At 66.5% G+C, this 57,671-nt stretch carries 52 protein-coding genes (2 of these 52 running past the window's edge); 21 read left to right on the top strand and 31 right to left on the bottom strand.

All coding sequences use genetic code 11. The annotated features are described in order from the left end of the window. A protein-coding gene (locus DC366_RS01850; RefSeq protein ID WP_108690814.1) for a bifunctional 2-C-methyl-D-erythritol 4-phosphate cytidylyltransferase/2-C-methyl-D-erythritol 2,4-cyclodiphosphate synthase crosses the window boundary here: on the bottom strand, positions 1-416 show its beginning. Its footprint begins 715 nt before the window's first position; only the first 416 of its 1,131 coding nucleotides appear in the window; the start codon lies at positions 414-416; the stop codon falls past the left edge of the window. 96 nt (positions 417-512) lie between these two features. Between DC366_RS01850 and dusB the strand changes: the two genes are divergently transcribed. The 9 genes from dusB to hflX all read left to right on the top strand — a co-directional run bounded on the left by dusB (position 513) and on the right by hflX (position 12,468). After that, positions 513-1,502 (top strand): tRNA dihydrouridine synthase DusB, encoded by a 990-nt coding sequence (gene dusB, locus DC366_RS01845; protein ID WP_108690468.1) that lies wholly within the window; start codon positions 513-515, stop codon positions 1,500-1,502. After that, positions 1,499-2,569 carry a two-component system sensor histidine kinase NtrB gene (locus DC366_RS01840; protein WP_108690467.1) on the top strand — a complete coding sequence of 357 codons (1,071 nt, stop codon included), beginning with the start codon at positions 1,499-1,501 and terminating at the stop codon, positions 2,567-2,569. Before dusB ends, DC366_RS01840 begins: the two co-directional genes overlap by 4 nt. Next, positions 2,569-3,927 (top strand): response regulator, encoded by a 1,359-nt coding sequence (locus DC366_RS01835; RefSeq protein WP_108690466.1) that lies wholly within the window; start codon positions 2,569-2,571, stop codon positions 3,925-3,927. Before DC366_RS01840 ends, DC366_RS01835 begins: the two co-directional genes overlap by 1 nt. 135 nt (positions 3,928-4,062) lie before the next feature. After that, on the top strand, positions 4,063-6,300 hold the full coding sequence (locus DC366_RS01830) for a sensor histidine kinase NtrY-like (RefSeq protein WP_108690465.1): 2,238 nt from the start codon (positions 4,063-4,065) through the stop codon (positions 6,298-6,300). Next, on the top strand, positions 6,297-7,679 hold the full coding sequence (ntrX, locus tag DC366_RS01825; protein WP_108690464.1) for a nitrogen assimilation response regulator NtrX: 1,383 nt from the start codon (positions 6,297-6,299) through the stop codon (positions 7,677-7,679). Before DC366_RS01830 ends, ntrX begins: the two co-directional genes overlap by 4 nt. 101 nt (positions 7,680-7,780) lie before the next feature. Next, a complete protein-coding gene (gene trkA / locus DC366_RS01820; RefSeq protein WP_108690463.1) occupies positions 7,781-9,157 on the top strand; it encodes a Trk system potassium transporter TrkA in 1,377 nt (458 codons plus the stop codon). Between the two features lie 2 nt (positions 9,158-9,159). After that, the gene (locus tag DC366_RS01815; RefSeq protein WP_207768643.1) at positions 9,160-10,704 is read left to right on the top strand and encodes a TrkH family potassium uptake protein; all 1,545 of its coding nucleotides are present in this window, start codon (positions 9,160-9,162) and stop codon (positions 10,702-10,704) included. Between the two features lie 162 nt (positions 10,705-10,866). Beyond that, positions 10,867-11,106 (top strand): RNA chaperone Hfq, encoded by a 240-nt coding sequence (gene hfq, locus DC366_RS01810; RefSeq protein ID WP_076533031.1) that lies wholly within the window; start codon positions 10,867-10,869, stop codon positions 11,104-11,106. 27 nt (positions 11,107-11,133) lie between these two features. Next, a complete protein-coding gene (gene hflX / locus DC366_RS01805) occupies positions 11,134-12,468 on the top strand; it encodes a GTPase HflX (RefSeq protein ID WP_108690462.1) in 1,335 nt (444 codons plus the stop codon). Between the two features lie 10 nt (positions 12,469-12,478). On the opposite strand, the gene DC366_RS01800 is transcribed toward hflX, so the two are convergent. Continuing rightward, positions 12,479-14,959: a penicillin acylase family protein gene (locus DC366_RS01800; RefSeq protein WP_108690461.1), complete on the bottom strand. Its 2,481-nt coding sequence runs from the start codon at positions 14,957-14,959 to the stop codon at positions 12,479-12,481. A gap of 93 nt (positions 14,960-15,052) precedes the next feature. Between DC366_RS01800 and DC366_RS01795 the strand changes: the two genes are divergently transcribed. Next, positions 15,053-15,925, top strand: coding sequence for an NAD(P)-dependent oxidoreductase (locus DC366_RS01795; RefSeq protein ID WP_108690460.1), 873 nt, complete (start codon positions 15,053-15,055; stop codon positions 15,923-15,925). Between the two features lie 89 nt (positions 15,926-16,014). Here the strand turns inward: DC366_RS01795 and DC366_RS01790 are convergent, their stop codons facing one another. From DC366_RS01790 to DC366_RS01710, 17 genes are all read right to left on the bottom strand, one after another. After that, entirely contained in the window at positions 16,015-17,223 is a 1,209-nt protein-coding gene (locus DC366_RS01790; protein WP_243405003.1) for a peptidoglycan DD-metalloendopeptidase family protein, read from the bottom strand. Between the two features lie 64 nt (positions 17,224-17,287). Continuing rightward, a complete protein-coding gene (locus DC366_RS01785; RefSeq protein WP_108690459.1) occupies positions 17,288-17,947 on the bottom strand; it encodes a protein-L-isoaspartate(D-aspartate) O-methyltransferase in 660 nt (219 codons plus the stop codon). Beyond that, positions 17,944-18,726 carry a 5'/3'-nucleotidase SurE gene (gene surE / locus DC366_RS01780; RefSeq protein ID WP_108690458.1) on the bottom strand — a complete coding sequence of 261 codons (783 nt, stop codon included), beginning with the start codon at positions 18,724-18,726 and terminating at the stop codon, positions 17,944-17,946. Before surE ends, DC366_RS01785 begins: the two co-directional genes overlap by 4 nt. Positions 18,727-18,786: 60 nt before the next feature. Further along, positions 18,787-19,425: an SDR family NAD(P)-dependent oxidoreductase gene (locus DC366_RS01775; RefSeq protein ID WP_108690457.1), complete on the bottom strand. Its 639-nt coding sequence runs from the start codon at positions 19,423-19,425 to the stop codon at positions 18,787-18,789. 205 nt (positions 19,426-19,630) lie between these two features. Beyond that, the gene (locus tag DC366_RS19605) at positions 19,631-20,347 is read right to left on the bottom strand and encodes a hypothetical protein (RefSeq protein ID WP_133176157.1); all 717 of its coding nucleotides are present in this window, start codon (positions 20,345-20,347) and stop codon (positions 19,631-19,633) included. A gap of 109 nt (positions 20,348-20,456) precedes the next feature. After that, positions 20,457-21,935 carry an amidophosphoribosyltransferase gene (purF, locus tag DC366_RS01765; protein ID WP_108690811.1) on the bottom strand — a complete coding sequence of 493 codons (1,479 nt, stop codon included), beginning with the start codon at positions 21,933-21,935 and terminating at the stop codon, positions 20,457-20,459. Between the two features lie 105 nt (positions 21,936-22,040). Beyond that, positions 22,041-22,487, bottom strand: a complete 447-nt coding sequence (locus tag DC366_RS01760) for a DMT family transporter (RefSeq protein ID WP_108690455.1) — start codon at positions 22,485-22,487, stop codon at positions 22,041-22,043. A 5-nt stretch (positions 22,488-22,492) separates the two neighbouring features. After that, positions 22,493-23,104, bottom strand: a complete 612-nt coding sequence (locus tag DC366_RS01755; RefSeq protein ID WP_108690454.1) for a CvpA family protein — start codon at positions 23,102-23,104, stop codon at positions 22,493-22,495. Positions 23,105-23,125: 21 nt separating this feature from the next. Beyond that, positions 23,126-24,493 (bottom strand): DNA repair protein RadA, encoded by a 1,368-nt coding sequence (gene radA / locus DC366_RS01750; protein WP_108690453.1) that lies wholly within the window; start codon positions 24,491-24,493, stop codon positions 23,126-23,128. Positions 24,494-24,532: 39 nt separating this feature from the next. Next, on the bottom strand, positions 24,533-24,997 hold the full coding sequence (locus DC366_RS01745; RefSeq protein ID WP_108690452.1) for an MOSC domain-containing protein: 465 nt from the start codon (positions 24,995-24,997) through the stop codon (positions 24,533-24,535). Between the two features lie 11 nt (positions 24,998-25,008). Beyond that, positions 25,009-25,755, bottom strand: a complete 747-nt coding sequence (locus tag DC366_RS01740; protein ID WP_108690451.1) for an ABC transporter ATP-binding protein — start codon at positions 25,753-25,755, stop codon at positions 25,009-25,011. Then, entirely contained in the window at positions 25,752-26,537 is a 786-nt protein-coding gene (locus DC366_RS01735; RefSeq protein ID WP_108690450.1) for an MlaE family ABC transporter permease, read from the bottom strand. The genes DC366_RS01740 and DC366_RS01735 overlap by 4 nt, the downstream gene beginning before the upstream one ends. Further along, positions 26,534-27,571, bottom strand: coding sequence for an alanine racemase (gene alr, locus DC366_RS01730; RefSeq protein WP_108690449.1), 1,038 nt, complete (start codon positions 27,569-27,571; stop codon positions 26,534-26,536). The genes DC366_RS01735 and alr overlap by 4 nt, the downstream gene beginning before the upstream one ends. Positions 27,572-27,704: 133 nt before the next feature. Beyond that, a complete protein-coding gene (locus DC366_RS01725) occupies positions 27,705-29,219 on the bottom strand; it encodes a replicative DNA helicase (RefSeq protein WP_108690448.1) in 1,515 nt (504 codons plus the stop codon). A gap of 213 nt (positions 29,220-29,432) precedes the next feature. Further along, positions 29,433-30,107: an orotate phosphoribosyltransferase gene (locus DC366_RS01720; RefSeq protein ID WP_108690447.1), complete on the bottom strand. Its 675-nt coding sequence runs from the start codon at positions 30,105-30,107 to the stop codon at positions 29,433-29,435. Between the two features lie 50 nt (positions 30,108-30,157). Next, the gene (gene pyrC / locus DC366_RS01715) at positions 30,158-31,204 is read right to left on the bottom strand and encodes a dihydroorotase (RefSeq protein ID WP_108690446.1); all 1,047 of its coding nucleotides are present in this window, start codon (positions 31,202-31,204) and stop codon (positions 30,158-30,160) included. 69 nt (positions 31,205-31,273) lie between these two features. After that, complete coding sequence (locus DC366_RS01710; protein ID WP_108690445.1) at positions 31,274-32,254, bottom strand: phosphoadenosine phosphosulfate reductase; 981 nt, start codon at positions 32,252-32,254, stop codon at positions 31,274-31,276. A 163-nt stretch (positions 32,255-32,417) separates the two neighbouring features. Between DC366_RS01710 and DC366_RS01705 the strand changes: the two genes are divergently transcribed. From DC366_RS01705 to DC366_RS01670, 8 genes are all read left to right on the top strand, one after another. Next, complete coding sequence (locus DC366_RS01705; protein WP_108690810.1) at positions 32,418-33,326, top strand: AAA family ATPase; 909 nt, start codon at positions 32,418-32,420, stop codon at positions 33,324-33,326. 59 nt (positions 33,327-33,385) lie between these two features. Further along, positions 33,386-34,651 carry a vWA domain-containing protein gene (locus tag DC366_RS01700; RefSeq protein WP_108690444.1) on the top strand — a complete coding sequence of 422 codons (1,266 nt, stop codon included), beginning with the start codon at positions 33,386-33,388 and terminating at the stop codon, positions 34,649-34,651. 128 nt (positions 34,652-34,779) lie between these two features. Beyond that, entirely contained in the window at positions 34,780-36,819 is a 2,040-nt protein-coding gene (locus DC366_RS01695) for an OmpA family protein (protein ID WP_133176156.1), read from the top strand. A 98-nt stretch (positions 36,820-36,917) separates the two neighbouring features. Beyond that, on the top strand, positions 36,918-37,883 hold the full coding sequence (locus DC366_RS01690) for an XdhC family protein (RefSeq protein ID WP_108690809.1): 966 nt from the start codon (positions 36,918-36,920) through the stop codon (positions 37,881-37,883). Next, complete coding sequence (locus DC366_RS01685; RefSeq protein ID WP_108690442.1) at positions 37,880-38,866, top strand: molybdopterin-binding protein; 987 nt, start codon at positions 37,880-37,882, stop codon at positions 38,864-38,866. The genes DC366_RS01690 and DC366_RS01685 overlap by 4 nt, the downstream gene beginning before the upstream one ends. A 193-nt stretch (positions 38,867-39,059) precedes the next feature. Continuing rightward, positions 39,060-39,557: a (2Fe-2S)-binding protein gene (locus tag DC366_RS01680; protein ID WP_108690441.1), complete on the top strand. Its 498-nt coding sequence runs from the start codon at positions 39,060-39,062 to the stop codon at positions 39,555-39,557. A gap of 36 nt (positions 39,558-39,593) precedes the next feature. Further along, positions 39,594-41,975 (top strand): xanthine dehydrogenase family protein molybdopterin-binding subunit, encoded by a 2,382-nt coding sequence (locus DC366_RS01675; protein WP_108690440.1) that lies wholly within the window; start codon positions 39,594-39,596, stop codon positions 41,973-41,975. Between the two features lie 84 nt (positions 41,976-42,059). After that, positions 42,060-42,848, top strand: a complete 789-nt coding sequence (locus DC366_RS01670; protein ID WP_108690439.1) for an FAD binding domain-containing protein — start codon at positions 42,060-42,062, stop codon at positions 42,846-42,848. Between the two features lie 24 nt (positions 42,849-42,872). Here the strand turns inward: DC366_RS01670 and DC366_RS01665 are convergent, their stop codons facing one another. Next, complete coding sequence (locus DC366_RS01665; RefSeq protein WP_108690438.1) at positions 42,873-43,466, bottom strand: SAM-dependent methyltransferase; 594 nt, start codon at positions 43,464-43,466, stop codon at positions 42,873-42,875. A gap of 191 nt (positions 43,467-43,657) precedes the next feature. Beyond that, positions 43,658-44,152: a translation initiation factor IF-3 gene (gene infC / locus DC366_RS01660; RefSeq protein WP_243405002.1), complete on the bottom strand. Its 495-nt coding sequence runs from the start codon at positions 44,150-44,152 to the stop codon at positions 43,658-43,660. A gap of 270 nt (positions 44,153-44,422) precedes the next feature. On the opposite strand from infC, the gene DC366_RS01655 reads away from it, so the two are divergent. After that, positions 44,423-45,190, top strand: a complete 768-nt coding sequence (locus tag DC366_RS01655) for a translation initiation factor 3 (RefSeq protein WP_108690436.1) — start codon at positions 44,423-44,425, stop codon at positions 45,188-45,190. Positions 45,191-45,402: 212 nt separating this feature from the next. Then, positions 45,403-45,924: a DUF2478 domain-containing protein gene (locus tag DC366_RS01650; RefSeq protein WP_108690435.1), complete on the top strand. Its 522-nt coding sequence runs from the start codon at positions 45,403-45,405 to the stop codon at positions 45,922-45,924. Between the two features lie 17 nt (positions 45,925-45,941). Here DC366_RS01650 and DC366_RS01645 read toward each other — a convergent pair whose 3' ends face one another. From DC366_RS01645 to DC366_RS19600, 8 genes are read right to left on the bottom strand one after another with little or no spacing between them, the layout of a single operon-like run. After that, positions 45,942-46,850: an FAD:protein FMN transferase gene (locus tag DC366_RS01645; protein ID WP_108690434.1), complete on the bottom strand. Its 909-nt coding sequence runs from the start codon at positions 46,848-46,850 to the stop codon at positions 45,942-45,944. Between the two features lie 4 nt (positions 46,851-46,854). Continuing rightward, on the bottom strand, positions 46,855-47,421 hold the full coding sequence (locus DC366_RS01640) for a nitrous oxide reductase accessory protein NosL (protein ID WP_108690433.1): 567 nt from the start codon (positions 47,419-47,421) through the stop codon (positions 46,855-46,857). Further along, positions 47,418-48,242: an ABC transporter permease gene (locus tag DC366_RS01635; RefSeq protein WP_108690432.1), complete on the bottom strand. Its 825-nt coding sequence runs from the start codon at positions 48,240-48,242 to the stop codon at positions 47,418-47,420. Before DC366_RS01635 ends, DC366_RS01640 begins: the two co-directional genes overlap by 4 nt. Then, on the bottom strand, positions 48,239-49,135 hold the full coding sequence (locus tag DC366_RS01630; protein WP_108690431.1) for an ABC transporter ATP-binding protein: 897 nt from the start codon (positions 49,133-49,135) through the stop codon (positions 48,239-48,241). Before DC366_RS01630 ends, DC366_RS01635 begins: the two co-directional genes overlap by 4 nt. After that, positions 49,101-50,432: a nitrous oxide reductase family maturation protein NosD gene (locus DC366_RS01625; protein ID WP_108690430.1), complete on the bottom strand. Its 1,332-nt coding sequence runs from the start codon at positions 50,430-50,432 to the stop codon at positions 49,101-49,103. The genes DC366_RS01630 and DC366_RS01625 overlap by 35 nt, the downstream gene beginning before the upstream one ends. Positions 50,433-50,435: 3 nt before the next feature. Continuing rightward, positions 50,436-52,376, bottom strand: coding sequence for a TAT-dependent nitrous-oxide reductase (nosZ, locus tag DC366_RS01620; RefSeq protein ID WP_108690808.1), 1,941 nt, complete (start codon positions 52,374-52,376; stop codon positions 50,436-50,438). A gap of 11 nt (positions 52,377-52,387) precedes the next feature. Then, positions 52,388-54,610 (bottom strand): NosR/NirI family protein, encoded by a 2,223-nt coding sequence (locus DC366_RS01615; protein ID WP_108690429.1) that lies wholly within the window; start codon positions 54,608-54,610, stop codon positions 52,388-52,390. After that, positions 54,607-55,326, bottom strand: a complete 720-nt coding sequence (locus tag DC366_RS19600) for a DUF2946 family protein (protein ID WP_133176155.1) — start codon at positions 55,324-55,326, stop codon at positions 54,607-54,609. Before DC366_RS19600 ends, DC366_RS01615 begins: the two co-directional genes overlap by 4 nt. Before the next feature lie 276 nt (positions 55,327-55,602). Here DC366_RS19600 and DC366_RS01605 point away from each other — a divergent pair, with 276 nt between their 5' ends. Continuing rightward, positions 55,603-56,022 carry a hypothetical protein gene (locus DC366_RS01605; protein WP_108690427.1) on the top strand — a complete coding sequence of 140 codons (420 nt, stop codon included), beginning with the start codon at positions 55,603-55,605 and terminating at the stop codon, positions 56,020-56,022. Positions 56,023-56,048: 26 nt separating this feature from the next. Here the strand turns inward: DC366_RS01605 and DC366_RS01600 are convergent, their stop codons facing one another. Together DC366_RS01600 and DC366_RS01595 are read right to left on the bottom strand one after the other, a co-directional pair. After that, positions 56,049-56,294 (bottom strand): MoaD/ThiS family protein, encoded by a 246-nt coding sequence (locus DC366_RS01600; protein WP_108690426.1) that lies wholly within the window; start codon positions 56,292-56,294, stop codon positions 56,049-56,051. Positions 56,295-56,297: 3 nt separating this feature from the next. Next, positions 56,298-57,671, bottom strand: the 3' portion of a protein-coding gene (locus DC366_RS01595) for a xanthine dehydrogenase family protein molybdopterin-binding subunit (RefSeq protein ID WP_108690425.1). It continues 870 nt past the right edge of the window; only the last 1,374 of its 2,244 coding nucleotides appear in the window; its start codon lies beyond the right edge, outside the window; the stop codon is at positions 56,298-56,300.

Here is a 57,671-nt window from a genome sequence, read left to right as displayed (position 1 = left end):
CCCCCTTCGCCGCACCAGAGCGCGTCGGTGACCGCCAGCGCCGGTGCGGCGGCGGGCCCGCCCTCCAGCGCCGCCAGAACGCGGCGGATCAGCGCGGGGCGGGTGCAGGGGCGCGCGACGTCATGGATCAGCACGCGCGTCGCGCCCGTGCCCTCCAGCGCCTCCAGCCCTGCGCGGACCGAGGCCGCTCGCGTGGCGCCGCCGGCGGTGACGCTGACGCCTTCGGGTGTGTTAAATTTAGCCATATCATCAGGATGCAGGACGATCTTGATGTGGCTTATTTCAGGAACCCCGGCAAATGCCCGCAAGGTCCAGTCGATCACGCGCGCGCCCGCGAGGGGCTGCCACTGCTTTGGCCGGTCCCCCCCGGCGCGGGTGCCGCGCCCGGCGGCGACGATCAAGGCGGCGCATGTCATGGCGCGCAGCCTATAGCGGCGCGCGGCGGGCTGCAATTCATTGCGCGCATGGCCCGCCGCGGGTAGAGATGGCGGCGTGATTTCAGGAACCGGCCCATGCCCTTGTCTTTGACCGACACGCCGCTTGCCTCTCCCGTTCTGCTGGCGCCGCTTGCAGGCATCACCGACCTGCCGTTTCGCAGCCTCGTTTCGCGCTTCGGCGCGGGGCTGGTGGTCAGCGAGATGATCGCAAGCCAGGAGATGGTCGAGGCAAAGCCTGCGATGCGCGACAAGGCCGAGCTGGGCCTCGGCGCGGCCGCGACGGCGGTGCAGCTGGCCGGTTGCGAGGCGCATTGGATGGCCGAGGCCGCGCGCATCGCCGAGGCCGGCGGCGCGCGTATCATCGACATCAACATGGGCTGCCCGGCCAAGAAGGTGACGCGTGCGCGCGGCAGTGGCGCCGCCGGCTCGGCGCTGATGCGCGATCCCGATCATGCGCTGCACCTGATCGAGGCGGTCGTGCGCGCCGCCAGCGTTCCGGTCACGCTGAAGATGCGGCTGGGCTGGGATGATGCGTGCCTCAACGCGCCCGACATCGCGCGCCGTGCCGAGGCGGCGGGCATCCGCATGATTACCGTGCATGGCCGCACGCGCTGCCAGTTCTACAAGGGCCGCGCCGACTGGGCCGCGATCGCGGCGGTGAAGGCGGCGGTGCGTATCCCGGTCATCGCCAACGGCGACATCACGGACGCGGCCAGCGCGCGCCGGGCGCTGGCGCTGTCGGGCGCCGATGGCATCATGATCGGGCGCGGCGCGCAGGGGCGGCCATGGGCACTGGCCGAGGTGGCGCACCGGCTTTATGGGACGCCCGCGCCAGTGGTGCCGCAGGGCGCCGCGCTGGTCGACATGATCGGCGCGCATTACGAGGCGATGCTGGATTTCTATGGCCCCGCCCTCGGCGTCCGCGTGGCGCGCAAGCATCTGGGCTGGTATCTGGACGGCGCGGACGCCCTACTGCGCAGGCAGATCCTGACGGCAGACAGCCCCGCCACCGTTCTGCACCTGCTGCCGGGCGCGTTGGCGCAGCGCACCGGGCTGGCCGCATGAGCGGGCCCGTGTCAGACGCCGCATTATGGGGCGCGCTGCCCTTGCCGGCGCTGATGCTGGACGGCGCGGGCGCGGTTCTGCGCATCAATCCGGCGGCCGAAGGGTTCCTGAACGTCTCGCAGCGCAGCGCGGCGGGCGCCGCGCTTTGGGATCTGCTGCAGGTCCAGACGCCGCCGGTTGCCGCGCTCGAACGCGCGCAGGCCAGCGGCGCGCCGCTTTTCGTCGATGAGCTTGCCATCGGCGCCGCGCGCGCAAGATGCAGCCTGTCGATCGCGCCGATGGAGGCGCCGCCCTGCGCGACGCTGCTCGTCATCACGCCGCGCGATCCGGCGGGGCAGGGCCTGCACGAAGGGCCGGCGCCGCGCGCCGCGCGCTCGGCCATCGGCATGGCGGACATGCTCGCCCATGAGATCAAGAACCCGCTGGCGGGCATCACCGGCGCGGCGCAGCTTCTGTCGATGACGCTGGACACGGCGGACCGCGAACTGACCGATCTGATAGTCAGCGAAAGCCGCCGCATCGTGGCATTGCTGGACCAGGTCGAGCGGTTCGGCGATCCCGCCCGCCCCGATCTGCGGGCGATCAACATCCATGACGTGCTGTCGCGCGCGCGCCGCAGCGCGCAGCTGGGCTTTGCCGCCGACATGCGCATCATCGAGGAATACGATCCGTCCCTGCCCGAGGCATGGGCCGATCCCGACATGCTGCAACAGGTGCTGCTGAACCTGATGAAGAACGCCGCCGAGGCCGCCGCGCCCGGCGGCGGCGTCATCCGGCTGCGCAGCTGGTTCGAGCATGGCGCGCATCTGCGCGGCGAGGGCGGCGCGGGCGCGCGGCTGCCGCTTCAGATCGAGGTCGTGGATGACGGCCCCGGCGTGCCGCCCGCGCTGATGGACGCGCTGTTCGAGCCGTTCGTGTCCGGGCGCGAGAGCGGCACCGGCCTTGGCCTTGCGCTGGCGGCGCGGACGATGGCCGATCACGGCGGCCGCATTGCCGTGACCTCGCAGCCGGGGCGCACGGTGTTCCGCCTGTCGCTGCCGCTGGCCGGACCCGGGGAGGCGCGCTGATGGATGGCACGGTTCTGGTCGCCGATGACGATCGCAGCATCCGCACGGTCCTGACGCAGGCGTTGACGCGCGCGGGCTGCAAGGTGCACGCAACCTCCAGCCTGACGACGCTGATGCGCTGGATCGGCGAGGGGCTGGGCGATGCGGTCATCACCGACGTGATGATGCCCGATGGCAATGGACTGGAGATGCTGCCCAAGATCGCCGCGGATCGGCCCGGCCTTCCGGTGATCGTGATTTCGGCCCGCAGCACGGTGATGACCGCCATCCGCGCCGCCGAGGCCGGGGCGTGGGATTACCTGCCCAAGCCCTTCGATCTGCCCGAACTCATGGCCCGCACGGCCCGCGCGCTGGACAGCGCGGGCCCCGCGCGGCGGGCGCCGGATGCACCCGCGGAGGCGCAAGGCGACGTGCCGCTGATCGGGCAGAGCGCCCCGATGCAGGCGCTGTTTCGCGAGATGGCGCATATGATGAACGCCGATCTGCCGGTCTGGATCGCGGGCGCGCAGGGCACCGGAAAATCGCTGGTCGCGCGGGCACTGCACGACATGTCGCGGCGCCGGGATCTGCCTTTCGTTCGTGTGGCGCCCGGTGATCTGGCCTCGGATGCGGCCCCGGCAAGGATACTGAGACGCGCAGGCGCGGGCACGATCGTGCTGGACGGCGTGCAGGACATGGACGGCGCGGCGCAGGCCCGCGCGCTTTATCTGGTGGACGCCGCCGAAATGCAGCAGGCGCGCCCGCGCTTCATCGCCGCGGCCCAGCCGGGGCAGGGGACGCGCGCCGATCTTTACCACCGTCTGGCCGGCGCGCGGATCGATATGCCGCCCTTGGCGGAGCGGCGCGATGATATTGCGCTGCTGGTCACGCATTTCCTGTATCTCGCCGAGGAGGCGGGCGCGCCGCCCCGGCGGCTGGGGCCGGGCGCGCTGGAGCTGCTTTGCGCCCATGACTGGCCGGGCAATGTGCGCGAGCTGGGCCACGCCGCGCGGCGTCTGGCCTGGAGCGCGCGCGCGCCGCAGATCGCGGCGTCCGAGGTTTCGGCCCTTCTGGGGGCGGCGGCGCGGGACGCCCGCGATGCGGCGCTGCCGGACGCGGCGGCGTCCGGCACGCTTTCCGGTGCGGTCGCCCTGCATGTACAGCGCTATTTCGATCTGCACGGCGCGCAGATGCCGCCCGATGGGCTTTATCACCGGCTGCTGCCGGAATTCGAGGCGCCGCTGCTGCGAATCGCGCTGGAGGCCGTGGGCGGAAATCAGGCGCGCTGCGCCGAGCTGCTGGGCATCAACCGCAATACCTTGCGCAAAAAAATGACCATGCTTGATATTGAGGTGACACGCCGCCGAAAGTTGATGTAAAAGCGCAACAGACCTGTTGCATGATGCGGCGCACCTGCCCAAGATGCACCAGATGTGGTGGGCGCGTCCTGTTTCGCGCCAAGGCATAGGGGACTGTTGGTGGCCGCAAGAACACGCAGAGCCGGCTGGGAGCGCTTGTTGCGCCTGCGCCGCGCACGGCGTTTTCAGAATTTCGCCACGCTGGGCCTGGTGGTTCTGGGGCCGGTTCTGGCGCTGGTGACCTTTCTGGTCATGGGGCCGCTCGATCAGGGCGCGCAGACGAATGTCCTGCGGCTGATCCTGCTATGCGATCTGATCTACGTGATCGCCGTGGCCGCGCTGGTCCTGCAAAAGGTGGTGCAGATGATCTCGGCGCGGCGCTCGCGCTCGGCGGGATCGCGGCTGCATCTGCGGCTGACCGGCGTGTTCGCGGTCATGGCGCTGTTGCCGACGGTCACCGTCGCCGTGTTTGCCACCCTGTCGGTCAACATGGGCCTTGAAGCGTGGTTTTCGGACCGCGTCGGGCGGGTCGTCAGCAATTCGGTCGCCGCCGCCGAAGCCTATGAGGACGAACATCGCCGCGATCTGATCATCGACGCGCAGGCGGTCGCGCGGTTTCTCGAAGAGGTCAAGCAGCGCAGCGTTTTCATGGATGACGGCGACATCCGGCAGGTCCTGTCCGAGGGCCAGCGCGAGATCCAGCGCGGCCTGCGCGAGGCCTTCGTCATCGACAGTACCGGCGAAATCCGCGCCCGCGGCGAAAGCTCGTACCTGTTCGACTATGAAGAGCCGGACGCCGCGCAGATTGCTGACGCGCGGGCGAATGGTCTGCTGATCATTCAGGATTGGGACAACAACGAATTCCGCGCGCTGATCCCGCTGGAAGGCTTTGCCGACCGGCTGCTTTATGTCACGCGCAACGTGGATGGCGATATCCTGTCGCTGCTGGACGAGACCAAGGAGACCGCGAATTTCTATCAGCAGCGCGAAAGCGAGCGGGGCCGCGTCCTGTTCGAATTCGGCCTGCTTTACCTTGGATTCGCGGTGATCCTGATCCTTGCCGCCGTCTGGCTGGGCCTGTGGTTCGCCGAGCGTCTGGCCCGCCCGGTGGGGCGCCTGACCAGCGCCGCGCAGCGCATCGGCGCGGGCGATCTGGACGTGCAGGTCCGCGAGGAGGAGGGCGACGACGAGATCGCGCAGCTCAGCACCTTCTTCAACCAGATGACCCGGCAGCTGAAAGGCCAGCGCGCCGCGCTTTTGTCCAACACCGAACAGATCGAGCGGCGCCGCCGCCTGTTCGATTCGGTGCTGGGATCGGTGTCGTCGGGGGTTGTCGGGCTGGATCCCAAGGGGCGCATCACCTTCGTGAACCGCGCCGCGGAAAAGCTGCTGGACTGGCAGGAGGATCGCCAATCGGTCGATATTGCCGTCGCCGTGCCGGAATTTGCCGATCTGTTCAAACGTCTGCGCAAAAGCAGCGGGGGCTTCGTGCAGGACGAGATCCGCGTCACCCGCGGCGGCGAGCAGGAGAGCCTTCTGGTGCGCATGTCCACACGGCGCACCGAGGCCGGCCGGCGCGAGGGCTATGTCGTGGCCTTCGATGACGTCACCGATCTGGTCTCGGCGCAGCGCATGGCGGCCTGGGGCGACGTCGCGCGCCGCATCGCGCATGAGATCAAGAACCCGCTGACCCCCATCAAGCTGAGCGCGGAGCGCACGCAGCGCAAATTTGCCAAGCTTCTGAATGACGCGGATGCCGCCGACCTTGCGCAGCTGACCGGCGTGATCGTGCGCCAGACCGATGATCTGCGCCGCATCGTGGATGAATTCTCGAAATTCGCCCGCATGCCCGAGCCGCAGCGCAAACCCGAAAGCCTGACGCGCCTTCTGCGCGAGGCGGTGCTGTTGCAGGAGGCCGGCCAGCCCGATGTGCGGATCGAGACCGATCTGGACGCCGATCCGCTGCTGGCCGATGTCGACGCGACGATGATCAGCCAGGCGCTGACAAACCTCATCAAGAACGCCGGGGAAGCCACGGAAACCATTGTCGAAAAAGGCCAGGCGCCCGACGGTTTCATCCCCACGATCCGCGTGACGAGCGGCCGGGTGGACGGGCGCGCCGAGCTGCGTATCGCCGATAACGGCGTCGGCCTGCCCGAAGACCGCTCGCGCCTGTTCGAGCCTTACGTGACGACGCGCGACAAGGGCACGGGCCTGGGCCTGCCGATCGTCAAGAAGATCATCGAAGAGCATGGCGGCACGCTGACGCTGGTGGATGCAGACGCCTTTGACGAGGGCGCGCACAAGGGCGCAATGGCCATCATCCGGCTGGATGTGACACAAACGAGCATTGACCGCGAGGACGCAGACGAGGCTATGGGAGAACAGGCATGAGCGATATTTTGATTGTGGACGATGAGCGCGATATTCGCGAATTGATCTCGGATATTCTGGGCGACGAAGGGTATGAGACGCGGCTGGCGGGCAATTCCGATGATGCGATGGCCGCCATCTCGGCCGAGCCGCCCGCGCTGCTGATCCTCGACATCTGGTTGAAGGACAGCAACATGGATGGCATCGACATCCTCAAGGCTGTCAAGCGCGACTATCCCGAAGTGCCCGTCGTCATCATCTCGGGCCATGGCAATATCGAGATTGCGGTCGCCGCGATCAAGCAGGGCGCCTATGATTTCATCGAAAAGCCCTTCAACATCGACCAGTTGATGGTGGTGATCCGGCGCGGCATGGAAACCAGCCGCCTGCGCCGCGAGAATACCACCCTGCGGCGCCGCGAGACGACGCCGGCGGACATGCTGGGCGACAGTGCCGTCTTTCGCGCGCTGGTGGGCCAGCTGGACAAGGTCACACGCTCGAACGGGCGGGTGATGCTGTCGGGCCCGGCCGGGTCGGGCAAGGAACTGGCCGCGCGCTATGTGCACGTCAATTCCAACCGCGCCAGCGCGCCCTTCGTCGTCGTCAACTGCGCCTCGATCGAGGCCGAGCGCATGGAAGAGGTGCTGTTCGGACGCGAGAGCAAGGACAAGGGGATCGAGCAGGGCCTTCTGGAAGAGGCCAATGGCGGCGTGATCTATTTCGACGAGGTCGCGGACATGCCGCAGGGCACGCAATCGAAAATCCTGCGCGTGCTGGTCGATCAGCAATTCCTGCGCGTGGGCGGCGCGAACAAGGTGCAGGTGGATCTGCGCGTCATCTCCTCAACCTCGCGCGATCTGGAGCATGAGATCGCCGAGGGCCGGTTCCGCCGCGAGCTGTTTCACCGCCTGAACGTGGTGCCCATCGCCGTGCCCTCGCTGGAGGAGCGGCGCGACGACATACCGCTGCTCGCGGAGTATTTCATCGACATGCTTAACAAGACCCAAGGCCTGCCGCTGCGCGTGCTCAGCGCCGAGGCGCGCGCGCAGCTTCAGACGATGTCCTGGCCCGGCAACGTGCGCCAGCTGCGCAACATGATCGAGCGGGTGCTGATCCTGGGCGATGGCGCGGGCGAGATCGAGGCGCGCGAGCTGCCCGGCGAGGCCGAAAACGCGCCGGGGGACGGGCGCGTGGTGCTGTCCGGATCGCTTGCCACGATGCCCCTGCGCGAGGCGCGCGAGGCGTTCGAGCGCGAGTATCTGCTGACGCAGATCAACCGCTATGGCGGCAATATCAGCCGCACCGCCGAGTTCGTGGGCATGGAGCGCAGCGCGCTGCACCGCAAGCTGAAATCGCTGGGCGTGGTGACATCGGGCAAGGCACCTGCACGGGTGGGGTGACGGCCGGACCCGGCCGAACCCGCGCGGCATCGGCGCTTCAGACCATTTGACCGCCGCGCGTTTGTCAGGCACATCAGGCCTGCAGCTTTGAAAGGCATGCCATGAAGGTCATCATTTGCGGCGCCGGTCAGGTTGGCTGGCAGATCGCGCGCCATCTGTCGGGCGAAAAGAACGACGTGACGGTGGTGGACAACAATCCCGATCTGGTGCGCCGCGCGACCGATACGCTGGACGTGCAGGGATTGCACGGCTTTGCCAGCTATCCGGACGTTCTGGAACGCGCCGGCGCGCGCGATGCCGACATGATCATCGCCGCGACCCATTCGGACGAGGTGAACATGGTCACCTGCCAGGTGGCCCATTCGGTCTTTGCCATCAGCCGCAAGATCGCGCGCCTGCGCAGCCAGTCCTATCTGGACGCGATCTATTCCGATCTTTACCGGCGCGATCACATGCCCATCGACGTCGTCATCAGCCCCGAAAAGGAAGTGGCCGAGGCCGCGCTGCAGCGCCTCGCCGCGCCCGCCGCCTTCGACACCGAGACGTTCCTGGCCGGCAAGGCCAAGCTGATGGGCCTGCGGCTGGAGGAGGATTGCCCGGTCGTCAACACGCCGCTGCGCCAGCTGTCGGACCTCTTCTCGACGCTGCGGGTGGTGGTTCTGGCCGTGCGCCGCGACGGACGGCTTTTTGCGCCCGAGGCGGGCGATCAGCTGTTTGTCGGCGACGAAGCTTACGTCTTTGCCCCGAACGAGGATATTCCCCGCACGCTCGAAGTCTTCGGCAAAAAGGCACACAAGCAGGAGCGCGTCGTGATCCTTGGCGGCGGCAATGTCGGCCTTGCGGTGGCCAAGGCGCTGGAGGCGCAGGGGCGCGGCCTGCGGGCCAAGGTAATCGAGCGTGACCGCCGCATCGCCGAACGCGCCGCCGACGCGCTGGAGCGCACGATCGTCCTGAACGGCGATGCGCTGGACCGCTCGATCCTGCAGGAGGCTGGCATATCGCGCGCCGACGCCGTGCTGGCGGTCACCGACGATGACAAGACCAACCTTCTGGCCGCCGTGCGCGCCAAATCCGAAGGCTGCCCCTTCGCGATCACGCTGATCAACGATCCCACGCTGGTCCCCCTGCTGGAGCCGATCGGGGTGGACGCCTATATCAACCCGCGCTCCACCACCGTCAGCAGCATCCTGCGCCATATTCGCCATGGGCGCGTGCGGGGCGTTTATTCCATCGGCGACGCCGAGGCCGAAGTGATCGAGGCGCAGGTGATGTCGACTTCCTCGATCGCGGGCAGCCAGATCCGCGATATCGATTTCCCCGAGGGCGTGCTGGTCGGCGCGGTGCAGAAAGGGGAGAAGATCCTCAAACCCACCGGCGCCATGCGGATCGACGAGGGCGACGTGATCGTGATTTTCGCCATGGCATCGGACGTGGAGCAGGTAGAACAGCTGCTTCAGGTCTCGATCGACTTTTTCTAGTCATGGCCGCGCGCACGCAGATCGCGCTGATCGCGCCGTTGTCGCGCCTTCCGCTGATCCTGCTTCTGGCCGGGATCGCGTCGCTGGCGATGTTCGTGCCGGCCCTGCATGCGCTGATGCACAGCGAACATACGGTGTCGCGCAGTTTCGCCTATTCCGGCGCGCTGGGGCTGATCGTGATCGGGCTGGTCGCGCTGGCCATGGGCGGCAACGCGCGGCGCGAGGCCAGCGATCTGGACAATCTTCTGTCGCTGTTTCTGGCCTTCGCGGCGCTGCCGCTGTTCCTGGCGCTGCCGTTCTACGAGGGGCTGCGCAACACGACCTTCCTCAATGCCTATTTCGAGATGGTCTCGTCCTTCACCACCACCGGCGCGACGCTGTTTGAAATGCCTGGTCGGCTTGTCGATTCGCTGCATCTGTGGCGCGGCATGGTCGGCTGGCTGGGGGGGCTGCTGATGTGGGTCGCGGCCTCGGCGGTGCTGGCGCCCCTCAACCTGGGGGGATTCGAGCTGACCGCGACGGCCGAGCCGGGGCAGGTGGATGACGCCCAAGGCCGGTTCCAGCGCGCCGGATCGGGCCGCCGCGTGGCGCAGGTGACCTACGTGCTGGCCCCGCTCTATGTGGGGCTGACCGGCGCGCTGTGGCTCTTTCTGGCGATCGCGGGCGACCGGCCGCTAGTGGCGCTGGTGCATGCGATGTCGACGCTGGCGACCAGCGGCATCTCTCCCATTGGCGGGGTCCAGAACGCCGGCTCCGGCGTCGGCGGCGAGATGGTGATCTTTTTCTTCATGCTGTTCGCCCTGTCGCGCCTGACCTTTTCATCCGATACCGTCACCTCGCAACGGCCCGGCCTGCATAATGATCCCGAATTCCGACTGGGCATGGTGATCGTGCTGGGCGTTCCCTTGCTGCTGTTCTCGCGGCACTGGATCGGCGCGTTCGAGGGGCAGGATGTCGAGGATCTGCCGACGGCGCTCGGCGCGCTCTGGGGCGCGCTGTTCAGCACCGCCTCCTTCCTGTCCACCACCGGCTTCGAAAGCGCCTATTGGGACGAGGCACGCAGCTGGTCGGGCGTCGGCGCGCCGGGGCTGATCCTGCTGGGCACGGCGCTGATCGGCGGGGGCGTCGCCACCACGGCAGGCGGGGTCAAGCTTCTCCGGGTCTACGCGCTCTACCTCAATGGCCAGCGCGAGATGGAGCGGCTGGTCCATCCCTCCTCGGTCGGGCGCGCGGGGGCCCGCAGCCGCCGGATGCGGCGGCAGGGCGCGTTCGTCGCGTGGATCTTCTTCATGCTCTTCGCGATGTCACTGGCGCTGATCACCGTCATCCTTGCCGCATTGGGAATGACGTTCGAGCAGTCGATCATCCTGGCCATCGCGGCGCTCTCCACGACCGGCCCGCTGACGCAGATCGCGGGCGAGGTGCCCATCGCGCTCAGCCTCATGGCGCCCACCGCCAAGCTGGTGATCTGCGCCGCCATGGTGCTGGGCAGGCTGGAGACGCTGGCCATCATCGCGCTGGTCAGCCCCAGCCTCTGGCGCGACTGACGCGCCCTCGGGTGGCGGCGATCTGCCCATTTGCGGAACCCGTAAGGCGGGCCCGATTTTGGGGCTGGAAACTTGGACCGCACCGCATCATATTGGAATGCATATGACCTTCGAATGCCGATCCGCGGCACGTGCAAGAATAAATGGATTTGGGGACCAATCATGGCAACTGACCGGCAGAACCTTCAGGACGCATTTCTCAATCAGGTGCGCAAGACCAAGACACCGGTGACGGTGTTCCTGATCAACGGCGTGAAACTGCAGGGCGTGATTACCTGGTTCGACAATTTCTGCATCCTGCTGCGCCGCGACGGTCAATCGCAACTGGTCTACAAACATGCCGTGTCCACGATCATGCCGTCGCAGCCGATCAGCCTTTATGACGGTGACGATGCGGCCTGATCCGCACCTCTCCAAGGCCTTCCATTGATGGATGATGACGTCACCGGCGGCGGCGAGGACGGCGCCGTTTTCGAACGGCAGGGCCGTGATACCCGCGCCCGCGACACCCGCGCATGGGTGCTGCATCCCGACATCTACAAGGCTGGCGGCAGCGCCCGCACGCCCGCGCTTTCGCTGGAGGAGGCGGTCGCGCTGGGGCGTGCGCTGCCGGGACTGCAGGTGCAGGGCGGGCAGGTGGTCCGGCTGCCCAAGGTGCATCCCGGCAAGCTGTTCGGCAAGGGCAAGATCGCCGAGCTGAAGAGCCAGTTCGAAGAGGCCGGGATCGAGCTGGTACTGATCGACGGGCCGGTCACGCCGGTGCAGCAGCGCAATCTGGAAAAGGACTGGGGCGTCAAGATCCTGGACCGGACCGGCCTGATCCTTGAGATCTTCAGCGACCGCGCCGCGACCCGCGAGGGCGTGCTTCAGGTGGAGATGGCCGCGCTCAGCTATCAGCGCACGCGCCTGGTGCGCGCCTGGACCCACCTTGAGCGGCAGCGCGGCGGCTATGGCTTTGTCGGCGGCCCCGGCGAGACGCAGATCGAAGCGGACCGCCGCGCGATCGACCTGCAACTGGTGCGCCTGCGCCGCCAGCTGGACAAGGTTGCCAAGACGCGCACGCTGCACCGCGCGGCACGCGCCAAGGTGCCGTTTCCCATCGTCGCGCTCGTGGGCTATACCAACGCCGGAAAATCAACGCTCTTCAATCACTTGACGGGCGCCGAGGTCATGGCAAAGGACATGCTTTTCGCCACGCTTGACCCGACGATGCGGCGTATCGCGCTGCCCGGCGGCGGGCCGGAGATCATCCTGAGCGACACGGTCGGCTTCATCTCGGACCTGCCGACCGAGCTGGTCGCGGCGTTCCGCGCGACGCTGGAGGAGGTGCTGAGCGCCGATCTGATCGTGCATGTGCGCGACATCGCCCACCCCGAGACCGAGGCGCAGAAGGCCGATGTCGAGGAAATCCTGACCAGCCTCAAGGTCGAGCAGGAGACCCCCCGGATCGAGGTCTGGAACAAGATCGATCTGCTGGACCGCGAAGAGCATGACGGTCTGATGATCCGCGCCGAGCGGACCGAGGATGTCGTCGCGCTCAGCGCGGTGACGGGCGAGGGGATGCAGGCACTGATCGACCGCATCGGCGTGATGCTGACCGGCGATGTGCGCCGCGAGGAGATCGCGCTGCCTTATGCCGAGGGGCGCCGCCGCGCATGGCTGCACGCGCATGACCTGATCGAGCAGGAGGCGCAGGGCGACGAGGGCTATACCCTCACCGTGCGCTGGACCGCCCGCCAGCGCGCCGAGTTCGACGCGCTTTAGCTCCCCTGCCTTAGTCGCCTTTTTTTGGCAGCAACACCGTCACGCCCACGGCGCCCGCGCGCGCCAGTTCGGGATCCAGCGACATCGGGATATACTCGCCCCGGCGCCAGAGCTGCGCCAGATCGTCGTAATACCGGCTGAGGAAATGGCCCGATTGCCCGGTCGAGATGATGAAGACGCTGCTGCCGGGATCGGCGAAATCATAGACCCCGCGATACCCCGCCGCATGAACGTTCTGAAACGGATCGGGGCCGGTGCCGCTGGTGCGGCCGCGCTGCAGCGTGTGATCGCCCCCGCCGGTCGATTGGCGGATGTTCACGAAATAGCGCAGGCCGGGCACCGAGCCCAGCACCGGGTGATCCTGCACCGCCTGATGCGCATCGCCCCAGCGCAGCGATTCCAGCGCGGTGCCATAGCGCTCGGTGATCCAGACCAGCGCATCGTCAAGCGCGAGGCGCGCGATGTCGGTGCACGTCTCCACCGGGGTCGATTGCTTGACATCGCACCACGCCGAGGCACCGTCGATGTCGCGGAACACCCGCTCGACAAAGACCGGGTCCGTATGGGTGAACGCGTCCGCCAGCGGGCCCAGCTCGTCCTGGAACAGCCGCTTGCCAAGCGCGCGCAGCCAGGCCGCATAGATCAGCGGCTCGGGGCGGTGTTCGTTCATCTCGCCGTTCCAGTCGGCCAGCAGCGCCAGCGCGCGCTGGCGCAGGCGCAGCGGCGTGCCCTCGGCCGCGCTTTCGCCGGTGAACCACAGATCCGCGCCGATCAGCGGCAAGAGCGAGCGCGCGGTAAAGCTGACGATATCCTGCTGCGCCTCGATGAAACTGTCGCGGGTATGCACCTCGCGCCCCTGCATCAGCTTTTGCCAGCGGTGAATGCGCTGCGTGTCGCCCCAATGGTGGCTGACATGCAGCGGAAAGGGGCGATCGACGATCTTGTTGTTGGTGTTGCCGAGGATGCCGCCGGGCGGGTCGATGAACTCGGGGTTGGCCGAATAGGGCAGCCGCCCCTGCCAGCGGTTATGCGCGATCCAGCCGCGGCTGGGCATGCGCCCTTCAGTGTCATGCTCGGCGTGGCGGCGCGGCATGGCGCCGACCATCTTCATGGCGATGCGGTCCGCGCTGACCACGGTCAGAACCTGCGCGGGGGCGACGAATTTCTCGCCCGCGGCCAGCGCCGCCTCGATGCTGCCTGCGCGCATCAGGTCGATGCCCGCGCTCATCGTCGTGTCGCGCGGGCTGAGCGCGGTCCATGACAGGGACGCGACGTGCCCCGCCGGCGTCACATCCGCCAGATCGAATTGCGAGCCGGGCAGTACGGGGCCGTTTTCCGTGCGCCGCAGGGTCAGCGTGACGGGCGCGCTGTCCTTGATGAGGATGATCGTGCGGCGCGTCTCGAACCGGGCAAACCCGTCTGGCGTGCGGTACTGCTCGGGATCGTCGGGGTTCAGCTCTTCGATATGGACGTCCTGATCGTCCAGATAGGCCGAGGTGATGCCCCAGCCCAGCGTGTCGCTGCGCCCGCTCAGCACCAGCGGCACGCCCGGAATGGTCGCGCCGATGACGCCGCCCGATGACAGCTCCAGCCGCGCGAGATACCAGATCGACGGCGCCGTCAGCCCCAGATGCGGATCATTCGCCAAAAGCGTGCCGCCCGCGGCCGAGCGCGACGGCGCGGCGGCAAAGGCGTTCGAGGCCCCGGCCAGCGCAGGCGGCCGGATCGGCGACAGCGGATCCTGCGCCGCGGGCGCACCGCCGCCCGCAAGCCGCGGCAGCGCGCCGGGCGCGAAGAAGCTGGCGTATTTGGGCAACGCGGCGATGCCGCTGCCCGGCGCGTCGGGCAGGATATCCTCGACGCGGGCGGGATCCTCCAGCACCGTGGTAAGGCGCGCCCGCAGCACCTCGGTCTGCAGATGGCTCGACATCTGCACCGCCATCAGCTTGATGATGGCGACGGAATCGGCGGCTACCCACGGCGCGATGGGCGCGTTGAACAGGAACATCTCGGGCGCGCCGCGTCCCAGCGCGCTGTCGTTGATCTCGGCCAGCCGCGCATTGACGCCGCGCGCATAGGCATCGAGCGCCGCGCGCGTCGCCGGATCCTGCCACCTGACCGACGCGCGCGCGGCGCCGTAGATGTCAAAGCGGCGCATCAGCTTGTCGATGGCAAGGCTGCGCACGCCGAACACCTCGGACAGGCGCCCCTGCGCGGTGCGGCGCAGGATGGTCATCTGCCACAGCCGGTCCTGCGCATGGGCGTATCCCAGCGCCTGAAACACGTCCTCCTCGGTCTGGCCGAAGATATGCGGCACATCGGCATTGTCGCGCACGATCTCCACGCTGTCATTCAGGCCCGCGATCTCCAGCGTCTTGTCATAATCGGGCAGCGATCGCGACAGCAGGAAATAAAGGCCCAGCACCGCCAGCACCGCCAGCGCGACCAATGCGCCCGCGATCCGGATCAGCCATTTGAACACCTGCGCCATGCGGCCCCGCCTTGCGTTTTCACTGGCGCAGGGGATAGTCAGAAACGAGGCTGTGGGCAATGGCCCCGTCGGCAATGTGAACGGGAGGACGATATGGCGAAACTGGCATTTCTGGGACTGGGCGTGATGGGCTATCCCATGGCGGGGCATCTGGCCGCGGCGGGCCACGATGTGACGGTCTATAACCGCACGGGCGCGAAAGCGGACAAATGGGTGGCCAAGCATGGCGGCGCCAGCGCGCCCACCCCGCGCGAGGCCGCGGCGGGCGCCGAATTCGTCATGGCCTGCGTGGGCAATGACGACGATCTGCGCAGTGTCTGCCTGGGCGCGGACGGCGCCTTTGCCGGCATGGCCGAGGGCGCGATTTTCGTGGACCACACCACCGTCTCCGCCGCCGTCACCGCCGAGCTTCATGAGGCTGCGTCAAAGGCAGGACTGCATTTTGTCGATGCGCCCGTTTCGGGCGGGCAGGCGGGGGCGGAAAACGGCCAGCTGTCCATCATGTGCGGCGGAGATCTGCCGAGCTATGAGGCGGCCGAGCCGGTGATGCAGGTCTATGCCAAGCTCTGCCGCCGGATCGGCGCGCCGGGCGCGGGGCAGATGACCAAGATGTGCAACCAGATCGCCATCGCCGGTCTGGTGCAGGGCCTCAGCGAGGCGCTGCATTTCGCCGAAAAGGCCGGGCTGGACGGGCGCGCGGTGGTCGAGGTGATCTCTCAGGGCGCGGCCGGCAGCTGGCAGATGGAGAACCGCCACGAGACGATGCTGAAGGACGAGTTCGAGCATGGCTTTGCCGTCGACTGGATGCGCAAGGATCTGGGGATCTGCCTGAAGACGGCTGATGAGAATGGCGCGTCGCTGCCGGTCACGGCGCTGGTCGATCAGTTCTACAAGGACGTGCAGAAGATGGGCGGCAGGCGGTGGGATACCTCCAGCCTGTTCAAGCGGTTGCGCAAGATCGGCTGACCCGGCCCGCGCATCTGGGGTCGAGGACAACGGGCGCGCGGCTGGCAGGCGGCGCGCCCGGTTTGCGTGCCGGCCAGCGGCGCGCCTGCTTACTCGGTCAGGTAGGGCACCGGATCGAGGCTGTCAAAGCCGTTGCGCACCTCGAAATGGACCGCTGCCGGGCCGCTGGACGGGATCTTGGCCAGGGTCTGGCCGCGCGCGACGCTGTCGCCGGTCTTGACCGCGACGTTGTCGACGTTGGAATAAACCGTCAGCAGGTTGCCCGAATGCTTGACCACGATGATCGGCGTGCCCTTGGTGTCCTTGGTGATGGCGGCCACGGTGCCGGCATCGGCGGCCTTGACGGCGGTGCCTGCGCTGGCAGCGATGTCGATGCCGTCATTCTTGCCCTTGGAGAAGGGGCGCACGATGTCGCCGCGCACCGGATAGCTCATCCGCGCCTTGGGCGCCGAGGTGGTCTGCTGCTTGCCCAGATCGGGCGCTTCCTTGGGCTTTTCCTGGCGGGCGGTGGCGGCGGGAACGGTATCCTCGGGCGGCAGCGGCTTGGCCGCGCTGGGAGGCTCGGGCGTGGGCGATCCGGCGCCGGGCAGCTGCGTTGCAGGTTCGGGCGGGGCGGCCGCCGCGCTGCGCTGCGCGGCAACGGGGATGATCAGGAACTGCCCCTCGCGCACGGCAAAATCGGCCCCCAGACCGTTCCAGTCCGCAAGGCTGCGCACCGGCACGTTGTAAAGGCGGGCGATGGTATAGGCGGTCTCGCCGCGCTCGACGCGGTGGCGCACAGGCTCGGCGCCGGCCTGGCTCTGGCCCGCGGCAGGGGCCAGCGTGCTGGTCTCGATCTGGCTGGCGCCGGCGCTGTCGATGGCCGCGCCGGCGATCGAGGTGATGTCGCGCCCGCCCGGCGTGATCGGCCCGCCCGCAGGTTCGGCGACGCGGCCGGGCAGGGCGATCACCTCGCCCTGGCGCAGGCTGTCGTCGATCCCGATGCCGTTATAGCGGGCCAGCTCCTGCGCGCTGACGCCGATGCGCGTGGCCAGCTTGCCCAGCGTGTCACCGCGCTGCGCGACCGCAACCTGGTAGGTGGGATAGGAGATGATGCCGCGCGCATCGGGTTTGGGCCTGTCGGCGGTCGCGGCGCGCGCGGCATCCGAGGTGTTCAGCCCGCCGCCGATGGGACCGCGCAGATCCAGATCCATGCCGTCACCGCAGGCGCCAAGCGCCAGCACGCAGGTTCCGGCCATCAGGGTCATGATACGGGCGCGCGGGCGGCGGTCCGCGGCGGGGCGTTGAGTGCTGCTCATTTCGGTCCTGTCCTCATGCTTTGCCCCATATGCGTCGGGGCTTTGGTCCTGAATCTTTGCTCGCTCATGCGGTATCGCGGCCCAGCCCCTCGACCAGCGGGACGAAGCGCACCGGGCGCAGCTCGTCATAGTCAAAGCCGGTCTCGTGCCGCGTCACGCGGATCAGCCGCTGAACCGTATCGGACTGGCCCACCGGAACCACCATGATACCGCCGATTTTGAGCTGCGCCAAGAGCGGGCCGGGCGGATCCTCTGCCGCCGCCGTCACGAGGATGCGGTCGAACGGCGCCTGATCGGGCAGACCGAAGCTGCCATCGGCGGTCAGCGCCGTGATGTTGGTCAGATCGAGCGCGCGAAAGATCGCGCTGGCATCCTGAACCAGTCGCTTGTGGCGGTCCACCGTATAGACCCGGCGCACCAGCAGGCTGAGGATCGCGGCCTGATAGCCGCTGCCGGTGCCCACCTCCAGCACCTTGTGCCGCGCGTTCAGCTTCAGCGCCTGCGTCATCAGCGCCACGACCGACGGCTGGCTGATCGTCTGGCCGCAGGCGATGGGCAGCGGCATGTCCTCATAGGCGCGGCCCGAGAAATACCCGCGGATGAACGGGCCACGGTCGATCTTTTCCATCGCCGTCAGCACGCGCGCATCCGTGATCCCCTTCGAGCGCAGGGCAAAGAGGAACTGCATCTTGCGTTCGGCGATATCGGGATCTTCGTCGTTCATTCGATGGCTTTCAGCGGCTCCAGCATGTCGTGGGCGGTGAGGTCGGCGCGCATCGGCGTGACCGAGATATAGCCGTCCAGATTGACGGCGGCGTCCGAGCCGGGGCTGGTCGGCTGCTGCTGACCCGCGCCCGTGACCCACAGGAACCGTCGGCCGGAAGGCGAGATATGCGGCTCCACGCCAAAGCCCATGTCGCGGCGAAAGCCCTGACGCGCCGCGCGGATGCCCTTGACCCCGGTGGCGGCGACGGGCGGAAAGTTGACGTTGTAGAAAATTCCGTAATCGTCGCGCGTCCAGACGCCCTTGTCCAGCAGGCGCTGCACCGTATTCAGGCCATGCCCGCGCGCCGCGTCGAACGTGTCATCCAGATCGCGGTTGCCCGGCCCGTAGAACTGGCTGAGCGCGATGGCGGGAATGCCTTGCAACGCGGCCTCCATCGCGGCGCCCAGCGTGCCGGAATAGACCGCGTTTTCGGCGGCGTTGTTGCCCCGGTTCACGCCCGACAGGACCAGATCCGGCGCACGGCCCTTGAGGATGTCGTAAAGCCCGGCCAGAACGCAATCGGCGGGGCTGCCCTGCACGGCAAATCGGCGTGTGGACAGCTCGCTGACCATCATCGGCTGGGTATAGGAAATGGCGTGACCGACGCCCGATTGCTCGAAGGCGGGGGCCACGCACCAGACCTCGCCATCATCGCCGGCCAGTGCGTCCGCGATTTCCTGAAGCACCTGCAACCCCGGCGCATTGATGCCGTCGTCATTGGTGATGAGTATGCGCAAGTTTCCGCCCTCCAGCCTTGTCGCTCCTGTCTAAACGGAGCGGCAGGCAGCGGCAAGCGGCTATCCCAGCAGGCCGATCAGGCGGCGCGCCTCATCTTGCGGACTGGCCAGTGCGGCACGGTCCTCGCCGGGATAGAAGCGCGCGCGCGTCGCCGTGGCCATGGGGCCGGGGCTGACGATATGCACCTTCGGCCCGTGGCGCGCACTTTCGGCCTGCCACGAGCGCGCGAGCGCGATCTGCGCGGCCTTGGTGGCGCCATAGGCGCCCAGAAATTTCTCGCCCGCCTTGAAATCCTCAAAGAACATCGCCTGTCCGGCCTCGCCCAGAAGCGGCGCGATATAGGGGATCAGATGCCCCGTCGCCGTCACGTTCGTGGCCACCGATTTGTCCCAGTCGCGCGCGTCCAGCGTCATCGCGGGGGTCAGGGGGGCGGCGTGAACCGCCGTATGCGCCCAGATCGCGACGCTGCCCCAGCGGTCATGGATGCTGCGGCACAGCTGCGCCATCGCGTCGGGGTTGGTGATGTCCATCGGCGCCAGCGTGGCCGAATGGCCCGCCGCCTGAATGCGGTCGTCCAGCTCTTCCAGCGCGCCGGTGGTGCGCGCGACGGCCACGACATGATATGTCGCGGCCAGCTCTTCGGCGAGGGCGGCACCAAGGCCGCGCGAGGCGCCGGTGATGAGGGCAACTTGTGTCATGGTCGCGATTTGGACGTGATGGCGCGCGGCGTCAAGAGGGGTCGTCCGGCGCCGGGGCCGCGTATGAGCGGATCGGTGTGGCGCTGGGTGGGCTCGCTATCAGTCATTTTCAATCGAAGAAAACGGGTTGGCCTGCCTGGAGCGCAGCGCGCTTGACGCCGCAAGCTCTCTGACCGCCTCCCATGGGTCTTGGAGGTCTGACAGCTTAACTTGAGGAGTGGAGCAGATAGCCCTGAACCAAAATTGACGTGAACATCGGGTCAGGAGATTCAACCCGCAAATTCGTAATGCGATGGCTGGGATAGTCGATGCCGGATCGCAATTCGAAAAGATAGGTTTCATCTGCTACGATCATCGTCGGCCCGCCTTGCTGTGAAACGTCGTCTTCAGTTTTGAATTTGTCAAAAAACGCTCGCAAACCATCTGTGGGCAGTGGCGATTTGCCGTCTGCTTTGAAATGGGTTCCCAGACATGAAAGCTTTGCGACCGTGTTTTCCGGCCATGCATCAGGCAGATCAGCTGCCCCAGCCACATCGAGCGACCTAAAATGGGGATTTGTATCATCAAATACGTCTTGTTCGACAAGCCCGACTTCGGAAAAGCGGTTGTATGCAACCTCCCCAAATCTGATGCAATTGAAACTGAATACTTCAGGTTCCACGGCGCTTTGAAATGGAGCATCAAAAGTAAATTGAACCCCATACGGATCATCAATTCGCAAAGGCCACCCTTTGGTGTCCGCCACGGAAATGATTTCTGCCCCCTCGACAAATTCAAGGAGTCGCAAATCCGTGTTTTCCGGGTCAACCAAGGCATGCTGCGATAAATCCAGCAAGTCATTCAAAAGGTTTTCAGTGGCGCTGTCCGCACAAGATGGCGCGGCCCAAAGCGCAGATGCCATCACGGCCAGTTTCTGAAACATATTCCCCATCAAACTCACTTTGCCCGACATAGCGAAGCAACGCTATTCAACGCGCTGTCCTGATCTTGGTTGCCGTTTGCGCGTCGACCCCAAAGCGCAAGCCCCGCGCCTACTCCGCCGCCTTCAGCTCGAACCCCTGTTCGATCTGGTCCGACGGCTTCACCGGATACTCGCCCGAAAAACACGCGTCGCAATATTGCGGGCTGCTGTCGTCGCGGCCCGATGTCTCGCCGACCGCGCGATAAAGTCCGTCGAGCGAGATGAACTTGAGGCTGTCCACGGCCAGATGTTCGCGCATTTCCTCCTCGGACATCGTCGCGGCCAGCAGTTTCTCGCGCTGGGGGGTGTCGACGCCGTAAAAGCAGGGCCATGCGGTGGGCGGGGAGGCGATGCGGAAATGCACCTCGGCGGCGCCGGCGTCCAGGATCATCTCGCGGATCTTGCGGCTGGTGGTGCCGCGCACGACGCTGTCATCGACGAGGATCACGCGCTTGCCCTGAATGAGCGCGCGGTTGACGTTCAGTTTCAGGCGCACGCCCATGTTGCGGATCTGGTCCGTCGGCTCGATGAAGGTGCGGCCCATATACTGGTTGCGGATGATCCCCATCGCATAGGGGATGCCCGATTCCTGGCTGTAGCCGATGGCGGCGGGCACGCCCGAATCCGGCACCGGGCAGACAAGATCGGCGTCGACGGGGCTTTCCTTGGCCAGCTCGACCCCGATCTGGCGACGCGTCTCATAGACGCTGCGCGAGCCGATGATGCTGTCGGGGCGGCTGAAATAGACATGCTCGAAAATGCAGAAGCGCGGCTTCTGGCGGCGGAAGGGAAAATGGCTCTCGACGCCCTGCGCGGTGATCATCACCAGCTCGCCGGGTTCGATCTCGCGCACGTATTTGGCGCCGATGATGTCCAGCGCGCAGGTCTCGGAGCTGAGCACATAGCCGCCGCCCAGCTGGCCCAGCACCAGAGGGCGCACGCCCAGGGGATCGCGCACGCCGATCAGCTTGGTGCGCGTCATCGCGACGATGGAGAACGCGCCCTCGACCCGGCGCAGGGCGTCTTCCATCCGCTCGGGAATGGTGCGCTGCATCGAGCGGGCCATCAGGTGGATGATGCATTCGGTGTCCGAATTGCTCTGAAAGATGCTGCCGCGCTCGATCAGCTCGCGGCGCAGGGCGACGGCGTTGGTGATGTTGCCATTATGCGCGATCGCCGCGCCGCCCATCGAGAATTCGCCGAAAAACGGCTGCACATCGCGCAGCACCGGGGCCTTGCCGCCGGATGTGGAATAGCGCACATGCCCGATGGACAGCTCGCCGGGAAGCGTCTCCATCAGGCTTTGCTTGGTGAAATTGTCGCGCACATAGCCAAACCGCCGCTGGCTGTTGAAGCCGGTGCCCGCGTCATAGCTGACGATGCCGCCGGCCTCCTGCCCGCGATGCTGCAACGCATGCAGGCCGAGCGCGACGAAATTGGCCGCTTCGGGCACGCCGATCACGCCAAAGACGCCGCATTCCTCCTTCAGCTTGTCGCCGTCGGTCGCATCGCGCAGGTACGAGGTGTCAAAGGGGTGGGCGGCAGGCATGATCTTGGCCAAGGGGCGTCTCCGAATCCGATTTCCCAGTTGCGCCACACATAAGGTTTGTGTGCCCGCATGTCACTGCATGATCGCGCAGAAGTGTTCTTCGCCCTACCAGCGCGACAGGATCACGCCGACCGCAACCAGCCCGGCCGACAAGATGCGCATCGGGCTGATGCTGCTCTGCGCCACGCCGAACGCGCCCAGATGGTCCAGCAGCAGCGCCGCGCCCATCTGGCCGAAGATCATCAGCGTCGTCGTGGTCAGCACGCCCAGCTTGGGCACGCTCCAGAGCGCGGCCACCACATAGACCGCCCCCAGCGCGCCGCCGATCAGCATCCAGACGGGCACTTTCGTCACCCGCAAAAGGTTTGGCCCGTCGCCCATCAGCAATGTCGCCACAACGAGGATCACGAAACCGACCCCGAAGGACAGCGTCGCGGCGCCGATCGGGCTGGCGATGCCGCGCCCAAGGGCCGCGTTTATGGGCGCCTGACTGGCGACCATGCCACCGGCGATGGCCATCAGCACCGATGCGGCAAGGATCTGGTTGCCCATGCCGATCACTCGGCCGCGGCGTCCGGTGTTGCGGGGGCGGCGGGGGTGATCGCCGTGCCGTCGGGCGCATCGCAGCTGCCGACCAGCGCTTCGTACTGGCGGGTGATCCAGCCGAGGGCCTGCTCGGGGTTGCCGTCCTCGATCTTGCCGGTCATGCGCTGGAACACGCGTGCCGAGCGGCTGTCATCGACCATCTGGATCTGCTGCGAGGTCACGACCGTCTCGTAGACGAAATAGGCGATGGCCACCAAGAGGATGCCGCGCGCCACGCCAAAGACAAAGCCCAGCCCCTGATCGACACCGCCAAGCGCCGAGCGCTGCACCAGCGACGAAAACAGCGGCACGATCAGCGACGCGACGATCAGCGCGACGGCAAAGACGATGGCGAAGGCCGCGATCATGCTCAGCTCGCAACTGTCGGCGATGAAATCGCCCACGACGGGGATTTCCTTGACCAGCGGCTCCAGCTGCGGCGCAAAGATGAAGGCGATGATGCCCGCCACGATCCAGCCCGCGATCGCCAGCGCCTCGCGCACGAAGCCGCGGCTATAGGCCAGCAGCGCCGACAGAACGATAACCAGCGCCACAACGCCGTCGATGATGGTAAAGCCGTCCATGTCCGCCTCGATCCCTACGCGCTAACCTGCGCCAAATGTGTCGCCCACAAAGCCGATCAGATCTGCCGCACGCGTCAGCTTCAGCCCGGTTTTCCCGCCGGGCTTGCCGCCTTCGGGGATGATTGCGCTGGTAAAACCAAGTTTTCGGGCTTCTTTCAACCTGTTTTCGGTCTGGCCCACCGGACGCAGGGCGCCCGACAGGCTGATTTCGCCGAAAATCACCGTGTCGGCGGGCAGGGCGGCGTCTTCCCGCGCAGACAAAAGCGCGGCGGCCACGGCCAGATCGGCGGCCGGCTCGCTGATCTTCATGCCGCCCGCGACGTTCAGATAGACGTCGAGCCCCGCAAACGGGATTCCCACCCGCGATTCGAGCACCGCGAGGATCATCGCCAGCCGCGCGCCGTCCCAGCCGACGACCGCGCGGCGCGGCTGTGAATGGGGCGAGGGCGCAACCAGCGCCTGCAGTTCCACCAGCACGGGGCGCGTGCCCTCGATCCCCGAGAAGACGACCGATCCGGGCGAGGGCTTGCCCCGCTCGGACAGAAACAGCGCCGAGGGGTTCGTCACCTGCGCCAGCCCGGCGCCGGTCATCTCGAACACGCCGATCTCGTCGGCGGGGCCAAAGCGGTTCTTGACCGCGCGCAGGATGCGAAACTGGTGCCCGCGCTCGCCCTCGAAATACAGCACGGTGTCGACCATATGCTCGACCACGCGCGGCCCGGCGATCTGCCCGTCCTTGGTGACATGGCCCACGAGCACCACGCTCACGCCCTTGCGCTTGGCGAAACTGGTCAGCTCATGGGCGGCGGCGCGCACCTGTGAAACGCTGCCCGGCGCGCTGCCGATGGTGTCCAGCCACATGGTCTGGATCGAATCGATGATCACGAGGTCGGGCTTTTCCGCCTCCATCGTTGTCAGGATGTCGCGCAGGTTGGTCTCGGCGGCCAGTTTGACATTGGCGTCCGACAGCCCCAGCCGCGCGCCCCGCATGCGCACCTGCGCGCTGGCCTCCTCGCCCGAGACATAGATCGTCTTGAGCCCCTGGCCCGCGAAGCTGGCGGCGGCCTGCAAGAGCAGCGTCGATTTGCCGATGCCCGGATCGCCGCCCACCAGAATGGCCGACGCGGGCACCAGCCCGCCGCCCAGCACGCGGTCCAGCTCGTCCATGCCGGACGAGGTGCGCGGCGGCGGCGCCTCCTTGGCCGAAAGGTCCGTCAGGGTCATGCCGGCGCCGCGCCTGGCGCCCAGCGAGTTGGCGGCGGGCCCGGCGCTGAGGCCCTCATCCTCCTGGATGGTGTTCCACGCACCGCACGCATCGCAGCGCCCGGACCACTTGGTATGAGCGGCGCCGCAGGCCGTGCAGGTGAATGTCGGTTGGTTTTTCGCCATGGGGTGCCTGATGCCCCAAGCGGGCAGGGGCGTCAAACGCTATGTGAGCGGCTGAACGATGTCGCCCGGCCGGATCGTGCCGCCCTCGATGATCCGGCAGTTGAGGCCCGAGCGATGCTCCAGCAGATCGCAGACGGCTTTGCCGGTGACGAGGTCCAGATAGCGGCAAGGCGTATTCAGGCGCCCGCCCTCCAATATGGTCGCGCCCACGCGAAACCGGCGCCCGACCAGATGGTTCAGCGGCACGGCGCGGGTGGTGAGGTTGCGGCGATGCGCGTCCGGGGTCAGCGATATGTCGTGGTCGCGCTGCAGGGCGATCAGCGTTTCCTCCTCGATCAGCGTCACCTCGCGGATATCGGGGAAGTTCGAGTAATGACCAAGGCCCGTGGCATAGCGGTCGCCCTCGATGCCCTCGCCGGCGATCAGGCGGGCGCTGTCCAATGCCTGCATCGGCGCGCGGCCCTTGGGTGCGATATGAATATGAACCAGCGATCCGTGCCACATAACCGCCCCCTTCAGCGCACTGCCTCAATCGGCCCCTCGGCGCGGCCATGGATGAACTGGTCCAGATATGGATCATCCGACGCATCCATATCGCCCACCGGTCCCGTCCACTGGATCACGCCGTCATGCAGCATGGCCACATTGTCCGCGATGGCGCGCACCGAGCTCATGTCATGGGTGATGGTCATCGCGGTCGCGCCCATTTCCACCACGATTTCGCGGATCAGATCGTTGATCACGCCCGACATGATCGGATCGAGGCCCGTCGTCGGCTCGTCGAAAAAGATGATCTCGGGCTCGGCGGCAATCGCGCGGGCAAGGCCGACACGCTTTTGCATGCCGCCCGACAGCTCGACGGGGAACTTGTCGGCGGCGTCCGGCGTCAGGCCGACGCGGCGCAGCTTCTCGATGGCGATCTCGCGCGCCTCTTTGGCGGGGCGCTTCGCCGCGCCGCGCTGCAGGCGGAAGGCGACGTTCTGCCAGACGGGCAGCGAATCGAACAGCGCAGCGCCCTGGAACAGCATCCCGAACCGCGCAAGGAACGCATCGCGATCGCCGCGCGTGACGTCCTTGCCATCCAGCGTGATGGTGCCCGAATCCGGCCTGACCAGCCCCAGAATGGATTTCAGCAGGATCGACTTGCCCGTGCCCGACCCGCCGATGATCACCATGGACGAGCCGCCCTCCAGCACCAGATCGACGCCGCGCAGCACATGGTTGCCGCCAAAGGATTTGCGCACGTCCGTCAGGGTAATCATGCTGAGAAGAACACCTCTGTCAGGATATAGTTGCTGGCCAGGATCAGCACCGACGAGGTGACGACCGCCGCCTTGGTCGCGCGGCCCACGCCCTGCGCGCCGCGGCCCGAATTCATGCCGTAATAGCACCCCATCAGCGCGACGATGAAGCCAAAGACGCTGCCCTTGACCATGCCGCTAAGCACGTCCCAGACCTCAAGGAAATCCAGCGTGTTGTGCAGATAGGTCGCGGCGTTGAAATCGAGCCGGCCGACACCCACCAAAAATCCGCCCATGATGCCGATCACGTCGCCCACGCCGACCAGCAGCGGCACTGCCAGCGTGGCGGCCAGAACGCGGGGCAGGGTGAGGTATTTCATCGGATTTGTGGAAAGCGTGGTCAGAGCGTCGATCTGCTCGGTCACTTTCATCGTGCCGATCTCGGCGGCGATCGATGAGGCGACGCGCGCCGCCACCATCAGCCCGCCCAGCACCGGGCCCAGCTCGCGCGTCAGGCCGATGGCGACGATCGAGGGCACGACGGTTTCCGCGTTGAACCGCGCGCCGCCGGCATAGATCTGCAACGCCAGCGCGCCGCCGGTGAAAAGCGCGGTCAGCCCGACGACCGGCAGCGACAGCCACCCGATCTGAACCAGCGCATGGCCGAATTCGCGCATGTAAAACGGCGGCCGGATCAGGTGCGAGACCGTCCGCGCCGCGTAAAGCGTGACCCGCCCGATCCCGGCCAGCACCGCGAACAGCTGGCGGCCGATCGCGGCCAGAAGTCCGGAAACAAAGCTCATCCGCCCAGATACCGGCGGGTATAGCGCGCCCCCAGCGAGGTCAGGATCTCGTATCCGATGGTGCCGGCCGCATCGCCGACCACATCGATGCCCTGATGCGGGCCGAGCAGGGCAACCGATTTGGGATCATGGCCCAGATCGGTGATGTCCACGCCGATCAGATCCATCGAAATGCGGCCCACGATGGGGCAGGGCGTGTCCTCGGCCCAGACGGCGGCGCGGTTTCCAAGGCAGCGCAGGATGCCATCGGCATAGCCGGCGCTGAGCGTGGCGATGCGGCTGGGCCGCTCGGCGATCCAGGCGCGGCTGTATCCCACCGCCTCGCCGGGGGCGACATCGCGGCATTGGATCACCGGCATGTCCAGCGTCACCACGGGTTGCGCCTGCGGAAAGGTGCGCCCGCCATACATGCCGATGCCGGGGCGCGTGACGTCGAAATGATATGCCCGGTCCAGCACGATCCCGCCCGTGTTGGCCAGGCTCAGCGGGCAGTCCAGCCCGGCGGTCATCTGGCGGAACAGCGACAACTGATCGGTGTTCATCGCCTCATCACGGTCCTCGGCGCAGGCCAGATGGCTGATGATGATCTGCGGGCCCTGCGCCAGCGCGATGTCGCGCACGGCGGCCCATTCGCTGGGCTCCATGCCCAGCCGGTTCATGCCGGTGTCGAGCTGCAATCCGAAGGGATGACCCGGCAATGCCTCCAGATGGCGAATCATCTGGTCGAGCGAATTGAGGATGGGTGTCAGATCCATATCGCTCAGCATGTCCGCATCCCCGGCCATGTGGCCCGACAGGATGTAGATCACCGGCCCGTCGCCAAGGGCCTGCCGCAGCGCGACACCCTCTTCGGTGACGGCCACGAAAAACGTCCGCGCCCCCGCCTTGGCCAGCGCACGGCCCACGCGCGCGGCGCCGAGCCCGTAGGCGTCGGCCTTGACCACGGCGCCGGCCTCGGCGCGGCCCATGGCAGCAAGCGCCGACCAGTTGGCGGTCAGCGCGGAGAGATCGATTGTCAGGGTCGCGGTGCTCATGGCAGGGGTTTTGACATGGGCGCGCGCGGCGTCAAGCCCAAAGCGCCGCCCGCCCTCATAACCATGGCTTTCGGCGGTGCGGGGAAAATTCGGCGAATTTTCCGGCGCTTGGCCGCAAGGGTCGCGGCAGGCATCAGAATTCCTGCTCGCCGCCGCCCCCGCCGTTCTGCCATGGCTGAACGAGGTTGCCAAAGCGCGTGAAGCGCCCCTCGAAGCTGAGCTCGATGGATCCGATGGGGCCGTGGCGCTGCTTGCCGATGATGACCTCGGCCTTGCCATGCAGGCGCTCCATCCGGTCCTGCCAGGCGGCCATTTCCTCCAGCCTGTCGTCCGAGGGTTTCTCGCGCTCCACGTAATACTCCTCGCGGAACACGAACATCACCACATCGGCGTCCTGCTCGATCGAGCCTGACTCGCGCAGATCGCTCAGCTGCGGGCGCTTGTCGTCGCGGTTCTCAACCTGGCGGCTGAGCTGCGACAGCGCGATCACGGGGATGTCCAGTTCCTTGGCGATGGCCTTGAGGCCCATGGTGATCTCGGAGATCTCGTTCACGCGGTTCTCGCTTCGTCCGGTGCCGCGCACCAGCTGCAGATAGTCGATGATGAGCACATCCAGACCATGCGTCCGCTTGAGGCGCCGGGCGCGCGCCGCCAGTTGGCTGATCGGCAGGGCGGGCGTGTCGTCGATGTAAAGCGGGCAGGATTCCAGCTGCTTGGCGGCATCGACAAAGCGTCGGAATTCGCCCTCGGTCATGTCGCCGCGGCGGATCTGCTCGGAGGGCACTTCGGACGCCTCCGACAGAACGCGCGCGGCCAGCTGCTCGGCGCTCATCTCCAGCGAATAAAAGCCGACGACGCCGCCCTCGACCGACCCTTCGGTGCCGTCGGGCAAGGTGCCGCGCCGATAGGCCTTGGCGATGTTGAAGGCAAGGTTGGTGGCCAGCGACGTCTTGCCCATCGACGGGCGGCCTGCGAGGATCAGCAGGTCGGATTTGTGCAGACCGCCCAGTTTCTTGTCCATGTCGATCAGCCCGGTCGAGATGCCGGCCATGCCGCCCTCGCGCTGATAGGCGGCATTGGCGACATTAACAGCGTCCGTTACCGCCCTGAGAAAGCTTTGAAATCCGCTCTCGGTCTGGCCCTGCTCGCTCAGCTTGTAAAGCTGCTGCTCGGCCTCGACGATCTGATCCTTGGGCTCGCTGTCCACATCCATGCGCGCGGCCTTGCCGGCGATGTCGTGGCCCAGTGCGATCAACTGGCGGCGGATGGCCAGATCATAGATCATCTGCGCGTAATCGCGCACCGCATAGGTGCTGATGGCCGCGCCCGCGAGGTTTACCAGATAGGCGGGGCCGCCCAGCTCCTTCAGGCCCTCGTCCTCCTCCAGAAACGCCTTGAGCGTGACGGGCGAGGCGAGGTTGTTCTTGGCGATCCGCGCGGCGGCGGTCTCGTAGATGCGGGCATGGACCGGATCATAGAAATGCTGCGCGCCGATGATGCTGGCGATGCGATCATAGACGTCGTTGTTGGTCAGGATCGCGCCCAACAATTGCTGCTCTGCCTCGATGGAATGGGGCATCGTGTCGGCGGCCTGAATTTCGGCTCCGGCAGCTTTTCCGCTGGCGTTGAAAGTTGTGATCTCGTTCATCGAAATGTCCCGTCTGCTCGGGGCCCGGTCATACAGCCAAGCCCGGCGAGAGGGCAAATTGTATGTTTCTGTGGATAGATTGAGCCTGCCATCCGTCCGCAACATATTGCGGCAATCGGGGCGTTAAAGTCAACATGCGGTAGGCGGCCGCGCGCCGGGCGGGCTTGCGTCATCTGGCCGCTGCCGCTCCGAGACCCGCGAATCGCGCGGCGGTCAGCTGCGGGCGTCCTGCCACGCGCGCGGCGCCTTGAGGAACGCCTCGACCTCGCGCAGCGTCGCCTCGTCGAACGTGCCTTGCGCCCGCGCCTCGGCCAGCACATCCCACCATGTGCACAGATGATGCAGCGTCACGCCATGATCGCCCAATGTCTGAACGGTGTCGGGGAAAATGCCGTAATAAAAGATCACGGCCGTATGCGCGCAGCTTGCCCCCGTCTCGCGGATCGCATCGACAAAACCGATTTTCGATCCGCCATCGGTGGTCAGATCCTCGACCAGCAGCACGCGCTGCCCCTCGGTCATCGTCCCTTCGATCCGCGCGCCGCGCCCGTGGCCCTTGGGCTTCTTGCGCACGTAGGTCATCGGTAGCGCCATCCGCTCGGCCATGAGGGCGGCGAAGGGGATGCCGGCCGTCTCGCCGCCGGCGATGTTGTCGAACGCCTCGAAGCCTGCGCCCCGCATGACGGTGACGGCCAGAAAATCCATCAGCGTGCTGCGGATGCGCGGATAGGAGATCAGCTTGCGGCAGTCGATATAGGTCGGGCCGGGCAGGCCGGAGGAATAGATATAGGGCGTCTCGGCGTTGAAATGGACCGCGCCGATTTCCAGCAGCATGCGCGCGGTGAGGCGGGCGATTTCATCGGCGGGGGGATGGGCGCTGGGGATCATGCGGGGGTCCTTGTGGCGGGCTGGTGGTTTCGCCTTCGGCGAGGATACTTTCAGCAAGAAGAACGGGCGCTGACGTGCCAATCCAGGGTAAATCCGGGATCGAAGACGGTGACGGGGCCGTCTTCGGTGTCGATATGGCCGGGCAGGTCGGGGGCGCCGCGGGCGAGCGTCAACGTGCCCTCATTGGGCGGCAGGCCATAGAAGGCGGGCCCGTTCAGCGATGTGAACGCCTCCAGCCGCGCAAGCGCGCCCTCCTCCTCGAAGACATGCGCAAGGATCGGCAGCGTGTTCGGCGCGGTGAAGCAGCCCGCGCAGCCGCAGGGCTGCAGCTTGGCCGGGTCCGTGTGCGGCGCGCTGTCGGTGCCCAGGAAAAAGCGTGCGTCGCCCGAGGTGGCGGCGGCGCGCAGGGCAAGGCGATGCTCCTCGCGCTTGGCGACGGGCAGGCAGTAGTAATGCGGGCGGATGCCCCCGGCGAGAATGTGGTTGCGGTTGATGACCAGATGATGCGTGGTGATCGTCGCGCCAAGGCCGGTGTCGCAAGATCTGACGTAGTCGACGCCTTGCGACGTGGTGATATGCTCCATCACCACTTTCAGCCCCGGCACGCGTTTGCGCAGCGGATCCAGCACGCGATCGATGAACACCGCCTCGCGGTCGAAGATATCGACTGCGGGATCCGTCACTTCGCCATGCACGCAGAGCGGCAGGCCGATATCTGCCATCCGCTCCAGCACGCCTTGAACGCGGGCGAAATCGGCGACGCCGCTGGCAGAGTTCGTCGTGGCCCCGGCCGGATAGAGCTTGACCGCCGCGATCAGCCCGCTGGCATGGGCCGCGGCGACATCTTCGGGATCCGTGTCCTCGGTCAGGTAGAGCGTCATCAACGGCGTGAACGCGGCGCCTTCGGGCAGCGCGTCGATGATGCGGCTGCGATAGGCGGCGGCATCGGCGCCGGTCACGACCGGCGGCACGAGGTTGGGCATGATGATCGCGCGCCCGAAATGGGCCGCACTCTGCGGCAGGACCGCGCGCAGCATCGCGCCGTCGCGCAAGTGCAGGTGCCAATCGTCGGGGGTGCGCAATGTGATTTGGGTCATGCCGGGCGCTTTACACAATCCCCGCGCGCGGCGCCAGTGGCCGCAGCCGTGAATGGCATCGCGCGCGGCTTAATCGTCCGTATCTTCCTGCGGCGCGGGCGGCGGCATCGAGAGCCCCTGATCCTCGGCCACCTTGTAGGCCGCCTCGATCGCCTTGCGGAAGGGGCGCGCATTGCGCTGCTCCAGAACCTTGCGGGCCAGAAGAACGGTCAGGTAGTGCCGCTCGCCTGCCTTCAGCTTTTGCAGCAGGGCGAACTGATAGGCGCCCTCGGAGCGGCGCGCGCGAAAGAGGCTTGCCAAGGCCGCGCGGTCCAGTTTTCCCGCGCTGAGCTGCGCAAGGATGCGAAAGAGGATCGACAGCTTCATCAGCCGCGCCTCCAGATTCGAACCCATGAAGCGCATGCGGAACCGCGTGACGCCCGGCCGCGTGAAAAGCGCGGCATGCATCGCGTCCATCTTGTTCTCGGGGTCGTAGAGGATGAACGCCTCGGACGCGGCATCCAGCATGTCGGGCGCATAGCCATAGCGATCGGTGAAGGACGTGCGCCGCATGTGCCGGTAGCGATCGTCCCACTCGGTCACCCGCGGATCCAGCGTCGCTTGCGGCGCCAGCGCCAGCACCTTGGCGCCGGGCGCCACCACGGAAAAGGCCGCGGCGGCATAGCCGCAAGGGCCGGAGCCGTAGAAGATGACCTGTTCGAAATCCTCGAAAAAGCCGTCGTCGATCAGCCGGTCGAAATAGCCATAGACCGCCGGGTCGCGAAACCAGGTGTCGCCGTCCGACACCAGGCACAGATGCGACCAGCCCAGCGCGCGCACCATCTCCCAGCCCAGCGGCTGGGCATCGGGCGATTGCTTGTCGATGCGCTGATGGGTCTCGAACGTGACCAGCAGTATGGGCTTGTCCTCGATGAAGATGGCCGAATGATGGTCGCCCAGCCGCTGCACATACCCGTCGTCGCCTGCGGCCTCGGCGGCCTTGTCCAGCCACGCCTCGCGCCCCGGAAGTCCCGACAGGGGCGTATCGAAGGTGTTCGGGGTATCCTGCATGATCGATGGTCCTCAAGGTGCTGCCCCGGGGGGCGGGTGTCGCGACGCGTGTATACTAGTCGGCAATTCAGGCAAAACTTTGAAAAATCCGTGTGGTTTGCTGGACAGATCGGGCGCGCCGCCGCAGGATGCCGCGCAAGGATCCAGCGGCGAGGACGCGAACATGAGGCAACCGGGCGATATTGGCGATGTGCAGCAGATGCTGTCGCAGCAGGGATATGTATGCGGCCGCGCGCTGGCCACGGCGCTGTTCCTGTCTCTCAGGCTGGGCCGCCCGCTGTTTCTGGAAGGCGAGGCCGGGACGGGCAAGACCGAAATCGCCAAGGCGATCGCCGCCGCGCTCGGCCGCCGCCTGATCCGGCTGCAATGCTACGAGGGGCTGGATGCGTCAACAGCTGTCTACGAATGGAACTTCGCGGCCCAGATGATCGCCCTGCGCGCGGCCGAGGCGGGCGGGCGCGCGGACAACGATGCGCTGACCCAGCATCTGTTTACCGAACAATTCCTGATCGAGCGGCCCCTGCTGCAGGCCATGCGGCCCCAGCCCGGCGGCGCGCCGGTCCTGCTGATCGACGAGATGGACCGCACCGATGCCCCCTTCGAAGCGTTCCTTCTGGAGGCGCTCAGCGATTTTCAGGTCACCATCCCCGAGCTGGGCACGATCAAGGCGCCCGAGCCTCCCATCGTCATCCTCACCTCGAACCGCACGCGCGAGGTGCATGACGCGCTCAAGCGCCGCTGCCTTTACGCCTGGGTCGACTACCCCGATTTCGAGCGCGAGGCCGAGATCCTGAGCGCCCGCGCGCCGGAGCTGTCCCGGACGCTCAGCCGCGAGGTCGTGGCCTTCGTGCAGGCCCTGCGCACCGAGGATCTGTTCAAGAAACCCGGCGTTGCCGAAACCATCGACTGGGCCAAGTGCCTCCTGGCGCTCGATGCGGTCACGCTCAGCCCGCAGGTGGTGGCCGACACGCTGGGCGCCTTGCTGAAATATCAGGACGATATCGCGAAAATGCAGGGCAGCGAGGCCGCGCGCATTCTTGATCAGGCTCGCGCGGCCCTGCCACCGGCATGAGGCTTCATCTTGGCGCAAATACTTTGGGGAGCCGGCGGTAGAACCCCCCGGCGCGACATATGCACGAATACCCAGACCTCGATCTTCCGGATGATCCGAAACTGGCGCAGAACATCGCCCATTTCATCCGCGCCCTGCGGCGTGCGGGCCTGCCCGTCGGGCCGGGCCGCGTGATCGACGCCGTGCGCGCCGTGGCCGATGTGGGCTTTACCTCCAAGCGCGATTTTTACTGGACGCTGCACGCGCTTTGCGTGACGCGCCCCGAGCACCGGGCCGTCTTTGCGCAGATTTTCCGCCTTTATTGGCGCGATCCGCGCTTTCTAGAGCATATGATGGGCATGCTTTTGCCCACCATGCGCGGCCTGAACGAGAGCCCCGCGGCCAAACCCGCCGAAAAGCGCGCCGCCGAGGCGCTGCTGGACGGCGCGCAGGCGCCGATGCCCCAATTGCCGGACACAAAGGACGAGGACAGCCTGCTGGAGATCGACGCCAGCGCCACCGCCTCGGCGCGCGAACGGCTGCGCAGTCTCGATTTCGAGCAGATGGGCACGGATGAGATCGCGCAGGCCAAGCGCATGCTGTCGCGCCTCACATTGCCGGTGCCACCCATGCTGTCGCGGCGGATGACCCCTGACGCGCGCGGCAGGCTCATCGATGCGCGCGCCACCATGCGCCTTGCCATGCGCCGGGACGGCGAGATCACTCAGCTTGCGCGCCGCACGCACAAGCCCCGCGCGCCGGATCTGGTGGTGCTGTGCGACATCTCCGGCTCGATGAGCCAGTACAGCCGCATGGTGCTGCATTTCGTCCACGCCGTCGCCAACAGCCGCGGCGCGGACCGCAGGGGCGGCTGGGGGCGGGTGCATGCCTTCACCTTCGGCACGCGGCTCAGCAACATCACCCGGCATCTGGACACGCGCGACGTTGACGCCGCGCTCGCCGCCGCCGGGCGCGAGGTGCAGGACTGGGAGGGCGGCACGCGGATCGGCGATTGTCTGGAGGCGTTCAACCGCGACTGGTCCCGCCGCGTGCTGGGGCAGGGCGCCGTGGTGCTGCTGATCACAGACGGGCTGGACCGGGGCGCGCCCGCGCATCTTGCCGCGCAGATCGAGCGGCTGCACCTGACCGCGCGGCGCCTGATCTGGCTCAACCCGCTCTTGCGCTGGGACGGCTTCGCGCCCAAGGCGCAGGGCATCGCGGCGATGCTGCCGCATGTGGATGCGTTGATGGCCTGCCATTCGGTCGCCTCGATCGAGGATCTGGCCGCCGCCTTCGCCGCGCCGCTGAACCCCGCCGAGAAGACGCGGCTGATGGCGGCGCGCTGATCCTTGCCGACACTCACATGGGCCGGAACAAACCTGCCCGCCGCGCGTTTGCAGTCCTGAAGATCTGTTTTTTGCGCAGTGCCGCCATGCGTGCTGCGCAATTCATGCAATGACACAGGAGTACTGACATGCGTCGCAACTGGCTTACTTCGACTACCGCTTTGGCGCTTGTGCTGAACGCGGCCGCACCCATTCCCGGCGCCGCGTCGCGCGGGCCCGTCACCAGCGCGTCCGAGCCGCCGCAGATGTTGCGACTGGCACAAAACGACGCGACCAAGGATGCCGTGGACGTGGTGAATGACGCGCTCGATTCCGCTGCAGAGGACGTGGATGCCGCTGCTGCCGAAGCCGAGCAACAAGCCGCCGAGGCCGCTGCCGAGGCTGAGGAACAAGCCGCGGAGGATGCCGCTGCTGCTGAAGATGCTGCCGCCGCTGAAGCCGAGCAGCAGGCCGCCGAGGATGCCGCCGCTGCCGAGGCAGAGCAACAAGCCGCCGAGGATGCGGCCGAAGCCGAACAGCAAGCCGCCGAAGATGCTGCTGCCGAGGCAGAGCAGCAGGCCGCCGAGGATGCCGCCGCTGCCGAAGCCGAGCAACAGGCCGCCGAAGATGCTGCGGCTGCTGAAGCCGAGCAGCAGGCTGCGGACGACGCTGCGGAAGCCGAAGCGGAGCAGCAAGCTGCTGAGGACGCCGCTGAAGCCGAGGAGCAGGCTGCAGAAGATGATGCCGCTGCAGAAGCCGAAGCCGAGGAACAAGCTGCCGAGGACGCTGCTGCTGCCGAAGCCGATCAGCAGGCCGCCGAAGATGCGGCAGCCGCTGAGGCAGAGTACGAGGCCGCCGAAGAGGCTGACGCAGCCGAGGAGCAGGCGGCGGATGACGCGGTCGCTGCCGAGGAGCAGGCCACCGAGGGCTCTGAAGCTGAAGCTGCCGACGCCGAAGAGCAGCCAGCCGAGAATGCCACTTCTGACGACGCGCAAGAGCCCGCAGCCGATGACGCCGTCACGGAGGGCACAGAGGCCGCGGACACCGAAGGCGCGGCAGAAGATGCCGAGGCGCTGGAAGTGCCCGAAGTGAGCGCCGAGGAGCAGGCCGAAGCCGTCGAGGAAGAAACCGCCGTCCCGGCTGCCGCCGCAGCGGATGGCGACGGCGAGGTTGTCGAGACCGAGGAAGGCACCGTGACCGAAGATCAGGCGCGCGCCTCGAACGAAGAATTCTCGACCACCGCCAGCGGCCAGCAGGCCGCCGCTCCGGCCGCCCAAGGCGCCTCGAAGGACACCGACAAGCTGCTGAAGGCGGTCGGCATCGTTGCCGCTGCGGGCCTTGGGGCCTATGCGGTCGGCAAGATGCTGGATAACGGCGGCGAGGTCGTCTCGAACACCGGCGACCGGGCTGTTGTGCGCGATCCGAACGGGCAGTATCGCATCATCAAGGATGACGACACGCTGCTGCGCCAGCCGGGCAGCAACGTGGCGACCCAGACCTACAACGATGGCTCCACCCGCACCGAGGTGGTCGCGCCGGACAATTCCTCGACCGTGACGATCCGCGCGGCGGACGGGCGCGTCCTGCGCCGCACACGCATCCTGCCCGACGGGCGCGAGGTGGTGCTGTTCGACGACACGCGCGACTTCGAGCGCGTCGATGTCAGCAATCTGCGCCCCGCCGCGCGCGAGCGCAATTATGACTACAGCACCTCCGATGTGGATGGCTTGCGCGCCGCGCTCAGTGCCAAGAACGAAACGCTGCCCGACCGCAGCTTCTCGCTCAACCAGATCCGGCGGATCGACAAGGTGCGCCATCTGGTGCCGGTGATCGCGCTCGATGCGATCAATTTCCGCACCGGCTCGGCGGTGATCGAAGCAGACGAGGCGCAGGATCTGGCCGATCTGGGCCGCGCGATGAAGGCCCAGATCGATGACGATCCGTCGCAGGTGTTCCTGATCGAGGGGCATACCGACACGGTAGGCGACGCCAGCTATAACCTGGCCCTGTCGGACCGGCGCGCGGAATCGGTGGCGCTGGCGCTGACCGAGTATTTCGACGTGCCGCCTGCCAACATGATCGTGCAGGGCTATGGCGAATCCGATCTGCGGATCCGGCAGGCCGGAGACGTGCGCGCCAACCGCCGCGGCGCGGTGCGCAACATCACGCCGCTTCTGGCCGCGCGCTGAGGCATCACCCCCCGGCGGCGTCGCAACGCCGCGCCGCCGGGGAATTTGCATTGAGTGTCACCGCCCTCCGCCTCATACTGCAGGCGGAGGGTTTTTTCATGGCAAAGCTGGACGATATACCCCGCGCCGCCCTTGACTGGCACCGCGCGGGGCAGGGGGCCGCACTGGCCACCGTGGTGCAGACATGGGGCAGCGCGCCGCGTCGGGTGGGTGCGATGCTGGCCGTGTCGGGCAGCGGCGAGATGGCCGGATCGGTCTCGGGCGGCTGCGTCGAGGGCGCAGTCGTCGCCGAGGCGCTGGAGGCCATCGGTGATGGCGGCCTTCGGATGCTGGAATATGGCGTGAATGACGCGGATGCCTTCGCTGTCGGGCTGGCCTGCGGCGGCACGATCCGCGTCATGGTGCAGCCCGTCGGCAGCGCCTTGCCCGCCGAGATGCTGGAAGATCTGGTTGCCGCCCGCGCCGCCCGACAGCCCGCGGCGCTGATCACCGCGCCCGGCGCCGCGCCGCGGCTGGAGCTGTCCGGTCACGACGACCGCTTTCGCATGGACCGGTCGGGGTTCGAGGAGGACGGCCAGACCTTCGTGGCCATCCACAACCCGCCCCTGCGCCTGATCGTCGTCGGCGCTGTGCACATCGCGCAGGCGCTGGTGCCGATGGCGCGCGTTGTCGGGTATGATCCGGTGATCATCGACCCGCGCGCCGCCTTCGCCTCCGAGGCGCGCTTTCCGGGCGAGACGCTGCTGGACGACTGGCCCGATGACGCGGTCCGTGCGCTGGGCCTTGATGGGCGCAGCGCGCTGGTGCTGCTGACGCATGATCCCAAGCTGGACGATCCCGCCCTCGCCGAGGCGCTGCGCAGCGATGTCTTCTATATCGGCGCGCTCGGCTCGACCCGCACGCATGCCAAGCGTCTGGACCGGATGGGCGAGGCGGGGTTTTCGCCGGCCGATCTGGCGCGGATCCATGGCCCTGTCGGGCTGAATATCGGCGCGGCCGGTCCGTCGGAAATCGCGCTCAGCATCCTTGCGCAGATGACGCAGGTTCTGAGGCAGGGGGCATGATCTTCGGTCCGGTTCCGCTGGCGGAGGCGGCGGGCGCAATCCTGGCCCATTCGGTCGCGGTGCCGGGCGGGCGTCTGCGCAAGGGGCTGCTGCTGGAGCCCGAGCATCTGGACCAGCTGCGCGGCGCGGGCCTTTCCGAGGTGACTGTCGCGCGGCTGGAAGACGGCGACGTTGGCGAGGATGACGCAGCCCGGCATCTGGCCGAGGCGCTGGCGGACGGTGCGCCTGGTATCAGGCTGGGCGCGCCGGGCACCGGGCGGGTCAACCTGATTGCCGACGGGCCGGGCGTGGTGCAACTGGATGCGGCGGCGATCCACGCGGCGAACGGCAGCGATCCGATGATCACCATCGCCACCGTTCCGGATATGCAGCAGATGCGCCGCGGCGGCATGATCGCCACGGTCAAGATCATCTCCTACGCGGTGCCGGAGGCGGCCATTTCCGCCGCCTGCGCCGCCGCGCGCGGCGCCGTGCGTCTGGCCGCGCCGCAACTGGCCAGCGCCAGCCTGATCGTGACGGAAACCGCCGCCGGGGCCGGTGACAAGGGCGTTGCCGCCATTGCCGCAAGGCTGGAGGCGTTGCAAACCGACCTCGCGGACGTGATCCGCGTCCCGCACGAGCCGGGCGCCATGGCCGCCGCCTTGCAGCGCGCGCCGGGCGATCTGGTGTTGATCCTGACGGCTTCGGCCACCTCCGACAGCCATGACACCGGGCCTGCGGCGCTGCGGCAGGCAGGCGGGCATGTCATCCGCTTCGGAATGCCGGTCGATCCGGGCAACCTGCTGTTTCTGGGGCATCTGGGCCCGCGCCCCGTGATCGGCCTGCCGGGCTGCGCCCGCGCGCCCAGCCTGAACGGCGCCGACTGGGTGCTCTCGCGCGTTATCTGCGGCATCGAGGTCAGCGCGGTCGATATCGCCGGAATGGGCGTGGGCGGGTTGCTGAAGGAGATCCCGACCCGCCCGATGCCGCGCCGGGGGCGCTGAGCCTACTTCAGCCGGAAAGCCTTTAGGGTCGGCGCGCAATGCGCGCTGTGAATTTGCAGCATTTCCACCGAGCAGGCGCGCCGCCGCGCCGGGCAACCTCATTCACGCTTCTCAATTGGTGGCTTCCCAAGTGCCTGAACCCGTGCTTAACTCGGATCGGGATCAAAAAATAAAATCACTCGGGGAGGAGAAGATGCCACACGTCAGCATGACCGTGAATGGTCAGGCAGCCAAAGGCGAAATCGAGGGCCGGACGCTGCTGGTCGAGTTTTTGCGCGAAACGCTGGGCCTGACCGGCACCCATGTGGGCTGCGACACCAGCCAATGCGGCGCCTGCGTGGTGCATGTGGACGGCAAGGCGGTCAAATCCTGCACCATGTTCGCCGCCGAGGCCGCGGGCGCCACGGTGGACACAATCGAGGGGCAGGCGGCCCCCGACGGCACGCTGAACACGATCCAGCAGGCGTTTCAGGATTACCACGGCCTGCAATGCGGCTTCTGCACGCCGGGCATGGTGATGAGCGCCTCCGCCCTGCTCAAGGACAACCCCAAGCCGACCGAGGCCGAGGTGCGCAGCTATCTGCAAGGCAATATCTGCCGCTGCACCGGCTATCACAACATCGTCAAGGCGATCCTCGCCGCCAGTGGCCAGGACGTGAGCGGCATCGCAGGCGGCATCGCCGCCGAGTAGCGCCGCAGACATATCGCCAACTTAGGGAGACACGACATGCCCAAGGACAACGCATCCGATCATGGCGGAATCGGCGCCAGCCCCAAGCGGCGCGAGGATATCCGCTTCCTCTCCGGCACCGGAAAATACACCGACGACATCAACCTGCGCGGTCAGGCCTACGTGCATTTTCTGCGCTCGGACATCGCGCACGGCAAGATCAACAGCCTTGATCTGAGCGAGGCCGAGCAGATGCCCGGCGTGCTGCGCATCTTTACCGGCGCCGATTTCAAGGATGCCGGCAGCATCCCCTGCGGCTGGCAGGTGACGGACCGCTTCGGCAACCCGATGCAGGAGCCGCGTCACCCGGTCCTGTGCGAGACGCATGTGCGCCATGTGGGCGATCCTTATGCCGCCATCGTGGCGGAAACGCGCGAGCAGGCGCGCGACGCCGCCGAGGCGATCATCGCCGATATCGAAGAGCTGCCCGCGGTCGTGGACATGGCCGAGGCGCTGGAGGACGGCGCGACGAAAGTGCATGAAGACCTCACCAGTAACCTTTGTTTTGACTGGGGTTTCGTCGAAGAGAACAAGCAGGCGGTGGACGACGCGATCAAGAATGCCGCGCATGTCACCACGGTCGAGCTCATCAACAACCGCCTTGTCCCCAACGCGATGGAGCCGCGCGTCGCCATCGGCGATTACAACCGGGGCACCGGCGAGCACACGCTTTATACCACCAGCCAGAACCCCCATGTGATCCGCCTGCTGATGGGCGCCTTCGTGCTGAATATCCCCGAACACAAGCTGCGCGTTGTGGCGCCCGATGTGGGCGGCGGTTTCGGCTCGAAAATCTATCACTACGCCGAGGAGGCCTTCTGCACCTATGCCGCCAAGGCATTGAACAGGCCCGTCAAATGGACCTGCACCCGGTCCGAGGCGTTTCTGAGCGACGCGCAGGCGCGCGATCACGTTACCAAGATCGAGCTTGCGCTGGACAAGGACAACAATTTCACCGCCGTGCGCACCGATACGCTGGCCAACATGGGTGCCTATCTGTCCACCTTCGCCCCATCGATCCCGACATGGCTGCACGGCACGCTGATGGCGGGCAATTACAAGACGCCGCTGGTCTATGTGAACGTGCGCGCGGTCTTTACCAACACGGTCGCGGTCGATGCCTATCGCGGTGCGGGCCGGCCCGAAGCCACCTATCAGCTGGAGCGCGTCATCGATCAGGCCGCGCGCGAGCTTGGCGTGGATCCCATCGCGCTGCGGCGCCAGAATTTCGTGACGGAGTTTCCCTATCAGACACCCGTGGCCGTCGAGTATGATTCCGGCGATTTCAACCGCTTGATGGATAAACTTGAAGCAAAGGCCGATCTGGGCGGCTTTGCCGCGCGCCGCAAGGAAAGCGAGAAGAACGGCAAGCTGCGCGGCGTCGGCATCAACTGCTTCATCGAGGCATGCGGCATCGCGCCGTCGAACCTCGTCGGGCAGCTGGGCGCGCGCGCCGGGCTATATGAGAGCGCCACTGTGCGCGTCAACGCCACCGGCGGCATCACGGTGATGACCGGCAGCCACAGCCACGGGCAGGGGCACGAGACGGTGTTCCCGCAGGTGGTGGCCGACATGATCGGCATAGACGCCAGCATGATCGAGATCGAGCATGGCGACACCGCCAACACGCCGATGGGCATGGGTACCTATGGCTCGCGCTCCATCGCCGTGGGCGGCAGTGCCATGGTGCGCGCCACCGAGAAGATCATCGCCAAGGCCAAGAAGATCGCGGCGCATATCATGGAAGCCTCGGACGGCGATATCGAGCTGAAGGACGGCAAGTTCACTGTCGCGGGCACCGACAAGTCGCTGGCCTGGGGCGACGTGACGCTGGCGGCCTATGTGCCGCACAACTATCCGCTGGACGAGGTCGAGCCGGGGCTGGAGGAAACGGCGTTCTACGATCCCAACAACTTCACCTACCCCTCGGGCGCCTATGCCTGCGAGGTCGAGGTCGACCCCGAGACCGGCAAGGTCACGATCGAGAGATTCACCACCGCCGATGATTTCGGCAATGTGGTGAATCCGATGATCGTGGACGGGCAGGTGCATGGCGGGCTGACGCAAGGGATCGGTCAGGCGCTGATGGAGAATTGCAGCTATGACGCCGACGGCCAGCTTCTGAGTGCCAGCTACATGGATTACTGCATGCCGCGGGCCGATGATGTTCCGTTCTTTGTGGTGGACCACTCGGACGGGACGCCCTGCACCCACAATCCGCTGGGGGTGAAGGGCTGCGGCGAGGCAGGCGCGATCGGATCGACGCCCACGGTGGTCAATGCGGTGATCGACGCGTTGCAGTCGGGCGGGCACGATGTGCCACATATCGACATGCCGGTAACGCCGTCGCGCGTCTGGGCGGCGATGCAGCAAGGATGAGGGAACGGGCCGGGGGCCAGCCCCCGGACCTCTGGGATATTCGAGGCAAGAAGAAGCGCTTGCCGGAATTTGGGAGATGTCGGGATGTATGCATTTGAAATCGAACGGCCGGAGACGGTCGAAGAGGCGATCAAGGCACTGAGCCGCGACGAGGCGCAGCCGCTGGGCGGGGGGCAGACGCTGATCCCGACGCTCAAGCAGCGGTTGGCGATGCCATCCGTTCTGGTCAGCCTGACGGGCATAGCGGCGATGCGCGGGATTTGCACCGATGATGCGGGGCTGCTCTGCATCGGCGGCGGCACCACGCATGGCGAGGTGGCGGCGGGGGCGGATAAATTCGCCGGGCTGGCGATGATGGCCGCGAAGATCGGCGATCCGGCGGTGCGCAACCGTGGCACCATGGGCGGGTCGCTCGCCAATAATGACCCGTCGGCCTGCTGGCCGGCCGCCGCGCTTGGCGCCGGGGCGACCATCGTCACCGACAAGCGCGAGATTGCGGCCGATGATTTCTTTCAGGGGATGTTCGATACCGCGCGCGACGAGGGCGAGATCATCACCGAGGCGAAATTTCCGGTGCCCGAAAAATCGGCCTATGCCAAGTTCGAGCAGCCCGCATCACGCTTTGCGCTGGTGGCGGCCTTTGTCGCGAAATACTCAGGTGGCGTGCGCGTGGCCATCACCGGCGCGTCCGAAAGCGGCGTCTTCCGCTGGACCGAGGCGGAGGAGGCGCTCGGCCGCGATTTCGGGCCGGGGGCGCTTGATGGCCTGCATGTCGAGCCGGACGGGATGATCGGCGATCTGCACGGCACGCCGGAATATCGGGCGCATCTTGTCGGCGTCATGACCCGCCGTGCGGTGGAGGCCGCGCGCTAAGGCGTCCGGCCCCCCGTATCCGGTTCAGAGCGGCTTTCGCGCGATGAAATCGATCAGCGCGGACAGGCCCGCATGTTCGCGCCCCTCGTTAATCTCGCGCGTGTAGGCGCGGTTTTCCAGGATCTCCCAGCCTGCGAAATCCTCTGCCAGAAGCGCCGGGGTATACATGTTTTCCGCATGGGGCGGGCCGCCGGTCTTGTACTCGATCTGCTCGGGCGTATAGCCGTGCAGCATCATCAGGCCGCCGGGCGCGACGCTGCGTTTCATGTGCTGGTGCAGGGTGTCCCGGGCATCCGGCCCGAGAAACTGGATGAAGATACCCGCCACGATGTCGTAGGTCCGGGGCCAGTCATGGGCAGTGACGTCCACCTGCCGGAAATCGACACGCACGTCTTTCTCCGCCGCCAGCTTGCGCGCCTTTTCGATGGCGGAGGGGGCGTATTCCAGCGCTGTCACATTCAGGCCGCGCTGCGCCATGAAGACCGAGTTGCGCCCCTCGCCATCGGCCACGCAGAGCGCCGTCAGACCCGGTTTCAGATAAGCCGCATGATCGGCCAGAAACTGAGCGGGGCTTGTTCCGAAAACGTAATCGTCGGTCTGATAGCGCTCTTCCCACATCGCCGCGGCCCTTCCAAAGTCGAACGGCCCGGAATGATCCCGAGCCGCATGGTTTTCAAATCCTGTCGCCTCGGCGCCTAAAGCGTTTCGCCTTTAACCTGAGACATCAGATAAAGGCGAAACGCGCGAGAGCGCTGATATGTCGCGTGCATTTCGCGAAAATCAGTGTCTCAGGTTTTTCGCGAAACGCTTTAGCGCGGAAGCGGGCCGATGATCATGATCATCTGGCGCCCTTCCATTTTCGGCATGTTCTCGACCTTGCCATGGCCTTCGACGTCGGTCGCAATGCGTTGCAGCAGCGTGCGGCCCAGATCCTGATGCGCCATCTCGCGACCGCGAAAGCGCAGCGTGATCTTGACCTTGTCGCCGCCTTCGAGAAACTTGAAGACGTTGCGCATCTTGACGTCATAATCATGCGTATCGGTGTTGGGGCGGAACTTGACCTCCTTCACCTCGATGATCTTTTGCTTCTTGCGCGCTTCGGCCTCGCGCTTTTGCGTCTCGTACTTGTATTTGCCGAAATCCATGATCTTGCAGACCGGCGGCTTGGCATTCGGCGAGATTTCGACCAGATCAAGGCCCGCTTCTTCGGCCATTTCAAGAGCGCGTGCACCTGACACGACACCGACGTTATCGCCATCGGCCCCGATAAGCCGGATTTCGGCGTCACGGATGCGGTCGTTCACTCGGGGTCCTGTGTCGCGCGTGGGCGGCGCGTTGTGCGGTCTGCGGGCTATGGCTTTGATCCTTCGATTGTTGGGATGTCCGTTCGAGGGTGCAACCTAGACCCCGGCAGACCATGTTTCAAGGCGCAAAATAGGCCGATCCGCGCCGACATGGCGGGAATTTCCCTTGCGCCTTGCCGGAGCGGAAGGCATGACGTCTGATGGAGCACGGGCGGCCCGGATATCACCGGCGGCGCGCCGTGACTGCATTGAATGACTGGGGATTATACTATGAAAAATCTGCTATGGATCGTGCTGGCCGCCATCGTTCTGATCGGCGGTTATGTCCTTGTGACGGGCAAGACCCCGACGGACATGATCGACACCACGACGGACGAGACCATCGAGACGCCCGACACTCTGGAGGATACCGCCTCGGACGCGGGGGACGCCGCTGAGGATGCAGCCGCGGATACCGCGGACGCCGTGGACGAGGCCGCCGAGGAGACGGGCGAGGCAGCGGATGCCGCGGCCGAGGAGACCGGCGAGGCGCTCGACGCGGCGAGCGAAAGCGCCGCAGAGGCCACAGATGATGCCATGAACGCGGTCGAGGACGGCGCGGATGCCGCTGCCGAAGGTGCCGAGGATGCCGTCGATGCAGCCGCGGAAGGCGCGCAAGACGCCGTCGATGCGATGGCCGAAGAGGGCAGCGACGCGATGGAAGTTGTCGATGACGCCGCGCAGGACGCCGCCCAGACGGGCGCAGATGCCGCCGGCGAGGCTGCAGAGGCGGCTGATGATGCCGCGCAGGGCGCAACAGATGACGCGGCGAATGCGCCAAGCGATGCAGCCGATGCGGCCGCAGACAGCGCGGCGGGCGCGCCCGATGCGCTGACGGTTCAGGATTTCGACATGGATGCTGCGGCACAGATGATCGACGATTCTGACATCGGCGATGCGCAGAAAGGCATCCTGAAATCCGCGCTCAGGCAGGCGCAGGACAATCCCGAGATGCTGAAAGCCGCACTCGAGCAGGTGCGCGGCGCGCTGGGAATGTAATCCCGCGCCCTTGCGTTTGAACCGAACCGAAGGCCCCGGCCGCATCGCGCGACCGGGGCCTTTTTCATGCCGCGATGGGCGCGCGATCAGTCAAGCGCGGAGCCCCGCGCCGCCTCGGGTGCGCGTCGATGACCGCGCGCCATTGGTCGCATTGACGGCCCCTCGACCCCCGCGCAAGGTTTGCTGCAAGACATCAGTCGCGAGGAACGGCCATGAAAATCGCATTCGTCACCACGCCGGAAAAGGGCGGTATAGATATACTTCTGTCGGGCATTGCATCGCGGCTTCAGGCCGAGGGGGTGCCGCTGGCCGGGATCGTCAAGGATCTGGACCACGACAGCCGCTTTGCCAATGGCTGCGACATGAAAGTGCGCGTTCTGCCCGCGGGGCCGGTCATCAAGATCACGCAGGATCTGGGCGCCGGCTCGGACGCGTGCCGTCTGGATCCCGGCGCGATCGCCGAGGCGGTGATGCGTGTGGAGGCGGGCAATCTGGAGGGTGCGAAGATGTTCATCCTCAACAAGTTCGGCCCCGAAGAGGCCGCCGGGCGCGGCTTCTGCGCCGCTATCGGCACGGCGCTGGAGGCTGGTATTCCGGTGCTGGTGGGGGTGAGCCGCGCCAATATGGACGCGTTCGATGCGTTCTCCGGCGGGCTGGCCACGGCGCTGGCGCCGCAGCCGGAGACGGTGCTGAACTGGGCGCGCGCGGCTGTAACGAGCGACGCGCCCGCGTAGGGCACACTGCCGGAGCCTCAGGCGGCGATGGCGGATTCCAGCGCGGCGCCCTCGAACGCGACGATGCAGGCCTGCATCTGGGCTGCGTCCTCGAACAGGCAGGCCGCCGTCGACAGCGCATCGGCCAGCGCGGCGGACCGGGCCGAGACGGTGATCTCGCGCCACATGGCGCGCGCAGGTTTGCCCGTCACCGGATCGAGGATATGGCCCAAAGTCGCGCGCTCATCGAAGGTCGTGCCAAGGGGCGCAGATGTGGCCAGCGCCCGCGCGCGCAGCGCAACGCTGCCGCCCGCGGCCAGCTTGACGGGCCACGCGCTGCCATCGGGGCGCCCGCCCAGTGCGCGGAACTCGCCCGTGTCGATCAGGATATCCGTCAGACCTTCGGTCTCCAGCATCCCGGCGATGCGGTCGGCGATATAGCCTTGCGCAATCCCGTTGAGCGTCAGCGCCATGCCGGGTGCCATGGTGATGGAGGCCGGATCGAGCGCGACACGCTCCCAACCGGCCTGCGCGCGCGCGCGGCTGAGGCTGGCATCATCGGGCAGCGTCCCCAGCGCCGACGCCTCGGCATAGGCGGCCCAGAGCGGTTGCACCGTCGGATCGAACCGGCCACCGCTGGCCGCGTGCACGGCGGCCGCGAGCGACAGGCACTCCAGCAGCTCGAATGGCGGCGCGGCCAGATGCCCCTCGCGGTTCAGCCGCATCAGGGCGCTTTGCGGACGGTAAAGGCTGAAGACATCCTCCAGCCGCGAGATTTCCGCGGCCACCCGCGCGCTGATCGCCTTGGCATCGGGATGGGCAAGGCGCAGCGTCGCCGTGGTTCCCAGCGCGGCGCCCTGCCAGGTGTGGACGGGTTGCGCAAATCCGGCGGCGGGCAGGGCAAGCGCGGCCGCGCTGATGGTCAGAAATCGGCGGCGGGTTGTCATGATGTCAGTCTCCCACTGTGCGCGACAGGTTGCGCAGGCGTTCTTGAAAATCGGTCTCATCCGGCTCGCCGTCCAGCTCGACAGGGGTCAGCACGGCGCTGTCCGGTATGGCATCGAGGCGCATCACCTCGCCGCCATTGGCCGCGGCGAAGGTCTCGGCCGCCGCAGGTGTCGAGAAGGGCACGATTTCGGGTGCCCCCATGCCGCCGACGATATCGGCGCCGACGACAAAATGCGCCTCTTCCGCGTCGATCCAGTTGGCCGCGCCCGGCGCGTCCCATGTGGCGCCGGGCGCGCCCATGTCGCTGACCCAGACGGCCAGCACGTCGTGGCTTTGTTCGGGCATGCGCAGATAGGCGATGACATCCCGCACCTGGCTGAAAAACAGCGGCGCGCCGGGCAGGCCGGCCAGATGTGCCTGCGCCTTGGGGCCGTCATGCTCCAGCAGGTTCATCTGGCAATAATGCCCGACGGCGCTTTGCGTCAGGGCCAGGGGCGCGGTGTTCTGCGCCTCCTCCTGCTTGCAGGCGGCGAGGGCCAGAAGCGCGGCGATGATCAGCGCGGTCCTCACGGCTCGACCTTTCGGAACGCAAGCGCGGCCAGACCCAGCGACAGCAGCGGCCAGAGGCCGATGGACAGCAGCGACTGCCACGGCGCGATCGCCGCGGCCGCGCCGCCCACGCCCGATGCCGCCGCGGTGGCCTGCGCGGCGCTCAGGTTGAACAGGCGGAACGCATCGGCCGGGTTGGCCAGCAGAAGGCCGGGGAAAATGCGGGTGGTGAAGGTGCCGCCATCATCGGCCACGACCGCGGCCAGAAGGCCCAGATCATAGAGCACCACGAGCCCCAGCCACAGCCCGATCGCGAGGCCCGCCGCGCCCGACACGCGCCGCGCCATCGACGACAGCGCATAGCCGATCCCGAGGAAGGTGGCGCCCAGCAGGACCGATGTCCATGTCAAGCGCCAGAGCGCGCCAAGCCCCGCCAGCGCCGCCGGATCGGCGGCAATCGTGACAGCCGCCGCCGCGCCGTAGCCCGCGACGATGGCGACGATCAGGATCGCGGTATGCGCCACCAGCTTGCCCGCCAGCACCTCCCAGCGGGCGACGGGATAGGTCAGCAGCAGGGGCAGCGTGCCGCGCTCCACCTCGCCGGCCACGGCGTCAAACGACATGAGCAGCGCCACCAGCGGCACCAGATAGACCGACAGTGACGTGAGCGAAGCAACCACCACCGACAGCCGGTCGGCCCCCAGCGCGCCGGTTGGCGCCGATCCGGCCGCCGACAGCACCAGCGAGAAGACCACCATCAGCAGCACCGCGATCAGCACCCAGCGGTTGCGCCGGGCGATATGGATCTCGGTCGTGGCGGTGGCGAGGATGCGGGCGATCATTGGCCGTCCCTCCGGCTGAAATGGCTGTAGATGTCCTCAAGGCTGGGCGGAATCACCTCCAGATCCGCGACCTTGCCCCCCAGCGCGGTGATGCGCCCCAGCGTGGCCAGCTTGTCCTCCTGCGAGCAATTCAGGTGTAGCGCGTCATGAACGCGGATCGCACCGGGCAGGGCCGCCAGAATATCGCTGTCATGGCCGTTATGCGCGGTGACATGCAGCGCGACGGGCAGGGCGGCCTCGCGGCGCAGATCGCTTAGCGTGCCTTGCGCCACCATCTTGCCGCCCGACAGGATCAGCAGCCGGTCGGTGCGCGCCTCGACTTCGGTCAGGGCGTGGCTGGACAGAAGGATCGACGCGCCATCGGCGGCCAGCCCGTCCAGAAGCTCGTAGAAATCGCGGCGCGAGACGGGGTCCAGCCCGCTGGTGGGCTCGTCCAGCACCAGAAGGCTGGGACGCCCGATCAGCGCCTGCGCCAGCCCGACGCGCTGGCGCATCCCCTTGGAATAGGTGCCGATCCGGCGCCTCGCCGCAAAACCCAGCCCGACACGGTCCAGAAGCTCCATCGCGCCGGACGTATCCTCGCCGCGCAGGCGCATGTAATAGGTGATCTGCTCCAGCCCGGTCAGGGCAGAATGGAAGGTGGCGTTTTCGGGCAGATAGGCCACCTTGGCGCGCGCGCTGGCATGGCCGGGCGCCGCGCCGCAGACCGACACCTGCCCGCTATCGGGTGCGATGAGGCCAAGGATGATCTTCATCAGCGTCGATTTGCCCGCGCCATTATGGCCCAGAAGCGCCACACGCTCGCCCGGCGCAAGGCCGAGCGAGACATCCGACAACGCGCGCGTGCCGCCGAACGTCTTAGTGAGTTGCGAGATCGTTAACGTCGAAGTCATTGAGATCACTTTCATCCCTGTTGGCGACGGCTTCGGCCTCCATCTGGGTGTATTCGGAGGAAACTGCAAACTCGGGCGCATGCATCAGCGGAAAGCTGTCGACAACGCCGCCGGGCAGTGTTGCGGGAAAGCTGGACTGCGCCCAGCGGATCAGTTGCACGGCCGGCGCGCCGGTCAGCAGGGCGGCGGCGGGCTGCGACCACAGGATATGATCCATCAGGTCGTTGGGGCGAAAAACGCTGTCGGCGATGCCGTCACCGCCGAGGTCAAAGCCGGGGTGGTCGGACCAGTAATTGCCGCGGCCCTCGAAGCTCCATTCGATGTCGCGGGTGCCGACATATTTCACCTGCGTGCGGTTGGCGATGAACGCGTTGCCGGTCAGCACGTTGCGCTCGGACCCGGCGGTGAAATGGATGCCGATATTGCACCCTTCAAAGCGGTTGCCGACGATCAGGTTCTTGTGCGCGTTGTAGATGAAGGTGCAGCGATCCGCCCCGCCGCGCACCAGGTTGCCCGAGACGTCGGCATTGTTGGCATAGTTCAGCATCACGCCGTGGCTGATGTCCGACAGGCTGAGATTGTCCTTCACGATCACCTGGTTGGAGAACATGATCGCATAGCCCAGATGGTTGCCGATCGACACGTTGCCGGACACCTCGGAATTGTTGGTATACATGTAATGCACGGCAAAACGCAGGTCGCGAAAGAGGTTGTCGCGGTAGGTTCCCGTGCGCGAGGCGTTCGAGAAGATGCCGTCGCGGCCCCAGCGGACGGAGTTCCCCTCGACCAGCGTGCCGGGCGAGTTCCACACATAGATGCCGTTGCCACGGTCGTTCATGCGCGGATTGCGCGTGCCCTCGATAATGTTGCCGCGCACCTGCGCGTCATGGCCGCCATGCACGTCGATGCCGTGCAGATTGCCCAGAACGCGGTTATCCTCGACGATGGCGCGGTCAGCCTTCTTGAGGATCTTGATGCCGGCATCGAGGTCCTTGTTGCTCATCCCCGATCCGGTGACGGTCAGGCCCCGCAGGGTGACGTCCGCCGCGTCGATGGTCACGGCGGTGCCGTTTGACATCCCGTCGATGATCGCCTCGTGGCTGCCGGTCACGGTCAGCGGGCGGTCGATGATGACGGCGCCCTCGTGGCGGCCCGGACGCAAGGTCAGCACATCGCCGGGGCTGGCCCCGGCGATGGCGTTCGCAAGGCTCCCCGGTCCGGGCGCCACGTCTATTTCGGCCGCCCAGAGGGGCAGCGCGATCAGGACGGACAGACCACAGATCAGGGAGCGCAGCATGGCTCAGCTTGCCTTCGGTTCGACAAACATCCGGCCGCGCATCTCCATGTGGAGCGCGTGGCAGAACCACTGGCAATAGTACCAGAAGACGCCCGGCTGGGCCGCAACGAAGGTGACGGAGGCGGTCGCCTGGGGCGCCACTTCCATCGCCACGCCGTGGTTGCCCATGGTAAAGCCATGCGTCAGGTCGTCGATGTCATCGAGGTTGGTCACGATGACGGTCACTTCGTCGCCCTGCTGCACCGTGAACGATTCCAGCGAGAAGCTGGGCGCGTTCGCGGACATGTAGACGCGCACCTTGTTGCCGTCGCGAATGACCTCTTCCTGCCAGTCGTCCAGATCGACGCCGTCCTTTTCGGCCTGCGCGCGCACATCGGCCCACATCGGGTCGTTGCGGTCCCAGACCGATTTGGGGTTCACCTTGCTGGGATCGACCAGGATCGCGTCATGCGGCTCGGCGAAGGTGGGGCCGTCATGGAGCAACGTCAGGGTGTCGCCGTCGATGGCAAAGAGCTGCTCGTTCTCGGGCTTGAGCGGTCCGACATTGAGGAACCGGTCCTTGGAGAACTTGTTCATCGTCAGGTAGTACTTGGCGCTCGCCTCCAGCGTTTCGCCCATCACGGTCGAGTTGTGGCCGGGCTGGTAATGCACGTCCTGCTTGGTGATGATCGGATCGACATCCTCGCCATTGTAAAGCTGGATCGCCTTTTCGATGTCCCACACCACCACCTGGCTGTCGAGGAAGAGCGTCGTATAGGCGCGGCCCGTCCCGTCAAAGCAGGTGTGAAGCGGCCCAAGGCCCAGCTCGGGCTCGGCCACGACGACGCTGCGCGGATCGGCATCCTCGTCGAACACCGCGTCCAGCTTGCGCACGTCGATCACCGACACGGTGGGCGACAGTTTGCCCGCGATGCACAGGTGGATCTTGTCGGGCGCCATGTTGCAGCCATGCGGGTTGTTCGGGATCGGGATATAGCGGGTGTATTTCTTGTTCTGACCCTTGCGCCCGTCGATCACCTTGACGCCGTTCAGCTCCTGGTAATCGCCCGCTTCGATGCCCTTTTCGATCTCCTTGATGTTGAAGACAACGACATGGTCCATGTCCGCCTCGGTCATGTCGGCGAGGGTCATGCCCATTTCCGAGTTGTACGAGGTCGAGAAGGCGTATTTGCCGTCATAGTCGCAATCGGTGTTGTCGAGGTTGCCGGTGACCATCACCTGCCATGCGACGGTCATCTCGTCGGCATTCACGGCGGTGTAGAAGTTCACGTATTTTTCCGGCTCGTCCAGGATCTTGCCGTCATTGACCATCGGCACTTCGTCTTCGCCGTTGCAGAAGACATAGTCGGTCCGGGGCCATTTCTGCGGACGCAGGCCGTGGATCGCCTTGGCGTTGGGGATCTCGATGATCTTGTCGCACTTCATCACGTCGCAGCGCACGCGTGCGACGCGGGTGTTGGCCTTGTCGTTCATGAACAGGTAGCGGCCGTCATATTTTCCTTCGGTGAAGGACATGTGCGGGTGGTGCAAATCGCCGTTGGGCGGAAATTCATGGCCGTTCGCGGCCAGATATTCCTTGGTCTTGGGCAAAAGGCCCTCGGTCAGGATCTTCTTGGATTCGTTGGAAATGCCCCAGCCGGTGGCCGAGCAGGTGTTGAAGACGGGAATCCGCATCAGCTCGCGCATGGAGGGGATGCCCAGAATGCGCATCTCGCCGCACTGGCCCGAGGACCAGAAGCCATAGAATTCGTCCAGCTGGCCGGGCGCCACTTCGGCGTCGGCGGCGGCGCGGGCGCTGGTGGTGCCTGCCAGTGTTGCGGCGCCCGCAACGGCCCCGCCTGTCAGCATCGCGCGGCTGCCAAGCGCGCCGGCCAGCGCCGCGCCTCCTGCGGTCGCGCCCAGAAGGCTGCGCCGCGAGATGGGAAGTTTCTTACCCTCGGACATGATCGTTCCTTTCACGTTGTGGTTTGGGTTTTGGGTTGGTTCGGATGCCCCGAAATGTCGCGGCCCAGATTCGGCACGGTGCCCTTGCCGGGGGCGGCGCCGGTGGTGCCGCGGCGTTTCAGTTTCTTGATGACGACGGGGCATTTGGTGGTGGACTGGTACAGAACCTGGCAGTGCAGACAGTTGATGCACTCGTTCGGGTTGATCTCGCCGGTGGGGTGAATGGACTGCACCGGGCATTCATGCGCGCAGGTCTGGCAGGGGTTTCCGCACTCGTGATACCGCTTGAGCCAGTCGAACATGCGCAGCCGCGCCGGAATCGCCAGCGCCGCGCCCAGCGGGCAGAGGTAGCGGCAGAAGAACCGCTCGACGAAAAGCCCCGCGATCAGCAGCGCGGCGGCATAGGCGACGAAGGGCCAGGCGCGCACGAAATTGAGGATGATCGCGGTCTTGAACGGCTCGACCTCGGCCAGGCGCTCGGCCTGCTCGATGCTGGTCAGCGACACGCCGAACAGCCCCAGGAAGATCATGTATTTCAGCGGCCAGAGCCGCTCATGCAGGCCCCAGGGCAGGGTCCATTGCGGGATGCGCAATGCCTTGGCCACGCGGTTCAGCAATTCCTGCAGCGCACCGAACGGGCACAGCCAGCCGCAATAGGCCCCGCGCCCCCAGAAGATCAGCGCGGCCGCCACCGAGAACCACAGGATGAAGGTCAGCGGATCCAGAAGGAACGCCTGCCAGCTGAAGCCGGTGATCAGCGAATGAAACAGCGCCATCAGGTTGACCACCGACAGCTGCGCATTGGCATACCAGCCCAGATAGACCAGCGTGACGGTCAGGAAGGCGATGCGGAACCAGAAGAACCGCCGCTCGTTGCGCGTGGCGAAGGTCTGGAAGAAAAAGACGCCGGTCAGCACGGCCAGCATGATCGCCAGCACCGCGATCTGCGGCGTCTTGGCCTCCCATATGCGTTTCCAGAGAGCCTGTTGCGCGTCGAGTTCGGACTGTGCCGTGACCTCCTCGACCGCGCCGGGAACCTCGGCGGCGGGCGCAGGCGCGACCGAGCGCAGGTATTTCGCGGGCAGCTCATAGCCCAGATCGAAGGTGGTAAAGACCTTTTCGATCGCCGCCACGTCGCGCTGCACCAGAAGCTGGATGCGGAACGGCTGCGTCGGGTCAAAGCCGCTGTCTGCCGGGATCTTGAACATGTCCGCCTCGTTGAAGACGGGCGCGCCGTCTGCGGCGATGGTGTTGATTCGCTTGTGCATCCGGTCGCGGAACCGGACCGAGATATCGTCCTGAATCAGCACGATCCGGTCGAAGATGCCGCCGCGCACATAGCCCGATCCCTTGAAGGAATAGAGCCCCCGGCCGAAGATCGCGACCGCATGCTCGCCTTCGTCAAGCCAAGTCGCCAGATTGGCGGCCTCTGCCTCGCCCAGCAGGGAACGCGCGATCGCGGGATGCGACACCAGCGCCGCCTGCATTTCGATGAAGGTGGTCTCGGGCGCCTCGGTCAGCGCGCGTTTGGCGGCGCGCGGATCCTCCATCGCCGCGAAGGCCGCGTTGACCTGCCCGACATCCAGCGACAGGCGGCGCAGCGTGCCGTCGCCCTCCAGCGTCATCCAGTCATCGGCCGCCTGCGCGTCCGGGTCTATCTCGAATTTCGGGCCGGTATCGGGCGCCTCGACGGCCAGCCCGCCAAGGCCCAGCTGGCGCGCCACTTTCAGTCCCGCGCGGATGATCGAATCGTCGATGACCATGATTGTCACCGTCGCGCCGGAAATGATGTCGAGCTGGTGCGATGTGCCGCCGCTTTCCGCCTCGGCCACCAGATCGAGACCGCGATATTCGGCCACCAGCGCCTTGATTTTGGAATCGGGAATGCCGATCAGGACGATCGGCTCGGCATGCTTGACCAGTTCGACGCCGATCACCTGCGCCCCGTCGTCCACCGCGACCATCGTGTCGATCGGCTTGCCGGAATACCCGGTCGTCGAGACGAAATCGGAGGTCACGAAGGCCCAGCCGATCTGCTGGCCTCCCTTCAGAACCTGAACCGCGGGAATGTCCGGGTGGGTTGCGCCGAACGCATCGGCGCCCTCGACCAAGCTGGAGGGCTGCACGTCCGGCAGCAGCTTGGACAGGACCGACTGCGCAAGGGCAGGGCCGCCGGACAGCAGCATCGCCGTCGCAAGGGAAAGGATCTGGAGGAGGGATCGGAGGGTCGTCATGCGGAGGCGTCCTTTGAAAGGTGTCGCCCGCTGCCGCGCATGTCCTGACCGGGGGTGGAATGATCGCAAACGATCACGCCGTCGTGGGTCTGCATGGAGACGCGCGGCGCCGGAGGGGCGCGCGGCAACGGGCGGATATTCCTGTATTGCGCCGGCGCTGCCGGGCGGGCGGCGTGCTGTGCCAGCTGCGCCGGGTTTGGCGCGGCTTGCGCGCTTGAAGGGGCCTGCAGATCGATATCGGGTCCGCCACCGCAAGCCGTGCAGTCGCAGCATTCATGCGCGGCCGACGCTGGCGCGTCCGTGCCCAGTGAAACGCGCACCGTTTGCGCCGCGCCGTTTGCGCAGATCTCCATCGTGACGGATGCACCGCCGCCTGCGCCCGCCATCGCCAACGGGCCATAGAGCGTCAGGCAAACCGCCAGAATCAGACGCAAAACAAGGGGGAGGGCGTTGTTCATAAGGCTCGATACCAACCGGCAGCGCAAAGTTGTTTGCGCTAGGTCAAATTCGGCAAGTCTTTTGACAGGCGCCGCGACGTAACGCAGAGGCATTTGCAGCGCAGGGGTGCGCAAATCCAATACTCGGCTACCATAAATTGCACGTGAGGTGAAGCATGGCCTTCTGCGCGGGGCGGCTTGGTGAAGTCCGAGCAGCGCCGCGCAGGTGATGGCGGCATTGCGAAAACGGGTAGCAAACCTGCCCCTCTGCGCTTGCATGCCATACGCGTCGCCTGCATCGTTCGATCACGCTCCTGACCATTTCAAACCGGTTCACCATGAAAAGACCCTCGCAGATCATGCGACAGCGCCGCCGCTGGGTGTGGATTGCCGCGGCCATCCCCCTGATCGCGCTGGCGGTGGCCCTGCGCCCAGGAAATTCGGACGCGCCGCGCGCCCCGTCCGAGGACAGCCGCGCGTCCGGCTACCGGATCAAGGACGGGACCGTCGCGTGGCGCCCCATGAGCCGGGCAGAGCAGGTCGGTTTGCGATGCAATGCGGCGTCCGGCGGGCATCCTCTACGAGGATCTGAAGATCGCGTTTGTCCCGCAAATCGTCCGGCTTGGCCCGTCGCCGGATGATGCGGATCTCACCCTGATGCAGCTGGGCGAGATGACCATCGAAAACACCGGCGCCGAGCCGCGGACCCTGACCCCCGGTTTTCTGGAGGCGTTCGACTTGCGGGTCTTGGACACCTCCATTCAACCGCCGCAGAACGCCTTGCCCGCTGGCGGTTTGGTGCTGGCTGCCGGTGCGCGTCACGCGTGGGGACTGAGCGCGCGGACTGACGATGATCCGCATGACTGGGGCGGGAGCTTCAGCATGCGCCACTCCGCCCGGCGCGCCGAGGTCTTCGGCGATGAGCGGTTTCATATCGGGCACGGCCAGTTTTTCGGCAGCGGGGGATCCCCTTGAGCCGGGAGGCGCCCCGTCAGGGCGGGTCAGCCACCCTTCATATAGGGCATGAGCACCACTTCGCTGTCCGGCCTGACCTCGGTAAACCATGAGTTTCGATACACCAGCCCGTCGACCGCGAGCGATACCCCGCGGTCGATCTGCGGCTTCAGCGCCGGATGTTTCGCGGCAAGAGCGTCCAGCAACTCCTTGAAATTGCTGGCCTCCACCTCAACCACTTCCTGGCCCTCCGCCAGATCCCGCAAGGATCCCCAGAGCTTCACAGCCACCATGGCTCAGCCCTGCGCCATGATCGCCTTGAGGATCTTGGGCGGCGACATCGGCAACTCGTGCAAGCGCACGCCCACGGCACGGCTGACCGCGTTCGACAGCGCGGCCAGCGGCGGCACGATTGGCGTCTCGCCCACGCCGCGCACGCCGTAGGGGTGGCCGGGGTTGGGGATCTCGAGGATCACGGTGTCGATGGCGGGCAGGTCCGATGCCACGGGAATCCGGTAATCGAGGAAGCCCGCATTCTGCAGGCGGCCATCCTCGTCATAGATGTATTCCTCGTTCAGCGCCCAGCCGATGCCCTGCGCCGCGCCGCCCTGCATCTGTCCCTCGACATAATCGGGATGCACGGCCTTGCCTGCGTCCTGAAACACGGTGTAGCGCAGCACGGTTGTCGCGCCGGTTTCGGGGTCGACCTCGACATCGGCCAGATGCACGCCAAAGCTGACGCCGGCGCCTTCGGCATTGACCTCGTGATGGCCCGCGATCGGCCCGCCGGTTTCCGACGAGATCGCGGCGATCTCGGCCAATGTCATCGGCTCGAAATCACCGGCGTTCGGCCCCGAAGGTTTGGCGGCGCCGTCCTCCCAGATCACCGCGTCCTCGTCGATGCCCCAGATTTTCGCGGCGCGCGCGCACATCACCTGAATGGCGGCGCGCGCGGCCTTGATCGTGGCGAGGCCCACCGCGAAGGTCACGCGCGATCCGTCGGTCACGTCGTTCTGGCCCAGACTGCCGGTGTCGGTGATGAAGGTGCGCACCTTGTCATAGGGGATGCCCAGCTCCTCGGCCGCCATCATGCTGATCGACGCGCGGCTGCCGCCGATATCGGGGTTGCCTTCGGTCACCGAGGCGGTCCCGTCGGCGTTGATCGCCAATGATACCGAGGTGTTGCCGCCAAAGTTGAACCAGAAGCCACAGCTGAGCCCGCGCCCCTGATTTTCGCCCAAGGGCGCGTGGTAATGGGCGTGCTCCTTGGCCGCCTCCAGCGTGGCGCGCAGGCCGATCTGGTCGAATGTGACGCCGTAGGACGCCTTGGTCCCCGCATCGGCGGCGTTTTTCAGGCGCACGTCCAGCGGATCGAGCTCCAGCTGCTGGCACAGCTCGTCGACCACGCTTTCGACGGCATAGATCGCCATCGGCGCGCCGGGCGCGCGATAGGCGGCCTCCTTGGGGCGGTTGGTCAGCGCGTTCCAGCCCCGGGTGCGCACCGCCTCCATGTCATAGGCGGCAAAAGCGGCCTGCGCGCCCATGTCGACGGTGCCGCAGGGAAACGCGCCGCCCTGATAGCGCAGCTTGGCCTCGCCCGCGGTGATGCGCCCGTCCTTGGTCATGCCGATGCGCACATCCATCGAGGAGGACACGGTGGGGCCGGTGGC

This window comes from Pelagivirga sediminicola, assembly GCF_003072125.1.
GTDB classification, from domain to species: Bacteria; Pseudomonadota; Alphaproteobacteria; order Rhodobacterales; family Rhodobacteraceae; genus Roseovarius; species Roseovarius sediminicola.
This window is presented reverse-complemented; position numbering and strand designations above follow the sequence as displayed.

Coding starts and splice junctions, on each gene's coding strand:
- DC366_RS01800 (WP_108690461.1), bottom strand. CDS start 14,959: ATGGCGCAGGTGTTCAAATGGCTGATCCGGATCGCGGGCGCATTGGTC.
- DC366_RS01740 (WP_108690451.1), bottom strand. CDS start 25,755: ATGATTACCCTGACGGACGTGCGCAAATCCTTTGGCGGCAACCATGTG.
- DC366_RS01760 (WP_108690455.1), bottom strand. CDS start 22,487: ATGGGCAACCAGATCCTTGCCGCATCGGTGCTGATGGCCATCGCCGGT.
- DC366_RS01645 (WP_108690434.1), bottom strand. CDS start 46,850: ATGACAACCCGCCGCCGATTTCTGACCATCAGCGCGGCCGCGCTTGCC.
- DC366_RS01690 (WP_108690809.1), top strand. CDS start 36,918: ATGGCAAAGCTGGACGATATACCCCGCGCCGCCCTTGACTGGCACCGC.
- DC366_RS01710 (WP_108690445.1), bottom strand. CDS start 32,254: ATGCAGGATACCCCGAACACCTTCGATACGCCCCTGTCGGGACTTCCG.
- DC366_RS01775 (WP_108690457.1), bottom strand. CDS start 19,425: ATGACACAAGTTGCCCTCATCACCGGCGCCTCGCGCGGCCTTGGTGCC.
- DC366_RS01835 (WP_108690466.1), top strand. CDS start 2,569: ATGGATGGCACGGTTCTGGTCGCCGATGACGATCGCAGCATCCGCACG.
- DC366_RS01815 (WP_207768643.1), top strand. CDS start 9,160: ATGGCCGCGCGCACGCAGATCGCGCTGATCGCGCCGTTGTCGCGCCTT.
- DC366_RS01655 (WP_108690436.1), top strand. CDS start 44,423: ATGAAAAATCTGCTATGGATCGTGCTGGCCGCCATCGTTCTGATCGGC.
- DC366_RS01630 (WP_108690431.1), bottom strand. CDS start 49,135: ATGACTTCGACGTTAACGATCTCGCAACTCACTAAGACGTTCGGCGGC.
- DC366_RS01795 (WP_108690460.1), top strand. CDS start 15,053: ATGGCGAAACTGGCATTTCTGGGACTGGGCGTGATGGGCTATCCCATG.
- DC366_RS01695 (WP_133176156.1), top strand. CDS start 34,780: ATGCGTCGCAACTGGCTTACTTCGACTACCGCTTTGGCGCTTGTGCTG.
- DC366_RS01670 (WP_108690439.1), top strand. CDS start 42,060: ATGTATGCATTTGAAATCGAACGGCCGGAGACGGTCGAAGAGGCGATC.
- DC366_RS01600 (WP_108690426.1), bottom strand. CDS start 56,294: ATGGTGGCTGTGAAGCTCTGGGGATCCTTGCGGGATCTGGCGGAGGGC.
- DC366_RS01605 (WP_108690427.1), top strand. CDS start 55,603: ATGCGGCGTCCGGCGGGCATCCTCTACGAGGATCTGAAGATCGCGTTT.
- DC366_RS19600 (WP_133176155.1), bottom strand. CDS start 55,326: ATGCAAGCGCAGAGGGGCAGGTTTGCTACCCGTTTTCGCAATGCCGCC.
- DC366_RS01680 (WP_108690441.1), top strand. CDS start 39,060: ATGCCACACGTCAGCATGACCGTGAATGGTCAGGCAGCCAAAGGCGAA.
- DC366_RS01635 (WP_108690432.1), bottom strand. CDS start 48,242: ATGATCGCCCGCATCCTCGCCACCGCCACGACCGAGATCCATATCGCC.
- DC366_RS01650 (WP_108690435.1), top strand. CDS start 45,403: ATGAAAATCGCATTCGTCACCACGCCGGAAAAGGGCGGTATAGATATA.
- DC366_RS01685 (WP_108690442.1), top strand. CDS start 37,880: ATGATCTTCGGTCCGGTTCCGCTGGCGGAGGCGGCGGGCGCAATCCTG.
- DC366_RS01725 (WP_108690448.1), bottom strand. CDS start 29,219: ATGAACGAGATCACAACTTTCAACGCCAGCGGAAAAGCTGCCGGAGCC.
- DC366_RS01675 (WP_108690440.1), top strand. CDS start 39,594: ATGCCCAAGGACAACGCATCCGATCATGGCGGAATCGGCGCCAGCCCC.
- DC366_RS01705 (WP_108690810.1), top strand. CDS start 32,418: ATGAGGCAACCGGGCGATATTGGCGATGTGCAGCAGATGCTGTCGCAG.
- DC366_RS01665 (WP_108690438.1), bottom strand. CDS start 43,466: ATGTGGGAAGAGCGCTATCAGACCGACGATTACGTTTTCGGAACAAGC.
- trkA (WP_108690463.1), top strand. CDS start 7,781: ATGAAGGTCATCATTTGCGGCGCCGGTCAGGTTGGCTGGCAGATCGCG.
- DC366_RS01625 (WP_108690430.1), bottom strand. CDS start 50,432: ATGCTGCGCTCCCTGATCTGTGGTCTGTCCGTCCTGATCGCGCTGCCC.
- DC366_RS01745 (WP_108690452.1), bottom strand. CDS start 24,997: ATGTGGCACGGATCGCTGGTTCATATTCATATCGCACCCAAGGGCCGC.
- pyrC (WP_108690446.1), bottom strand. CDS start 31,204: ATGACCCAAATCACATTGCGCACCCCCGACGATTGGCACCTGCACTTG.
- DC366_RS01720 (WP_108690447.1), bottom strand. CDS start 30,107: ATGATCCCCAGCGCCCATCCCCCCGCCGATGAAATCGCCCGCCTCACC.
- hflX (WP_108690462.1), top strand. CDS start 11,134: ATGGATGATGACGTCACCGGCGGCGGCGAGGACGGCGCCGTTTTCGAA.
- ntrX (WP_108690464.1), top strand. CDS start 6,297: ATGAGCGATATTTTGATTGTGGACGATGAGCGCGATATTCGCGAATTG.
- purF (WP_108690811.1), bottom strand. CDS start 21,935: ATGCCTGCCGCCCACCCCTTTGACACCTCGTACCTGCGCGATGCGACC.
- radA (WP_108690453.1), bottom strand. CDS start 24,493: ATGGCGAAAAACCAACCGACATTCACCTGCACGGCCTGCGGCGCCGCT.
- DC366_RS01790 (WP_243405003.1), bottom strand. CDS start 17,223: ATGAGCAGCACTCAACGCCCCGCCGCGGACCGCCGCCCGCGCGCCCGT.
- DC366_RS01785 (WP_108690459.1), bottom strand. CDS start 17,947: ATGAACGACGAAGATCCCGATATCGCCGAACGCAAGATGCAGTTCCTC.
- DC366_RS01735 (WP_108690450.1), bottom strand. CDS start 26,537: ATGAGCTTTGTTTCCGGACTTCTGGCCGCGATCGGCCGCCAGCTGTTC.
- DC366_RS01700 (WP_108690444.1), top strand. CDS start 33,386: ATGCACGAATACCCAGACCTCGATCTTCCGGATGATCCGAAACTGGCG.
- DC366_RS01840 (WP_108690467.1), top strand. CDS start 1,499: ATGAGCGGGCCCGTGTCAGACGCCGCATTATGGGGCGCGCTGCCCTTG.
- DC366_RS19605 (WP_133176157.1), bottom strand. CDS start 20,347: ATGTTTCAGAAACTGGCCGTGATGGCATCTGCGCTTTGGGCCGCGCCA.
- DC366_RS01755 (WP_108690454.1), bottom strand. CDS start 23,104: ATGGACGGCTTTACCATCATCGACGGCGTTGTGGCGCTGGTTATCGTT.
- hfq (WP_076533031.1), top strand. CDS start 10,867: ATGGCAACTGACCGGCAGAACCTTCAGGACGCATTTCTCAATCAGGTG.
- alr (WP_108690449.1), bottom strand. CDS start 27,571: ATGAGCACCGCGACCCTGACAATCGATCTCTCCGCGCTGACCGCCAAC.
- dusB (WP_108690468.1), top strand. CDS start 513: ATGCCCTTGTCTTTGACCGACACGCCGCTTGCCTCTCCCGTTCTGCTG.
- nosZ (WP_108690808.1), bottom strand. CDS start 52,376: ATGTCCGAGGGTAAGAAACTTCCCATCTCGCGGCGCAGCCTTCTGGGC.
- DC366_RS01615 (WP_108690429.1), bottom strand. CDS start 54,610: ATGACGACCCTCCGATCCCTCCTCCAGATCCTTTCCCTTGCGACGGCG.